We start from the raw sequence: 57,671 nt of genomic DNA, 5'->3' as shown, positions 1-57,671 counted from the left end.
CGGGATTGAACATGCTTCTAATGAATCAATTCGCCGTGCTTTAGAGAATATACATGAAGAAATGGAAGCTTACACAAGTGAAATTAGTTGGAGCGATTTAGTCGATGCAGGCTTAGTGGGCGGAGAAATGGCAAAGAGTCGCAGAGAAAGAATGGGTAAGCTATTAAAGATTGGTTATACAAACGCAAAACAGTTACATAAACGTTTACAAATGTTTCAAGTTTCAAAAGAATCGTTTGCAGAAGCTTATAAGCAAGTCATACAGGAGGAAAGAAAATGAAGGATATCGCAACGCCAAATCGTACGAAAGACATTGTTGAAAAGTATGGATTTTCATTCAAAAAAAGTTTAGGACAAAATTTTTTAATTGATACGAATGTATTAAATCGTATTGTCGATCACGCTGAAATTTGTTCAGAAAGTGGTGCAATTGAAATTGGACCAGGTATCGGTGCGTTAACAGAACAATTAGCGAAGCGTGCTAAAAAAGTAGTAGCTTTTGAAATTGATCAGAGGTTATTACCGATTTTAGATGAGACGTTAGCTCCATATAGCAACGTTACAGTTATAAATAAAGACGTACTAAAGGCAGATGTACATGAGGTGTTTAGTGAGCAATTTGAGGAAGGGCAAGATGTAATGGTAGTAGCGAACTTACCGTACTATATTACAACGCCAATTTTATTTAAATTGTTGGAAGAGAAATTACCGGTTCGTGGATTTGTTGTTATGATGCAAAAAGAAGTTGGAGATCGTTTAGCTGCTAAACCTGGAACGAAAGAGTATGGTTCTTTATCCATTGCTATTCAGTATTATACAGAGGTAGAAACAGTTATGACTGTACCACGTACAGTGTTTGTGCCACAACCAAATGTTGATTCTGCGATTATTCGTCTCCTAAAGCGCCCGAAACCAGTTGTAGAAGTAACAGATGAGGCATTCTTCTTTGAAGTAGTACGAGCAAGTTTTGCACAGCGTCGTAAAACTTTAATGAATAATTTATCAAATAATTTAAATGGTTTCCCGAAAGATAAAGAGCTGTTGGATCGAATTTTAACAGAAATAGGAATTGATCCAAAACGAAGAGGCGAAACGCTATCTATCGAGGAGTTTGCAACATTAAGTAATGCATTAGTTCTTCATAAATTGTCATAAGAATAGAAAAGGGACAGTTCAACTTGAACTGTCCCTTTTGTCACCTTTCCTCTCCTACATTCATACTTTAAAAACAGGTAAGATGGCCTAACGAGTTTGGAGGTAGGAGAATGGTTTTACATGTTGGAGAATTAGTGGAACGATATTCTCATAATAGGGATATCCTTTTTCGTATTATAGAAATAAAAGGCGAGATAGCTATATTATTTGGAGAGGAAATTAGACTGGTGGCAGATGCGCCACTTGAAGATTTAATTAGTATAGATCAACGAGAGCATAAAAAAAGAGCGAAGCGTGAGAAAGAAACGATGGAGCGTACGTATCGTTTGTTTCAACAAGATTATGTATTAATGAAACAAAGGCATGAACACACTTCAACGGGTGGATATACAAGTGAGGTGAATTATTTTCAAATGCCAGGACGTGTATTGCATATAGATGGGGACCCGTTATATTTGCGCAAGTGCTTAGACTTATATAATAAAATTGGTGTTCCTGTACAAGGTATTCATTGTAAAGAAACAGAGATGCATGAAAAGGTAGTAGATTTAATAGATCATTTTCGTCCAGACATTTTAGTTATTACGGGGCACGATGCATATACAAAATCAAAAGGGGTAAAGGGAGATTTAGCAGCATATAGGCATTCAAGGCATTTTGTACAGGCTGTTCGAGAAGTGAGAAAAAAATATCCATCATTGGATCAACTCGTTATTTTTGCTGGGGCATGCCAATCACACTTTGAAGCATTAATTCGAGCAGGTGCTAACTTTGCTAGTTCACCATCTAGAATTAATATTCACGCACTAGATCCTGTATATGTGGTTGGTAAAATTAGTTTTACGTCATTTATGGAAAGAGTAAATGTATGGGATGTTGTACGTAATACGATTACCGGCGAAAAGGGACTTGGCGGGATTGAGACGAGGGGGATTTTACGAACTGGATTACCCTTTCAACATTATGAAGAATAAGCAAGGTACATATGTATCTTGCTTTTTTGTATGGGAAGGATTTAAATCAGCTTGGATAAAAAGAGACAAGAACGCGCAGACTACATAATGATACTTTTACAATATAGTATTTCTTCTATCTATTTGAACGCATGATGCTTTTATAATGATATTGTCTGTGAGTTGCGGTTAATAATTGGGATAGATATATCGTGTTTTAAGTGTTCAATCTAAATTACAGCGAGGTGTAACGAAGTATATGTCAAAACGTTTAGATGAAATTAAAAGCGAATTAGATCACCATCTTGGACAGAGACTGATGTTAAAGGCAAATAGTGGGAGAAGAAAAACAGTAGAACAATCAGGTGTACTTGCAGAAACGTACCGTTCTGTTTTTGTTGTACAATTGGATCAGCAAGAAGATGCGTTGCAACGTGTATCATATAGCTATGCGGATGTTTTAACAGAGACAGTAGAGTTAACGTTTTATGGTGAACCTCATAATGAAGTGATTTTATAATTCATGTATCGTTACATATATTCCCACAAATGAAAAGCTATATTATTTTGCATACTAATTATACCGTAGCAAAATAAGGAGGGACTCTGCATTGAGTAGACGAAGAGGTGTCATGTCAAATCAATTTAAAGAAGAGCTTGCAAAAGAGCTAGGCTTTTATGATGTTGTTCAGAAAGAAGGCTGGGGCGGAATTCGTGCGAAAGATGCTGGTAACATGGTGAAACGTGCTATAGAAATTGCAGAACAGCAATTAATGAAACAAAACCAGTAGTTGTAAGATACTTTCTATGCTACGGTAGCCGAGGAGTGATTCCTCGGCTTTTTGTACTCGAAAAGGTGCCATCATTTTACATAAGTAGTTTCATTCTGAATGCTTTTCGTTATAATTAGGGAAGTGTCATCGTCTTACTATAAATTTATGGTAAAATAAACGATAAAAGATTGAGTACATAGAGTGGGTGAATAGATTGAAGCTACTAGTGAAAGCACCAGCAAAGATTAATCTGTCGTTAGATGTACTGGGAAAAAGACAAGACGGATATCATGAAGTGAAAATGATTATGACAACAATTGATTTAGCGGATCGTTTAGAACTAATGGAATTAGCAGAAGACCGTATTGAAATTTTATCCCATAATCGGTATGTCCCAGACGACCAAAGAAATTTAGCTTATCAAGCAGCGAAATTATTAAAAGAGAAGTTTAATGTGAAAAAAGGCGTATCTATTACTATTGAAAAAACGATTCCAGTAGCAGCTGGATTAGCAGGTGGAAGTAGTGATGCAGCAGCGACATTACGTGGCCTTAATAAATTATGGAATTTAGGGCTTACAATTGATCAGTTAGCAGAGCTTGGCGCAAAAATCGGATCAGATGTATCGTTTTGTGTATATGGTGGGACAGCAATTGCCACTGGAAGAGGAGAGCAAATTGAGCACATAAAAACTCCACCTTCTTGTTGGGTTATTTTAGCAAAACCCCATATTGGTGTATCTACTGCTGATGTGTATGGAAATTTAAAGTTAAATCGAGTTACACATCCAAATGTAGATAAAATGGTTAACGTCATAAATGCTGGGGACTACAAAGGGATTTGTGATGCTGTTGGTAATGTTTTAGAAGATGTAACGTTTGCGATGCATCCTGAAGTTGCACGTATTAAGGCACAGATGAAGCGATTTGGGGCGGATGCCGTATTAATGAGTGGAAGTGGCCCAACCGTATTTGGTCTTGTGCACCATGATTCGCGAATGCATCGTATATATAACGGATTAAAAGGATTTTGTGAACAAGTATACGCAGTACGTTTATTAGGAGAGCGAGAAACGCTTGAATAAAGACGTATAATACGTTATGATTTGTTTAGAATATTCGTGATTTGAGGTGAGAGTATGAAAATTAGACGAAGTACAAGATTAGTCGATATGACGTATTACTTGTTACAAAACCCTCGTCAGCTAGTTTCTCTCACTTTTTTTGCTGAAAGGTATCAATCAGCTAAGTCTTCCATTAGTGAAGATTTAGTTATTATTAAGCAAACGTTTGAACAACAAGGGGTCGGCACATTGCAAACGGTACCAGGAGCAGCAGGAGGAGTGAAATATATACCATATATAAGTGAGGAAGAGGCAGATCTAATTATTGGTGAGCTTTGTAGCTTATTTGAAAATACAGATCGTATTTTGCCTGGTGGTTATTTATATATGACAGATCTTTTAAGTAATCCTCGCCATATTAATGGCGCAGGTCGTTTGTTTGCTTCTGTTTTTGCTAGGCAACCAATTGATGCGGTTATGACGGTGGCAACGAAGGGGATTCCACTTGCTTATGCGGTGGCAAATTACTTAGATGTACCGGTAGTAATTGCAAGGAAAGATAATAAGGTAACAGAAGGCCCAACTGTTAGTATTAACTATGTATCAGGTTCTTCTAAGCGAATTCAAACAATGACGTTAGCAAAGCGTAGCCTTCCAGAGGGATCAAATGTTTTAATTATTGATGACTTCATGAAAGCCGGCGGGACAATTCAAGGTATGATGAGTATGTTAGAAGAGTTTAAGGCTAATGTTGTTGGTATTGGTGTATTAGTAGAATCCACGGATATTGAAGAACGACTAATTAATAATTTTGTATCATTAATTCGTCTATCAGAAGTTGATGTGAAAGAAAAAGCGATTCAAGTGGAAAAGGGAAATTATTCACTGGCACCATTTGATGAAGGGCTTGTAGAGGCTGAGTAAAAAGGTAAAGCAGATCGCTTTATCTTTTTTTTATTCTATTTATAAATTATAAAATAGATGGACAAACTGCTTTTCGTGCACTATTTTTAAAGAGTAAAAATAAATAATAAAAGGGTGAAAAAATATGAAAGTTGTTCAAACAAGCAATGCACCACAAGCAATTGGACCATATTCACAAGGGATTATTGTAAATAATATGTTTTACAGTTCAGGACAAATTCCGTTAACTGCAAGTGGAGAGCTTGTAGCAGGAGACGTGACAGTACAAACAGAGCAAGTATTTCAAAATTTACAAGCGGTATTAGAAGAAGCAGGTGCTTCATTTGATACAGTAGTAAAAACAACAGTATTCTTAAAAGATATGGATGATTTTAATGCTGTTAATGAAGTATACGGCTCTTATTTCTCTACTCATAAGCCAGCTCGTTCTTGTGTACAAGTAGCAAAATTACCGAAAGATGTTTCAATTGAAATCGAAGTAATTGCCCTAGTTAAGTAATCTTTTGTAAGCGATAACCTCCACTAATCTCTATATTCAATTACATTAAAAATTTTTATCTTAAAAATTTTTAAAAAATTAAAGGGAAAATAGAAATTTTGTGGAATTTATACAAATATATCGCTTATTTAGAAAAGGGTGGTGAACACAAGATGGAAGTGACTGACGTAAGATTACGCCGCGTAAACACAGAAGGCCGCATGAGAGCAATTGCCTCTATTACTCTAGACCATGAATTTGTTGTTCATGATATTCGTGTAATTGATGGTAATAATGGATTATTTGTAGCAATGCCAAGTAAACGTACTCCAGATGGAGAATTCCGTGACATTGCACATCCAATTAATTCTAATACACGCTCTAAAATTCAAGATGCGGTTTTAACAGAGTATCATCGTTTAGGCGAGTTAGAAGAGGTTGAGTTTGAAGAAGCGGGTGCTTCGTAAAATTCGAATGAAAAGGGCTTTTTAAAGAAATCCCTATAATTTTGCAACAAACTCCTGTAAGCATTTACAGGAGTTTGTTTTTTTGTGTGGTTTTATCTATTTTTTGTACGGAAAATTCTGAATTTATTAAAGTGAAGAGGAAAACTTCTAATTTTTTCAAAATCATTTTAAATAGTATAGCTTATTTCTTAAAAAAGATACTAAAGAGTAAAACATCGTATAAGAATTATGGTAAAATTTAATAGTTAAAATGTGTTTCTTGAAATATATGATGATTTAGGATAATATCGTTAATGGATAAATAGGTTGCGATGGAGGGTCTATATGTCAAACAGATTTGCAGTGATTCTAGCTGCAGGCAAAGGCACACGTATGAAGTCTAAGCTATACAAAGTGCTTCATCCTGTATGTGGAAAACCTATGGTACAGCATGTTGTCGATCAAGTAACGCAATTAGGATTGCAGAAACTTGTAACAGTCGTAGGACATGGTGCTGAAATGGTACAAGAACAGCTAGGAAACGTAAGTGAGTTTGCATTACAAGCAGAACAACTTGGTACAGCACACGCTGTCGATCAAGCTGCAAGTGTACTTGCAAATGAAGAAGGAACAACTTTAGTTATTTGTGGTGATACGCCGCTAATAACTGCTGAAACAATGGAGGCATTGCTTCAGCAACATAAAGAAGCAGGGGCAATGGCAACGGTGCTAACAGCTTACATAGAAGAACCTGCTGGATATGGTCGTATCGTTCGTAATGAGAATGGTCATGTTGAAAAGATTGTTGAGCATAAAGATGCCAATGAGAAAGAATTAGCTATTAAAGAAATCAATACAGGTACGTATTGTTTTGATAATAAAGCTTTATTCGCCTCACTTTCTAAAGTTTCAAATGATAACGTACAAGGTGAATATTACCTGCCAGATGTTATTGAGATTTTAAAAAATGAAGGTCATATCGTATCGGCTTATCAAACAGAGCACTTCGATGAAACGTTAGGTGTTAACGACAGAGTCGCTCTATCGCAAGCGGAAATTATTATGAAAAACCGTATCAACCGTAAAAACATGGTAAATGGTGTTACAATTATTGATCCAAGTAACACGTATATTTCTGCTGATGCAATTATCGGTAGTGATACAGTTCTTCATCCAGGAACAATTATTGAGGGGAATACTGTAATTGGTTCTGATTGTGAAATTGGACCGCACACAGTAATTCGCGATAGTGAAATTGGAGATCGTACGACAATTCGACAATCTACTGTACATGATAGTAAACTTGGTACAGAAGTATCGGTTGGTCCATTTGCACATATTCGCCCAGATTCAGTTATTGGAGATGAAGTACGCGTTGGAAACTTCGTGGAAATCAAAAAAACTGTTTTTGGTAATAGAAGTAAAGCTTCACACTTAAGTTATATCGGGGATGCACAAGTTGGAGAAGACGTGAATCTTGGTTGTGGTTCAATTACGGTGAACTATGACGGTAAGAATAAATTCAAAACTGTGATTGGTAACGGGGTATTTATTGGATGTAATTCAAACCTTGTCGCTCCTGTAACAGTTGAAGATGGTGCTTATGTGGCAGCAGGCTCTACAATTACAGAGAATGTTCCATCAAAAGCATTATCTGTAGCACGTGCACGTCAAGTTAACAAAGAAGACTATGTTGATCAATTGCTGAATAAGAAAAAATCATAATGTGGAGGGTTAATCTAGATGTCGACTCAATATCTAAATTCTAATTTGAAAGTATTCTCTTTAAACTCTAATAAGGAACTTGCTGAGCAAATTGCAAAGCACATTGGAGTAGGACTAGGAAAATGTTCTGTTGATCGTTTTAGTGATGGAGAAGTTCAAATTAACATTGAAGAAAGTATCCGTGGTTGCGATGTATTCATTATTCAATCTACAAGCTTCCCAGTAAACGAACATATCATGGAATTACTTATTATGATCGATGCATTAAAACGTGCATCTGCAAAAACAATTAATATTGTTATTCCTTACTATGGTTATGCGCGTCAAGACCGTAAAGCGCGTTCTCGTGAACCAATTACATCGAAACTTGTAGCAAACTTGCTTGAAACAGCAGGTGCAACTCGTGTAATCACTCTAGATTTACATGCTCCACAAATTCAAGGGTTCTTTGATATCCCAATCGACCACCTAATGGGTGTACCGATTCTTTCAGATTACTTTGAAACAAAAGGTCTTAAAGATATCGTAATCGTGTCACCTGACCACGGTGGGGTAACTCGTGCTAGAAAAATGGCAGATCGCCTAAAAGCACCAATCGCTATTATTGATAAGCGTCGTCCTCGTCCGAACGTATCAGAGGTAATGAACATTATCGGTAATATTGAAGGTAAAACAGCAATTTTAATTGATGACATCATTGATACAGCTGGTACAATTACATTAGCAGCAAACGCTCTTGTTGAGAACGGTGCTTCTGAAGTATATGCTTGCTGTACACACCCAGTATTATCTGGTCCAGCAATTGAGCGTATCCAAAACTCAAATATTAAAGAGTTAGTTGTAACAAACTCTATCGTATTACCAGAAGAGAAGAAAATCGACAAAGTACATGAACTTTCAGTTGCTCCACTAATCGGAGAAGCAATCATTCGTGTATACGAAGAAGAATCTGTAAGTGTATTATTCAATTAATTGGATAGAATGAGACGTAACCAAGATTGGTTACGTCTTTTCGTATCGAAAAAAGAAAGTAGTGGTACAAGAATGAAATTGATAGTAGGACTTGGGAACCCGGGTAGAGAATATGAATTAACAAGGCATAATATTGGATTTATGGCGATTGATGAACTTGCGAAGCGTTGGAATATTTCTTTGAATGAACAAAAATTTAAAGGAATATTTGGTGCAGGATTTGTTAATGGAGAAAAAGTAATCTTATTAAAGCCACTTACATATATGAATTTATCTGGGGAAAGTATTCGACCACTCATGGATTACTATAAAATTGATGTTGAGGACTTCGTTGTTCTGTACGATGATTTAGACATCCCTGTAGGTAAATTACGCCTTCGTATGAAAGGTAGTGCTGGTGGACATAATGGTGTGAAATCAACAATTTCACATTTAGGAACACAAGAGTTTCAACGTATCCGCATGGGAATTGATCGTCCGAAAAATGGCATGAAGGTAGTAGATTACGTATTAGGACGTTTTACATCGGAAGAAATTCCTGATGTGAGTCATTCTATTGAAAAAGCAGCGGATGCATGTGAAGAATGGTTAAATAAACCTTTTCTTCAAATCATGAATACCTTCAATAGTTAAGGGTATGATTGGGAATATTTTGTCTTGCTTTTACCCATACTAGTAGTAATTGGATTTTTAGGAGGCTAGTATGGAAGGGTATTATTATTGCAGACATTGCGGGAGTAATGTAGGCTCCGTTACCGCAGAAAAAGTGTATAGCGACGTTTTATTTCAACTAACAGAGCAAGAAGTAGTAGAGATGATTCATTTTCATGAGAATGGAAATATATATATAAAAACGATTTGTGAATCGTGTCAAGAAACGCTCGCATCTTATCCTGAGTATTATGAATATGAAAAATTTCTGCAATAAAATGTTGTCGCTTTGGCATGTCCAAAGCATTTTTCTGTTTTCTTTTTCCAAAATATTTGCATAAAATATAGTGGCTTGCTCTTTATGTTGAGAGGGGTTTTGAAAATGATAGGCTTATTAGAGCAATTTTATAAAAATGAAGAGATCCAATCGGTTATTAATGGATTAGAAGATGGTTTAAAAGAACAACTTGTATCAGGTATGGCAACCTCTTCTCGTTCGTTATTAATGGCGGCCTTATATAAAAAAACAAAAAAATCACAACTTATTGTGACGCATAATTTATATCAAGCACAAAAAGTGCATGAAGATTTAGTGGCGTTACTTGGTGAAAAAGATGTGTGGTTATACCCAGTAAATGAATTGATAGCATCAGAAATTGGTGTTGCAAGCCCAGAATTGAAGGCGCAACGTATTGAAGTATTGAATCGTTTAGCGGCAGGAGAGAACGGGATTATTGTAGCGCCAGTTGCAGGACTACGCAGATTTTTACCAATGAAAGAGTTGTGGAAGCAAAGGCAAATCGAAATCAATCTAGGGCAAGAGATTGATTTAGATACATTCTTGCATACTTTACATCATATTGGTTATGAGCGTAAGTCGATGGTAGAAGCTCCTGGGGAATTCAGTTTGCGCGGGGGAATATTAGATATTTACCCATTAACTGAAGAGTTACCATTTCGTATTGAATTTTTCGATACAGAAGTTGATTCTATTCGATTATTTGATGTGGATGAACAGCGCTCTCAAGATAAAAAAGAAAGTGTTAGATTTGGTCCAGCAACAGAGTTTTTATTTTCACAGGAAGAATTGAAGTCGGGAATTGAGCATCTTGAGGAAGGCTTGACTAAGACGATGCAAAAACTTTCCGATGATAAATTGAAGACTACAGTGCTTGAAACGGTAAGTCATGAAATTGAGATGTTAAAAAACGGGCAAAGTATAGAACAGATGTTTAAATATTTATCTATTTTCTATAAAGAACCTGCTAGTCTGATAGATTATTTACCAGAAGATGGTATTGTGGTTTTAGATGAGATTTCCCGTATTCAAGAAACGGCATCACATCTTGAAACGGAAGAGGCGGAATGGTATATATCACTTCTTGGTGAGGGAACAATTATTCAAGATTTATCTTTCTCACACTCGTTTGAGGAATTTCTTCATCATAAAAAAAGAAGTTTTGTATATTTAACGTTATTCTTACGTCATATAGCACATACACATCCGCAAAACATTGTGAATGTGACATGTAAAACAATGCAAGATTTCCATGGGCAGATGCAGTTGTTGAAAACTGAAATTGATAGATGGAACGAAGGGCATTTTACGACTGTTGTACTCGGCACAGATGATGAACGTGTAAAAAAACTACAACATATTTTAAGTGATTATGATATTGAGGCAGATATCGTAGAGGGCACAGATATATTATTGCCTGGAAGGTTACAAATTGCTGTAGGTGATTTACATGCAGGATTTGAAATGCCGATGCAAAAGCTTGTTGTTATTACTGAAAAAGAGCTTTTTCATAAAAAAGTTAAAAAATCACAACGTAAGCAGAAGTTATCTAATGCTGAACGTATTAAAAGTTATTCGGAATTAAAAGTTGGAGATTATGTAGTTCATGTAAATCATGGTATAGGTAAATTCTTAGGTATCGAGACACTAGAGATTAATGGTGTTCATAAAGATTACTTGAATATTAAATATCAAGGTAATGATAAGTTATACGTTCCAATTGAACAAATTGACCAAGTGCAGAAATATGTAGGATCTGAAGGTAAGGATCCTAAAGTTTATAAATTGGGTGGAAATGATTGGAAAAAGGTCAAAACGAAAGTTGAAAAATCTGTACAAGATATTGCGGATGACCTAATTAAACTATATGCTGAGCGCGAAGCTTCGAAGGGTTATGCATATACACCAGATACGGCAGAACAACAAGAATTTGAATCTTCTTTCCCATATCAAGAGACAGAGGATCAATTACGTTCTATTGACGAGATTAAGAAAGATATGGAACGTGGACGTCCGATGGATAGGCTTCTCTGTGGTGATGTAGGATATGGAAAGACGGAAGTAGCTATCCGTGCGGCATTTAAGGCAATTATGGATGAAAAACAAGTTGCAATTTTAGTGCCAACAACGATCCTTGCACAACAACACTATGAAACAATTCGAGAGCGTTTTCAAGATTATCCAATCAACATAGGATTATTAAGTAGATTCCGTACGAGAAAACAGCAAAATGAAACAATTAAAGGCTTAAAAGATGGTACGGTAGATATCGTAATCGGAACGCATCGTATTTTATCTAAAGATGTTACTTATAAAGATTTAGGTCTTCTTATTATTGATGAAGAACAAAGGTTTGGTGTAACACATAAAGAAAAAATTAAACAATTAAAAGCAAATGTTGACGTGTTAACATTAACGGCAACTCCGATTCCGCGTACACTCCATATGTCTATGCTTGGTGTGCGTGACTTATCTGTTATTGAGACACCACCAGAAAATCGTTTCCCAGTCCAAACGTATGTAGTAGAGTATAATCCAGCGTTAATGCGAGAAGCGATAGAACGAGAGCTTGCAAGAGGTGGGCAAATTTACTTCCTATATAATCGTGTGGAGGATATCGAAAGAAAAGCAGATGAAATTTCGATGTTAGTTCCAGACGCGCGTGTAACGTATGCACATGGGAAAATGAACGAAGGTGAATTAGAGTCTGTTATGCTATCGTTTTTAGAAGGGCAGCATGATGTTCTTGTAAGTACAACAATTATTGAGACGGGTGTAGATATTCCGAATGTAAATACGTTAATTGTATTTGATGCAGATCGTATGGGATTATCGCAGTTGTATCAGCTTCGTGGTCGTGTTGGACGTTCTAATCGTGTTGCATATGCATACTTTGCATACAAACGAGATAAAGTGTTATCAGAAGTTGCAGAGAAGCGTCTGCAAGCCATTAAAGAGTTCACAGAGCTTGGATCAGGTTTCAAAATTGCGATGAGAGACTTATCCATTCGTGGTGCAGGTAACTTGTTAGGAGCCGAACAGCATGGATTTATTGATTCTGTCGGATTTGATCTATATTCTCAAATGTTAAAAGATGCAATTGAACAGCGTAGAGGAACAGATGGGGTTGAAAATACAGTTAATGTTGAAATTGATTTAGAAGTAGATGCATATTTACCAGATGCTTATATTTCAGATAGTAAACAAAAGATTATGATGTATAAACAGTTTAGAGGTGTTTCTGCAATTGAGGATATTGAAGAGTTGCAGGAAGAGATGATAGATAGATTTGGTGATTACCCGCAAGAAGTTGGTTACTTATTGCAAATTGCAAATATTAAAGTATTGGCAATGAAAGAACAAATTGAGTTAATTAAGCAAAATAAATTTGAAGTGACAATTCTGTTCTCAGAACAAGCAAGTCAAAATATTGATGGTGGAAAATTATTCATGCTTGGAAATAGTTTTGGACGTATGATTGGTCTAGGAATGGAAGGATCGCAATTGAAAATCGTTATGAAAACAAATGGCTTAGAGACATCGAAGTGGTTAACAATTGCTGAAAATTTATTAAAAGGCCTACCAGATGTAAAAAAAGAAGTCATAAATGCCTAATATAAGATAAAAAAATACAATTCGGCGTGCATAGAAGAACTAATGTGTAAAATACTATGTCTAACAGTTGGTGATTTTTACATGAACAGGTAAATTCACCACTTTGATCATCAGTAGAAAGTGAGGCAGCATTAGAATGAAAGCAACTGGAATCGTACGTCGAATTGATGATTTAGGTAGGGTAGTAATCCCGAAGGAAATTCGTAGAACTTTACGTATTCGAGAAGGAGACCCACTAGAAATATTTGTTGATCGCGATGGAGAAGTGATTTTGAAAAAATATTCTCCAATTAGTGAACTAGGTAATTTTGCAAAGGAATATACGGAAGCTTTATACGATAGCTTAGGACATAATGTGCTTGTATGCGATCGTGATTCTATTATCGCAGTAGCAGGCGTATCTAAAAAAGAATACTTAAATAAAAGTGTTGGCGATTTAATTGAGAAGACAATGGAAGAGCGTAAGTCTGTAATTATGACAGATGAAAGCGAAATTTCAATTATTGATGGAGTAACAGAAAAAGTGAGTTCCTATACAATTGGCCCGATTGTTGCGAATGGGGATCCAATTGGAGCTGTTGTTATCTTCTCTAAAGAGGCTATTATAAGTGAAGTAGAGCATAAGTCAGTAAATACAGCTGCAAGCTTTTTAGCGAAACAAATGGAGCAGTAAGGCTATATCGAATTTTAGAAGTAGCAATCTTTCCTAATTATGATATTTCTTCTTGAGAAATCAAATATTTGGAGATATATGTATATTGAATGAAGGTAGCACTTTGCTACCTTTTTTCGTTGAACATTTCTATCGTTGCACGAACGTATTATTACTCGTGTAGGCAAGGAAGCTTGTCCTTTTCTTTATGATATAATACGAGGGGTGAGAATAGAAAAAGGAGTTTTCTTGTATGGAATCGAAGAAGTATCAAGCCTTTTGGCGTGGGGCTATTATATTAACAATCGCAAGTTTTGTTACAAAGGTATTAAGCGCTTTTTACCGTATTCCATATCAAAATATAGCGGGTGATATTGGTTTTTATATTTACCAACAAATTTATCCGTTTTATGGATTTTGTTTAATTTTAGCTACTTATGGGTTCCCCATTATAATTTCAAAAATGGTTGCGGAACGATTAGAGCAAGGGAAACAACAAGAAGCAGAAGAAATTATCTGTGTATCTTTTTGGTTTTTATTAGGAATTGGTTTCGTAGGCTTTTTTACATTATTTTTTGGTGCCGAAGCAATTGCAACAGCCATGGGAGATATACACTTAGATAAGTTATTACGTGTTATTTCATTTTCATTCATATTGATGCCGTTTTTATCTGTAGCAAGAGGATATTTTCAGGGGTTCAATAATATGATGCCAACAGCTGTTTCGCAAGTGATAGAACAAACAATTCGTGTTTCTATTATTGTATTTTTATCTCTATTCCTAATTGCTCGCGGATTTGATTTATATACAGTCGGTGCAGGTGCTATGTTAGGTTCAATCGCAGGCGGACTGATTGGGATTATCGTACTTGTACTTTATATGCGTCATGACTTTCGTTCTATATTTTTCAAGAGTGTAAAGAGAATTAAGGGGAAAAAGAGGATCATTAAAATTCTGTTTTGGCAGGGATTGGCGATTTGTGTTAGTAACTTAGTACTTATTTTTATACAAATGGCTGATTCCATTTCCTTCTATTCCTTACTTATTGGGGCAGGAGAGCAAGCTGAAAGTGCAAAGGTATTAAAAGGTGTTTACGACAGAAGTATCCCGCTTATGCAATTAGGTACTGTCGTGACAACTTCTTTCTCATTGTCACTTATTCCAATTATTACAGCGGCGAAGGAAAGAGGAGATCTTTCCTTTATTCGAGAAAAGGTAAAGTTAGCAATGAAAATAACATTTGTTATTGGATTTGCAGCTGCCATTGGATTAACTTGTATTATTCAGCCTACGAATATTATGTTGTTTGAAAATAGTGATGGGTCAGATGTTTTATCCATTTTATCTTTATCTATTTTATTTAGTTCATTGTCGATTACAATTGCTTCTATTTTGCAAGGGTTAGGACAAACATTAAAACCAGCAATATTCGTTATATTTGGGGGTTGTTTAAAGTTAGCTTTAAATTATACATTAATGCCGTATTTTGGTGTGAAGGGAGCTGCAATTGCAACACTAGTTGCGTTAATTGTAATTTCTGTGCTAAATAGTGCATTACTTATGCAAGCTGTATCCGAATCGCTTATCGATAAGCGTAATATGTTAGGTGTAATTATTAGTGGTATCGGTATGGGGTTTGTATTAATAATATTTATACGTGTGATGCAAATGTCTGGATTAGTGATTGATACAAGGCATAGAGGAATTGCAACACTTGAGGCATTGTTAGGTGTAGCTATCGGTGGATTAACATATGTGTTTTTAATTTTAAAATTACGTGTATTTACAAAAGCGGAAATAGGAACCGTTATGAAAAAAGAGAAAAAAGAAGGTTCATTGAAGAAGAGTGGATAGAGGTGGCAGGTTGTGAGTGGAATCATTACTATTTTAGGATTAGGTGCTGGTGAGTTAGATCAGTTAACGATGGGTGTATATCGAAAAATAAAAGAAGCAGATCACATGTTTGTTAGAACGAAGGAACATCCCGTTATAGAAGAGTTGGAGAAAGAAGGTATACAATATACAGCCTTTGACAGTGTATATGAAGCGCATGATACATTTGAAATTGTATATGAAACAATCGCAAATACATTGCTAGAACAAGCTGAAGGCACAGAAATCATCTATGCTGTGCCAGGGCATCCGCTTGTAGCGGAAAGAACGGTTCAGCTACTGTTGGAAAAAGGCGAAGTAGCGAATGTTGAAGTGCGCATTGAAGGTGGACAAAGTTTCCTTGATCCTATGTTTGCGAGTCTAAAGATTGATCCGATTGAAGGATTCCAATTAATTGACGCCACATCATTTGAAAGAGGACAATTAGAATTACGTCAACATTTAATCTTTTGCCAAGTATATGACGCATTCGTTGCATCTGATGTGAAATTAACATTAATGGAGATGCTATCAGATGATTATGAAGTGTATATCGTAACAGCTGCAGGGACTTCATTTGAACAAGTTAAAAAGGTGCCGTTGTACATGTTAGATCATGAAACAGAGTTGAATAATTTAACGAGTGTATATGTACCACCAGTTAAAGAACGTGCGTCCTTGTATCAACAGTTTGATGTGCTTAGAGAAATTATTGCAGACCTTCGTGGACCGAATGGTTGTCCGTGGGATAAAAAGCAAACACATCAATCTTTAAAGAAGTATTTAATTGAGGAAGCTTATGAGGTGTTGGAAGCAATTGATGAAGAGGATGATGATCACTTAGTAGAAGAACTGGGTGATATATTATTACAAGTTATGTTGCATGCTCAAATCGGGGAGGATGAAGGTTGGTTCTCTATAGATGATATTATTCGAACTTTATCTGAGAAAATGGTTCGCCGCCACCCGCATGTATTTGGGAATACGGATGTAAATAATGCCGATGAAGTAATTGCCAATTGGGAAGAAATTAAAAAACAAGAAAAAGGATTCGTGAAAGAATCTGTTTTAAATGGGGTTCCAAAAAGTTTGCCACAGTTACTACGCGCCTATGAAATCCAGAAAAAAGCTGGCAAAGTTGGTTTCGATTGGGTTGATGTACAACCGATGATAGAGAAAGCCTTAGAAGAATGGCAAGAGTTCCAACAAGAAGTTACAAATATGGATGAGGCGAAAATGTTAGGTGAATTTGGCGATTTACTATTTGCGTTTGTGAATATAGCTCGTCATTATAAAATAGATCCCGAAGAGGCGTTACGTTCAACGAATGAGAAATTCGTCGGTCGTTTCTTATACATGGAAGCAAAGGTAGCTGAAATGAATAAAGAGATGCAAGATTTATCATTAGAGCAGTTAGACGTTTTATGGGAAGAGGCAAAACAAACAGAGCGTTAATAGGGGGATTTGATATGCGTCTAGATAAGTTTTTAAAAGTATCACGTTTAATTAAAAGAAGAACATTAGCGAAAGAAGTAGCTGATCAAGGAAGAATATCAATTAATGGTCAAGTGGCAAAAGCGAGTTCAGATGTAAAAGTAGCTGATGAATTAACAATTCGTTTTGGTCAAAAAATAGTAACTGTAAAAATAAACGAATTGAAAGAAACGACTAAAAAAGAAGATGCAGCAAATATGTATAGTTTAGTTCGCGAAGAAAAAGTAAAGGCTGAAGAAGGCTTGTTCTAAAATCAATTATCCCTTCATACATTACTATTAGCTAGTATAAATCTATGGGGGGATTTACGTGAATAATGGTTACTCACCTATGTCTTCTAATCAACAAAATGTTTCGGTAGAGCATGATATTATTATGCGTGGCAGGCGTGTAATTGATATTACCGGTGTAAAGCAGGTAGAGAGTTTTGATAGCGAGGAGTTTTTACTTGAGACCGTAATGGGTTTTTTAACAATTCGTGGTCAAAATTTGCAAATGAAAAATTTAGATGTAGAAAAAGGTGTTGTATCGATTAAAGGGAAAGTTCATGAGATGCTGTATATTGATGAGAATCAAGGGGAGAAAACTAAAGGATTCTTTAGTAAGTTGTTTAAATGAGCCTAACAATTCAGTTGTATACGATGCTCTCAATGATCGGAATGGGTGCTTGGATTGGAGCGTCTTTAGATACATACCAACGATTTTTAAAGCGGCAAGAACGTAAACGTTGGCTTGTATTTATACATGATATACTATTTTGGATTGTCCAAGCATTATTCGTTTTTTATGTACTGCTTCTTGTAAATGAAGCTGAACTACGTATATATGTATTTTTGGCATTATTATGTGGTTTTGCGGCATATCAAAGCTTATTGAAAGCAATATACATGAGACTGTTAAATTTTCTCATCTATATTTTTATGCAAACAACACACTTTTTTGTTCAAATTATAAAGCTACTCATGATAAAACCTGTTATTATTATAGCGCAGCTATTTATTGCATTTATATTATTCTTATTTCGTATACTGCTTTCAATTGGACATGTGTTATGGAAAATGGTGATTTGGATATTACTTTTCATATGGAAAGTTTTTTTCTGGCCTGTTCGATTTATTGCTTTGCTCATATGGAAACTTCTCCCTAATCGTGTTAAACTTTTTATAATGAAACATGTAGGGTTCCTGCAATATATAGCAAAATTGAAGGGACACATCTTCCAATTATGGGGGCGTATAAAAAAGAAGTTAGGGGGACCTCGGAAATGAGGGAACTGAGACAAAGAACAATCGAAAAACAGAGTCCAAATCCTGTTAAAGAGCATATAATACAAACGGATGAGAACAGGAAGCGACTTTATCGCCGTTTAGCGGTTTTTCTTGTCTTTGCTTTTACAATTATTGCGAGTATTAGTGTAACGTTTTATCAACAAAACAGTTCCATTAGAGCAAAAGAAGCAAAAGTTAAGGACATGAAAAAAGAACTGGATTCATTAACGAATAAAGAAAAGAGTCTAAAAGACGAAGTTCAAAAGTTAAATGATGAAGAGTACGTATTAAAGATTGCTAGAAGGGATTATTTCTTCTCTGGAAAAGGGGAGATAATTTTTCCTGTTTCTAAGTAGAGTATGTCTTATTGACACTATATTTTAGGATTATATATAATAAAGTAAAATTTGACTTTTTAACCACTAAGGAGGAGCATTTTTTTTATGTCAATCGAGGTAGGCAGCAAGTTACAGGGTAAAGTAACAGGTATTACAAATTTTGGGGCTTTTGTGGAGCTGCCAGAAGGCTTAACGGGTCTTGTTCATATTAGTGAAGTTGCTGATAATTATGTGAAAGATATTAACGATCACTTAAAAGTGGGCGACCAAGTAGAAGTAAAAGTTATTAACGTTGAAAAAGATGGTAAGATCGGTCTATCTATTAAAAAAGCGAAAGAGCGTGAAAAAACAGAAGGAGATCGTCCACGTGGTGAATACCAACGCGGTGGCGGTGGCGATCAACAACGTTCTGGACGTCCACAACGTAATCGTTCTTTCAACAGAGATAACCGTGGCGGCGGTAACGAACGAGCTCCAAAAGAAACATTCGAGCAAAAGATGGCACGTTTCTTAAAGGACAGTGAAGATCGTTTAACTTCTTTAAAGCGTAACACAGAATCTAAACGTGGTGGCCGTGGCGCACGTCGCGGATAATAAGAACGTTTAATTCTTAGCATATAGAGAGGTACCCAGGGCGATTGCTCGGGGTGCTTTTTTATATGTGAAAATATATTTTTAAAAAAGTTTTCAAGATGTGTTGACTTTAAAATATATCTGAGGTAAGATACTAATTGTCCGTTAAATAAGACGACATGGCGGTGTAGCTCAGCTGGCTAGAGCGTACGGTTCATACCCGTGAGGTCGGGGGTTCGATCCCCTCCGCCGCTATATTTAATTTAACGGCCCGTTGGTCAAGTGGTTAAGACACCGCCCTTTCACGGCGGTAACACGGGTTCGAATCCCGTACGGGTCATCCTAAAAAGATCATGCAAATTTGCATGATCTTTTTTTGTTAAATAAATTAAGACATACAACACTTCTACAAAATCACCCTATATTTTCTGAATGTTCAATCTAAATAGTAAGAATAAATTACATACCGTGTATATATGTAGAGTTATTTCGAATAAAAAGTCGAACGATTATAAAAGTGAAAACTGTTGTTTTGACAAAAATCCCAATAATCATCTTTTATAATGACAGTAATTAAACTATGCAGGTGGTGTTAAAAATATGCCTAAAGCAGGAAGGAATACTATGAATACAAGTGCATTGGCAATGAATGAGGGTCAGCTTGGAGCAGTAAAGTGGACGAGTAAGCTGCGAATGAAGTTTGAACAGGTTTTCTTTAGATGGGGATTTATTATTGTTGTTATTGGTTTTCTTTTGGGACGAGCATATATATTAACAAACATTTTACCGTTTGCACTGCCGTTTTTTGCTGCTGTTTATGTTATGAAGCGGGATAAAATGCCGCTCGCGTTCTTGGCTCTTATGGGGGGCGCACTTTCAGTTTCGATAGATAATTTATTCTTTACCTTTGCATCTATTTTTACTTTCTTCATTTATAATATCTTCTTTAGTCGGTTTACACGTAAAACTGTTGGACTTGTTCCATTCCAAGTATTTATCTCCGCATTAACCGCACATTTAGTTGTCGTATACTTCGCGCAACAAACCGTCACCATGTACGATTTACTCGTTAGTACGATTGAGGCAGGGCTTAGCTTCGTATTAACTATGATATTTTTACAAAGTGTTCCGCTTTTAGTAGAACGAAAAGGTAAACAACAAGCGCTAGAGACAGAAGAAATTGTTTGTTTAATTATATTACTAGCATCTGTTTTAACAGGTACAACAGATTGGTTTGTATATGACGCTTCTATTCAACATATTTTTACTAGGTATTTAGTACTCGTGTTTGCATTTATCGCGGGGGCTGCTACAGGATCTACAGTGGGGGTCGTCACTGGATTAATATTAAGTTTAGCCAATGTCTCCAGTTTGTCTCAACTTAGTCTACTTGCTTTTTCTGGGTTGCTTGGTGGTTTGTTAAAAGAAGGGAAGCGTTTAGGTGTTAGTTTAGGTTTATTAATTGGGACGAGCTTGATTACGCTATATGTAGACAAGCAAACAAACATTGTGACAACTTTAATTGAATCTGGTGTGGCGATTATGTTCTTCTTATTAACACCGAAACTTGTTATGGATCGTATTGCTAAATTCATGCCAGGCACACAGGAACATTCGCAAGATCAACAACAGTATTTAAGAAGGATGCGTGATGTTACAGCGAATAAAATTAATCAATTTGCCAATGTATTTGCTGCTTTATCTAATAGCTTTTCTGTATATGGATATGTGGAGGAGGAAGATAAAGAGACAGAAGCGGATTTGTTCTTAAGTACAATTACTGCAAAAACATGTCAAACATGCTTTAAAAAGGACCAATGCTGGGTAGTTAATTTCGACAAAACGTACGATTATATGAAACAAATAATGAGTGAAACGGAAGAGGGGACGTTGCAGCATAATCGGAAGTTAGTTCGTGAATGGGACAAGCATTGTGTGAGAGGGAAGAAAGTGACGGATTTAGTAGCGGGTGAATTAGATCACTTCTATGAAGGACAAAAATTACGAAAACAAATGAAAGAAAACCGTAGAATAGTAGCGGAGCAACTATTAGGTGTATCAAAAGTTATGGAGGATTTTGCTAAGGAAATCCAAAGAGAACGAGAAAATCATCAAGTGCAGGAAGAACAGATTATGCAAGCGTTTCGTGATTTTGGCGTAGAAGTAGAGCATGTTGATATATATTGTTTAGATAGAGGAAGTATTGATATTGAAATGTTGATTCCAGTTGCATCTAATGAACATGGAGAATGTGAAAAGTTAGTTGCGCCGATGCTTTCTGACATTCTAAAGGAAAATATTGTTGTTAAACATGAAGAAAAATCTTCTTATCCGAACGGCCACAGCTTAATATCATTTGGTTCGGCAAAAACGTATTCTCTTGATACTGGGTTGGCCACAGCTGCAAAAGGCGGTGGGTTTGTTTCTGGTGACTCTTATGCGATGATGGATTTAAGTGTTGGTAAATATGCGCTTGCAATTAGTGATGGTATGGGAAATGGGCAAAGAGCTCATATGGAGAGTAAAGAAACGGTAAAATTATTACAAAAAATACTTCAATCAGGCATTGATGAGGAAATAGCGATTAAATCTATCAATTCTATTCTTTCTTTAAGAACAACAGAAGAGATGTTTACGACGTTAGATTTAGCTATGGTGGATTTGCGGGATGCGAGTGCGAAATTTTTAAAGATTGGATCGACGCCGAGTTTTGTTAAACGCGCGAATAATATTTTGAAAATTGAGGCAAGTAATTTGCCGATGGGCATTATTGAGGATGTTGAAGTTGATGTAGTAGGTGAACAATTAAAAACGGGCGATATCCTTATTATGATGAGCGATGGGATTTTCGAGGGAGCGCAACATGTAGAAAATCATGAACTATGGATGAAACGAAAAATTAAAGAATTACAAACCGAAGATCCGCAAGAAATTGCTGATATCATTATGGAAGAGGTGATTCGCTCTTGTGATGGTTATATAAATGACGATATGACTATCGTTGTGGCGAAAGTGAAGAAAAATATGCCGAAGTGGGCTACGATTCCAATTGTAGGAATGCAGGCACAATAAATTTTAAGTGTGATGTTTCTTTATCACTGTTTCTTTCTAAAAACCTAGGTGGATGCCTAGGTTTTTTTACTTTAAAAGATAATGTTATTATTTTTGTGAATATGCACGGATGATGTAAGATAAAAATGTAATTTTTGTATATCTTTTTTTTGCACAATGTTTGTAAAAGTTGTACCATTATAAACAAGGTAACTAACGTTGCTGTTCTTGTTTAATGAAAGGTGATTACGAAGTTGAAAGATACATTTGTTGAAAAGGTAGATGACTTTGTAAAGCAGCATGATGTATTAAAGGAACGTTCAACAATTGTTGTAGGGGTTTCTGGTGGTCCTGACTCTTTGGCTCTTCTATATTATTTGTTAGAAAAAAGAGCAGCAAAACAGTTCGAAATTGTAGTGGCACATGTGGATCATATGTTTAGAGGTGATGAATCTCATGAGGACCTACAGTTTGTGCAGGACCTTTGTAGAGGGCTGGGAGTTATTTGCGAAACGATAAGGATTAATGTGTCGCAATATCAACAGCAACACGGAATGAATGCACAGGTTGCTGCTAGAGAATGCAGATATGCATTTTTGGAAAGAATAATGAAGAAATATGATGCGAGATATGTAGCTCTTGGACATCATGGTGATGATCAAGTAGAGACGATTTTAATGCGCCTTGTACGAGGGAGTACTCCGAAAGGATATGCAGGAATTGCAGTGAAGCGTCCTTTTCATAATGGATATTTAATTAGGCCGTTACTTGGAGTAACGAAGGAAGAGATTGTTGATTACTGTAATAAGCTAAAAATAATTCCCCGTATAGATCCAAGTAATAAAAAGGAAGTATATACAAGGAATCGATTACGTAAATATGTTCTTCCTCATTTGAAAGAAGAAAATTCACAAGTGCATGAGAAATTCCAAAAATTTAGCATGCAAGTGCAAGAGGATGAGGCGTATTTGCAGGAATTAGCTTTTGAGAAAATGAATAAAGTAATTACAAAAAAAAGTGATAAACAAATTAGCTTATCAATTCCTGCCTTTGAATCCATGTCTATGCCTTTACAAAGAAGAGGGATTCAACTAATATTAAACTATCTTTATGAATATAAGATTCCATCTTCTCTTTCCTCTATACATATTGACAAAGTGATCGAGTTTTTTAAGCGGGCACAACCTTCGGGTTCACTTGATTTCCCAGGTGATTTAAAAATTGTTCGCGCATACGAGGAGTGTAGCTTTGGATTTAAACAAGAAATTGTTTCTCCTTTTTTACAAGATTTATCAGTGCCCGGGACCATTACGCTATCGAACGGGGATAGGCTTGTAACAGAGGTGAGCGAAGACATACCAAGTAACATGAATGAAACAGTATTTGTTGCTAAGTATAATGATATATCATATCCACTTCGTATTCGTTCTAGAGAAAATGGAGATCGCATGTCAATACAAGGTATGAATGGCACAAAAAAGATAAAAACTATTTTTATCGAAGCAAAAGTACCAAGAGAAAAAAGAGAAGAATGGCCGGTCGTTTGTGATGCAAGTGGGAATATTATTTGGGTACCCTTGTTGAAGCGATCTGCATTTGCTATCTCGAAAGAGGCGGCAAAGAAGGATAAATATATGATTATTCACTACAAAAGCAAGGAGTCTTCCGGGAGGATAATGAAATGATGAATCAAGATATCGAAAAAGTATTAATTTCTGAAGAACAAATACAAGAAAAGGTGCGCGAATTAGGTGCGGTTATTGCAGAGGATTATAAAAACACAATACCTCTTGCGATTGGTGTATTAAAGGGCGCAATGCCATTCATGGCAGATTTATTAAAGAGAACAGATACATATCTTGAAATGGATTTTATGGCTGTATCTAGTTACGGTCACTCTACTGTTTCAACAGGCGAAGTGAAAATTTTAAAAGACCTTGATACTTCTGTAGAGGGTCGCGATATTTTAATCGTTGAAGATATTATTGATAGCGGTCTTACGCTAAGTTACTTAGTAGACCTATTCAAATATCGTAAAGCGAAGTCTGTAAAAATTGTTACGTTATTAGATAAGCCGACAGGCCGTAAGGTAGATTTGAAAGCGGATTATGTTGGGTTTACTGTTCCACATGAATTTGTTGTAGGGTATGGATTAGATTATAAAGAGCAGTACCGTAATCTTCCTTATGTAGGAGTATTAAAACCAAGTGTTTACTCAAATTAATTAAATACAGGCGTCACAATTGTATAGGAAAGTTTTTCTATGTTACGATTTACTATAGTGTTTATGCCGTGAGAGGAGGTTAGGAATGAATCGTATCTTCCGTAATACCATCTTTTATTTACTGATATTCCTAGTAGTAATTGGAATCGTGAGCTATTTTAATGGTTCGACACAAAAAACGACATCAGTTAGCTACGATAAATTCATTACTAAACTAGAAAAAGGTGAAGTGCGTAATGTGCAACTTCAACCGAAAAATGGTGTATTTGAGGTAAAAGGACAATTTAACAACTCTAGCCAAGGAGAACAATTTGTTACTTATGCACCAAATACTGAGGAATTACAAAAGAAAATTAATGACAAAGCGCAAGGTGCTGAAGTTAAGTATCAACCAGCAGAAGAAACAAGTGCCTGGGTAACGTTCTTTACTTCAATCATTCCGTTTGTCATTATCTTCATTTTATTCTTCTTCTTATTAAACCAGGCTCAGGGCGGCGGTAGCCGTGTTATGAACTTCGGGAAAAGTAAGGCGAAGTTATATAATGACGAAAAGAAAAAAGTTCGTTTCAGAGATGTTGCTGGAGCGGATGAAGAGAAACAAGAGCTTGTTGAGGTAGTTGAATTCTTGAAAGATCCTCGTAAGTTCGCTGAAGTTGGTGCCCGTATTCCGAAGGGTGTTCTATTAGTAGGACCTCCAGGTACAGGTAAAACTTTACTAGCACGTGCCGTTGCAGGTGAGGCAGGCGTTCCATTCTTCTCTATCAGTGGTTCTGATTTCGTAGAGATGTTCGTCGGTGTCGGTGCATCACGTGTACGTGATTTATTCGAAAATGCAAAGAAAAATGCTCCTTGTATCATTTTCATTGATGAAATTGATGCAGTAGGACGTCAACGTGGCGCAGGTCTTGGTGGTGGCCATGATGAGCGTGAGCAAACGTTGAACCAATTACTTGTTGAAATGGATGGATTCGGTGCAAACGAAGGTATTATTATCATCGCTGCAACAAACCGTCCTGATATTCTTGATCCAGCGTTATTACGTCCAGGTCGTTTTGACCGTCAAATTACAGTAGATCGTCCAGATGTAAATGGCCGTGAAGCTGTGCTGAAAGTACATGCTCGTAATAAACCGCTTGATGATCATATCAACTTAAGAGCAATTGCAACTCGTACACCAGGGTTCTCTGGTGCGGATCTTGAAAACTTATTAAACGAAGCTGCTTTAGTGGCTGCGCGTCAAGATAAGAAGAAAATTGATATGAGTGACATTGATGAAGCAACGGATCGTGTTATTGCAGGTCCAGCTAAGAAAAGTCGTGTTATCTCTGAAAAAGAACGTAATATCGTTGCATTCCATGAAGCTGGCCATACTGTAATTGGTGTTGTCCTTGATGAAGCAGATATCGTTCATAAAGTAACAATTGTCCCTCGTGGTCAAGCTGGTGGATATGCAGTAATGCTTCCGAAAGAAGATCGTTACTTCATGACAAAACCAGAGTTACTTGATAAAATCACTGGTTTACTTGGTGGTCGAGTAGCTGAAGAGATTGTGTTTGGTGAAGCAAGTACAGGTGCTCACAACGACTTCCAACGTGCGACTGGTATTGCAAGACGTATGGTTACGGAATTCGGTATGAGTGATAAGCTTGGACCGATGCAATTCGGTAGCTCACAAGGTGGTCAAGTGTTCTTAGGAAGAGACTTCCATTCAGAACAAAACTACAGTGATGCAATTGCACATGAAATCGATGTGGAAATGCAAACTATTATAAAAGAATGTTATGCTCGCGCGAAACAAATTCTTACTGAAAAACGTGATAAGCTAGATATTATTGCGAAAACGTTACTTGAAGTAGAAACGTTAGATGCAGAGCAAATCAATCATTTATATGATTACGGCAGATTGCCAGAGCGTCCAACATCTTCAGATGATGTGAAAGTAAACATCAATATGAAGAAGGACGATGAAGAATCAGAAGATAAGTAAGAGATGAAGGAGTGACGATGGTCACTCCTTTTTTTTATTTGTGAAACGAAATGAAGTAGAAAAAATTTTAAGTAAATCTGGTATTAAAAATTGAAATAGAGCGTAATCTTTTTGTAAAATGATGAGGATAGAAAAGCTGATTATATAAGTATGTGTGATATGATGTTTTTATAAGTTTTATACATACTGCACAAATATAGATTAAATAAGATAAGTGGTGAGAATATGATTTTTGTATTGGATGTAGGGAACACAAATGCTGTGCTAGGCGTGTTTGAAGAGGGGGAACTTCGTCAACATTGGCGCATGGAAACAGATCGTCATAAGACAGAAGATGAATATGGAATGCTTGTAAAGCAGTTGCTTGAGCATGAAGGTCTTTCGTTTGAAGATGTGAAAGGTATTATCGTGTCTTCAGTCGTACCACCAATTATGTTTGCATTAGAGCGCATGTGTGAAAAGTATTTTAAAATTAAACCGCTTGTAGTAGGTCCTGGAATAAAAACGGGGCTAAATATTAAATATGAAAATCCACGTGAAGTAGGCGCGGACCGAATTGTAAATGCGGTAGCAGGAATCCACTTGTATGGAAGTCCGCTTATTATTGTCGATTTCGGTACGGCTACTACATATTGTTATATTAACGAAGAAAAGCATTATATGGGTGGGGTTATTACGCCGGGAATTATGATTTCAGCAGAGGCTTTATATAGTAGAGCGGCAAAACTTCCTCGTATTGAAATTACAAAACCAAGCAGTGTTGTTGGAAAGAATACGGTAAGTGCAATGCAATCTGGTATTCTTTATGGTTATGTTGGACAAGTGGAAGGTATTGTTAAGCGTATGAAAGAGGAAGCTAAACAAGAACCGAAAGTTATTGCAACAGGTGGATTGGCGAAATTAATTTCAGAAGAATCAAATGTAATTGATGTTGTAGATCCATTTTTAACATTAAAAGGTTTGTATATGTTATACGAGCGTAATGCAAATTTACAGCATGAGAAAGGTGAATAAATGAGTATGAAAGATTATTTAGTAAAAGCGTTAGCATTTGATGGAGAAGTGCGTGCATATAGTGTACGTACTACAAACACAGTAAGTGAGGCGCAAAGACGTCATGATACATGGAGAACAGCTTCGGCGGCACTTGGTCGTTCTTTAACTGCAGGTACAATGATGGGCGCAATGTTAAAAGGTGACCAAAAGTTAACGATTAAGGTAGAAGGTAATGGTCCGATTGGTCCTATCTTAGTAGATGCTCATGCAAATGGGGATGTACGTGGTTATGTAACGAATCCACATGTTGATTTTGAAGGAACGGAACAAGGGAAATTACGTGTATATCAAGCGGTAGGTACTGAAGGGTTTGTAACAGTAATTAAAGATATTGGTATGCGTGAGCCGTTTATTGGTCAATCTCCAATTGTTTCAGGAGAATTAGGGGAAGACTTCACGTATTATTTTGCAGTTTCTGAGCAAACACCTTCTTCTGTAGGAGTTGGCGTTCTTGTAAATGGAGATGACAGCGTATTAGCGGCAGGTGGATTTATCCTTCAAATTATGCCAGGGGCACAGGAAGAAACAATTTCATTCATCGAAGATCGTTTGCAGAAGATTCCTCCTGTATCAACGTTAATCGAACAAGGGCTTTCTCCAGAAGAGTTACTGTATGCAGTTCTTGGAGAAGATAAAGTAAAAGTATTAGAAGTGATGGATGTTCAATTTAATTGTACATGCTCACGCGAACGTATTGAGAGTGTGTTAATTAGTTTGGGTAAAACAGAGTTAGAGCAAATTCGCGAAGAAGAAGAAGAGACAGAAGTTCATTGTCATTTCTGTAATGAGCGATACAAGTTCTCTAAAGAAGATATTACAAATTTAATTGAGAGTTTGTAATAAGGGAAGTGAGGGAATCCATCCTCTAAATAGATTGACAAACAGGGAATTTTCTGACAAAATCTAAATATAGATAAAACCAATAAAAATACTCGGTGTTAGGAGTGACAGGAATGCGAGTGGCACAATCAGTTTCAGAATTAATCGGGAAAACGCCGATCGTTAAGTTGAACCGCATCGTAGAATCAAACAGCGCAGATATATACTTAAAATTAGAATTTATGAATCCAGGGAGCAGTGTTAAAGATCGTATTGCATTAGCTATGATTGAAGATGCTGAAAAAAAAGGATTATTAAAAGAAGGCGATACAATCATTGAGCCAACAAGTGGTAACACGGGAATTGGTTTAGCGATGGTAGCGGCCGCTAAAGGATATAAGGCAATTTTAGTAATGCCAGAAACAATGAGTATTGAGCGTCGTAATTTATTACGTGCTTACGGTGCGGAATTAGTATTGACTCCAGGGCCTGAAGGAATGGGTGGAGCAATTCGTCAAGCGACTGAATTAGCAAAAGAGCATGGCTACTTTATACCACAACAGTTCAAAAACCAATCGAATCCAGAAATTCATCGTTTAACAACAGGGCCAGAAATTGTTGAACAAATGGGTGACCAATTAGATGCGTTTATTGCAGGCATTGGTACAGGTGGAACGATTACTGGTGCTGGTGAAGTGCTGAAGGAAGCGTATAAAGATATTAAAATTTATGCAGTAGAACCTGCGGATTCACCAGTACTATCTGGTGGGAAACCGGGTCCACATAAAATCCAAGGAATTGGGGCGGGATTTATCCCAGAGACATTGGATGTAGAGGTATATGATGAAATTGTTCAAGTAAAAGCAGAGCAAGCATTTGAATATGCAAGAAGAGTGGCTAAAGAGGAAGGTATTTTAGTGGGTATCTCTTCTGGAGCAGTTATTTATGCAGCAACAGAAATTGCGAAAAAGTTAGGTAAAGGGAAAAAGGTACTTGTTATTATCCCAAGTAACGGTGAACGTTATTTAAGTACACCGCTTTATCAATTTGAGTCTTAATTATATGTGATTGAAAAAGCATCCTTGAAAAGGATGCTTTTTCTTTTTGGATTGGAAATAGGAAAAGAGTGAATGACTAGAAAACTTCATGTAAAATAAGAGGTAGTATAATTAATTTATTTTCACTAGCCTTCGAGTATAACCACCTTATATACATAACGAATGTAGTTTGAGGTGGTTAATCTAAGAGGGTGGGATAAAAGAAGACGGGGTGTTGATATGCAACGAAGAAAATCTTTAGCGCTTTCTATTCCATATCAGTTAGATTTCTTTAAGCAGTATAAATTTCTTTCTAAGGATAAACCGCAACATATTTTGTTAGAGAGTGGACGTGGCGGTCGTTATAACATTGTGGGGTTGAACCCAGTAGCGGTAATCCGAGGGAAGGGTGAAACGTTACATATAAGCGAAAGTGGTAAGGAAACAATAAAACGAGGAAACCCATTAGATTTAATGCAGGAATATATGGAGCGATGGAAAACGGACTATAATCCGGAATACCCTCCATTTCAAGGTGGTGCAATTGGTTACTTTAGTTATGATTGCATCCGTTATATTGAAAAACTCCCTTCCCATGCGGAGGATGACATTAATATACCTGATATATTCTTTTTATTATTTGATGATGTGTTTGTTTATGATCAAAAAGAAAAAGTATTATGGATTATTACACATTATGTAGATAAGCATGAAGAGGCAAAAGAGCGATTAAATGAATGGAAGATTCTTTGGGCGACAGAAGCGCCAGAAGTGAATATACCTTTTGCATGCCCTGAAGAGAAAAGTGAAACAGTTGCTTTTACAGAAGAAAGCTTTATGAAGGCGGTTGAATGTATTCAAGAATATATTGGGGCTGGTGATGTGTTCCAAGTAAACTTGTCGACAAGGCAAGAAAGAACGTTACAAACACACCCACTAGAAATCTATACAAGTCTTCGTGAGATTAATCCATCTCCATATATGGGTTACTTGGAGCTCGGGGATTTTCAAATTGTTAGTGGATCGCCAGAGTTGCTAATTAAGAAAGAGGGAACCGAAGTAAGTACAAGACCGATTGCTGGAACGAGATCTAGAGGGGCGAATGAGCAAGAGGATGAAGAATTAGCAAAAGAATTAATTGAGAACGAAAAAGAAAGAGCAGAGCACGTCATGCTTGTGGATTTAGAACGAAATGATTTAGGGCGTGTTTGTAAATATGGCACTGTAGAAGTAGATGAATTTATGGTAATTGAGAAATACTCACATGTTATGCATATTGTTTCTAATGTGCGTGGTGAGGTGGAAGAAGATAAAGATGCTTTTGATTTAGTGAAGGCTGTATTCCCTGGGGGAACAATTACTGGTGCTCCGAAAATACGTACGATGGAAATTATTGAAGAATTAGAACCTGTTCGCCGAGGGATTTATACAGGTTCAATCGGGTGGATCGGTTATTCTGGAGATACAGAATTGAATATTGTAATTAGAACACTGCTTGCTAAAGATGGAAAAGCACATGTACAAGCAGGAGCGGGAATTGTAATTGATTCGAATCCGGAAAATGAATATAAAGAGTCGTTAAAAAAGGCGATTGCTTTATGGCGTGCAAAAGAACGTAGTGAAGAAACGGTTAGGTGAGAGAAATGATATTAATGATTGATAATTATGATTCTTTTACATTTAATTTAGTGCAGTTTCTTGGAGAACTTGGACAAGAGCTTGTTGTTAAGCGTAACGATGAAGTGACTATTTCAGATGTTGAGAATATGAAACCAGACTTTTTAATGATTTCGCCAGGTCCGTGTAGTCCTAATGAAGCAGGTATTAGTATGGAGGTTATTCAATACTTTGCTGGAAAGATTCCGATTTTTGGGGTTTGTCTTGGACATCAATCCATTGCACAAGTGTTTGGCGGAGAGGTTATACGTGCGGAGCGCTTAATGCATGGGAAAACGTCGCTTATGCATCATGACGGAAAGACGATTTTTTCGGATATCCCTAATCCGTTTACTGCGACACGTTACCATTCCCTTATCGTTAAGAAAGAGACGTTACCTGATTGCTTAGAGGTAACATCTTGGACAGAAGAAGGGGAAATTATGGCGCTCCGTCATACAACATTACCGATTGAAGGTGTACAGTTCCATCCAGAATCAATTATGACTTCCCACGGGAAAGAGTTGTTGCAGAATTTCATTCGTAAATACAGCCCAAGTGTGACATCGTGTTAATTTACGTGAATGGTGAGTATGTAGAAGCAAGTGAAGCGAGAATTTCTCCTTATGATCATGGTTATTTATATGGTCTTGGAGTTTTTGAGACATTTCGTATTTATAATGGTCATCCTTTCTTATTGGATGATCATTATGACCGTTTAATAGATGCGCTGGATACATTGCAAATTAAATGGACAATGACGAAAGATGAAGTACTGCTTATTTTGAAGAATTTACTCGTTAAGAATGAATTAGAGCATGCATATGTACGTTTTAATGTATCAGCAGGTATAGATGAAATTGGATTGCAAACGGAAATGTATGAAGAGCCGTCTGTTATTGTTTTTATAAAACCTTTAGCAGCCCCCGAAGATGTAGTGGAAAAAGAAGGGGTTGTTTTAAAACAAGTGCGAAATACACCAGAGGGTGCGTCTCGCTTAAAGTCTCATCATTATTTAAATAACATTTTAGGAAAACGTGAAATTGGAAATGTTGTGAATAAGGAAGGTATTTTCCTTACTGAAACAGGTTATGTTGCAGAGGGTATTGTTTCGAATCTCTTTTTCGTGAAAGGTGATATTTTGTATACACCTTCGCTAAAAACAGGGATTTTAAATGGTATCACTCGTGCGTTTATTATAAAGGTTGCTGAAGAGCTGGGCATCGAAGTAAAGGAAGGTTTCTTTACAAAAGATGAATTACTTTCAGCTGATGAAGTCTTCGTAACAAACTCGATTCAAGAAATTGTCCCGCTTTATCATATAGAGGGACGAGATTTCCCGGGTAAAGTAGGTATGGTTACAAAAAGGTTTATGAGTCTTTATGAAATGCAGAGAGAGAAATTGTGGAGCAGAAATGAATTGCGAAGAGGAGATGTGTAGTTTGAAGTGGGATTATGATTTGCGCTGCGGCGAATATACATTGAACTTAAATGAAAAAACTTTAATTATGGGGATTTTAAATGTAACACCAGATTCGTTTTCTGATGGTGGGAGTTACAACGAGGTAGAGGCTGCGGTGCGCCATGCGAAAGAAATGCGAGATGAAGGTGCTCATATTATTGATATCGGCGGTGAATCTACTCGCCCGGGTTTTGCTAAAGTATCGGTGGAAGAAGAAATAAAGCGAGTTGTTCCGATGATTCAGGCGGTTGCAAAAGAAGTGGAATTGCCTATTTCTATCGACACGTATAAAGCTGAAGTTGCAAAACAAGCAATCGAAGCTGGCGCTCATATTATTAATGACGTTTGGGGTGCGAAGGCGGAACCGAAAATCGCTGAAGTTGCAGCTCATTACGATGTACCTATTATCTTGATGCATAATCGCGATAACATGAATTACCGCAATTTAATGGCTGATATGATTGCTGATTTATATGAAAGCATCAAAATTGCTAAAGATGCTGGCGTGCGAGATGAGAATATCATTTTAGACCCAGGCATCGGTTTTGCTAAAACACCTGAACAAAATTTAGAAGCGATGCGTAATTTAGAACAGTTAAACGTACTGGGTTATCCAGTTCTCTTAGGTACTTCAAGAAAGTCCTTTATTGGACATGTGTTAGATTTACCGGTAGAGGAACGTCTTGAGGGAACAGGAGCTACCGTTTGTCTCGGCATTGAAAAGGGTTGTGAGTTTGTTCGTGTTCATGATGTGAAGGAAATGGCACGTATGGCTAAGATGATGGATGCGATGATTGGTAAGGGGGTAAAGTAATTGGATAAAATTTATGTTCATGATATGGAGTTTTACGGTTATCATGGTGTATTCCCAGAGGAAAATAAATTGGGTCAGAGATTTAAAGTGGACTTAACGGTGGAGTTGGATTTGAAACAGGCAGGAGAAAGTGATGACTTAGAGCATTCTGTCAATTATGGAGAGCTTTTCGAGTTATGTAGAAAAGTTGTTGAAGATAGAACGTATAAGCTTGTAGAGAGTATCGCTGAAAATATCGCTGCAGATATATTGAAACAATATGAGAGTATTTTCCGTTGTACAATTAAAGTAATTAAACCAGATCCGCCGATACCTGGGCATTATCGTGCTGTAGCAGTGGAAATTACGAGAGAACGTCCATGAATAATATAGCTTACATTGCATTAGGTTCAAATATCGGAGAACGTTATACGTATTTAACTGAAGCGATTCAGTTTTTAAACAAAAACCCGTATATCCAAGTTAACGATATTTCATCTGTATATGAAACGGAACCAGTTGGCTATACTGACCAAAGTTGCTTTTTAAATTTAGTTATAAAAATTTCTACCAATTTATCACCGCAAGAATTATTGAAAATTACACAAAGAGTAGAGAATGATTTAGGAAGAAAAAGGGAAATTAGATGGGGTCCGAGGACCATCGACCTTGACATTTTACTATATAATCAAGAAAATATTGAAGCAGAGAATCTTATTGTTCCGCATCCGCGGATGTTCGAAAGAGCTTTTGTTATCGTTCCGTTGTTAGAGATTAATCAAGATATAAAACAAAACATTTCACGTTCACAAGTAGAAGAAATGAAAAGGCGAGAGGGAGTAACGGTATGGAAGCAGAAAAATGGGGAAGACGCATTCGTGCTTTTCGAAAGCTAAAAGGTTATACACAAGAAGGTTTTGCGAAAGAGTTAGGGGTATCTGTATCTGTTTTAGGTGAAGTTGAGAGAGGGAATCGATCGCCTTCCCAAGATTTTGTAGTGGAAGTTGCTAAGGCATTAAAGGTTTCAGTGGAGGAATTAATGCCGAAGTGACTATGAAGGAAGGAGTAAGTCGAGTGTTAAAGATTGCAAATATTGAGATGAAAAACCCGGTTGTATTAGCACCGATGGCGGGAGTGTGTAACTCTGCATTCCGTTTGACAGTAAAAGAATTTGGTGCAGGTTTAGTTTGTGCTGAAATGGTAAGTGATAAAGCGATATTACTTAATAACAAAAGAACATTAGATATGTTATATATTGATGAAAGAGAAAAGCCATTAAGTTTACAAATTTTTGGTGGAGAGAAAGAAACTCTTGTAGATGCTGCGAAATACGTAGATAAATATACGACAGCGGACATTATTGATATTAATATGGGTTGCCCAGTACCGAAAATCATTAAGTGTGACGCGGGAGCAAAGTGGCTTTTAGACCCAAATAAAATATATGAAATGGTAGCGGCAGTTGTAGATGCTGTTGAAAAGCCGGTTACAGTTAAGATGCGTATTGGTTGGGATGCAGATCATATTTTTGCAATTGAGAATGCAAAAGCTGTTGAGCGTGCTGGCGGACAAGCAGTAGCAGTTCATGGACGTACACGAGTACAAATGTATGAAGGGAAAGCGGATTGGGATATTATTAAACAAGTAAAGCAAGCTGTAAATATCCCGGTTATCGGAAATGGTGATGTCGAAACGCCACAAGATGCAAAGCGTATGCTTGATGAAATTGGTGTAGACGGTGTTATGATTGGTCGCGCTGCCCTTGGGGACCCGTGGATGATTTATCGTACGGTAAAGTATTTGGAAACAGGTGAATTAATGCCGGAACCGACAGTGCGTGAGAAAATTGACGTATGTATGTTGCATCTAGATCGTCTTATCGATTTAAAGAACGAAAATGTCGCTGTAAGAGAGATGAGAAAGCATGCAGCTTGGTATTTAAAGGGTGTTCGTGGTAATGCAACTGTACGTAATGGTATCAATGCTTGTAATACGCGTGAGGACCTTGCGAATGTATTAGGTGCATTTGTAGAAGAAGTAGAAGCGAAACAACAAACAATTCACGTTGGTTAATAATAGATAGGGAAGATTGACATTCTTCTATACACTTCCTATAATTACGTGAAAGAAAGAAGAACTGCCAGCTAGTTGCTGGCAGTTTTTCTAGTTGAGTAGAAAATGCTATACTGTATATATTGTAAAAATTAATAGAGCTGGAGTGATATCAATACCATGGATAACATGAACCACGAAGAATTAAACGACCAATTGCTTGTTCGTCGTGAAAAGTTACATAACTTACGTGAGCAAGGAATCGATCCGTTTGGTAAACGATTTGAACGTACAAATGCAACAAATGACTTATTAAGCTTATATGGAGAGTTCTCTAAAGAAGAATTAGAAGAGAAAGAAATCTCTGTTTCTATCGCTGGTCGTATTATGACAAAACGCGGTAAAGGAAAAGCTGGATTTGCACATATTCAAGATTTACATGGACAAGTTCAAATTTATGTTCGTAAAGATGCTGTTGGAGATGAAGAGTACGAATTGTTTAAAACAGCAGATTTAGGTGATTTAGTAGGTATTGAAGGTAAAGTGTTCAAAACGAACGTTGGAGAACTTTCGGTGAAAGCAACGGGCTTTACACTATTAACGAAATCTCTTCGTCCATTACCGGATAAATATCATGGATTAAAAGATGTTGAACAACGCTACCGTCAACGTTACTTAGACTTAATCACAAGTATGGAAAGCCGTGAAACATTCGTTACTCGCAGTAAAATCATTCGTGAAATGAGAAGATACTTAGATGACAATGGTTATCTTGAAGTGGAAACACCTATGATGCATGCAATTGCAGGTGGAGCTTCTGCGCGTCCTTTCATTACGCACCATAATGCGTTAGATATGGAATTATACATGCGTATCGCAATTGAACTTCATTTAAAACGCCTTATTGTGGGTGGATTAGAAAAAGTTTATGAAATCGGTCGTGTATTCCGTAATGAGGGTGTATCAACTCGTCATAATCCAGAGTTTACAATGATTGAATTATATGAAGCGTATGCTGATTATAAAGATATTATGAAACTAACAGAAAATATGGTTGCTCATATTGCGAAGCAAGTACTAGGTACAACAACAATCCAATATGGTGATTATGAAATTAATCTAGAACCAGAATGGACACGTCTTCATATGGTAGATGCAATCAAGGAACATTCAGGAGCAGATTTCTGGAATCCAATGAGTGTAGAAGAAGCGCGTGAACTTGCGAAAGAACATAATGTAGGTATTAAGGATACGATGGAAGTTGGTCATATTATAAACGAATTCTTCGAACGAAAAGTAGAAGATAAATTAATCCAACCAACATTTATTTACGGTCATCCGGTAGAAATTTCGCCACTTGCGAAAAAGAATGACGAAGATCCACGATTCACAGATCGTTTCGAATTATTTATCGTTGCACGTGAACATGCAAATGCATTCACTGAGCTAAATGATCCGATTGATCAAAAAGAACGCTTTGAAGCGCAATTAAAAGAGCGCGAACAAGGTAATGATGAAGCTCACATGATGGATGATGATTATATTGAAGCTCTTGAGTACGGTATGCCTCCTACAGGTGGTCTAGGAATTGGTATTGATCGTCTTGTTATGTTGTTAACGAATGCACCATCTATTCGTGATGTATTATTATTCCCTGCTATGCGTCATAAACAAGACTAAGCTTTGGAGATTTCTCCAAAGCTTTTTTTATTTGATTATGAGCTACGTAGGGATAGTAGCTCTTGATGGTGCGAGAAATTATATTTATATAGAAGAAATGTGCTGTTTTTATACTTTTTTACTAAGTTAAAAATTTTATTAGAAAAACTATTGCATTTTAATAATCAAACTGGTATATTTATATTCGTTGCCACGAAAGGTAACAAGCAAAACAAACGAAAAACAACTTATTGAAAAAAGTTGTTGACGAAAATATAACGAAATGTTATATTAATAAAGTCGCTTCTGAGCGGCAGATGACTAAAAACACGAGTCAAATGACTCGTGTTTTTTCGTGTTTTCTTTTATAATCCATAGTAATTAAAAAATGTGTTTAAATAATTATTATTTTGATTAAATACAGGGGAATGTGGCTAGGATAGTGAATAAGCAAAAGAGTTGCAAATTTTATTAATACGTATATAATTAAAGTCAAAGATAGTCAAAGTCAATAAAGGTGGCGGATAAATGAGAAATATATCTGATATCATTGAGCAATATCTAAAGCAAGTTATTGACTTAAGTAATAATAATGTGATTGAAATCAAAAGAAATGAGATTGCGGATCGATTCGAGTGCGTACCATCTCAAATCAATTATGTAATCAATACCCGTTTTACGATAGAAAGAGGATTTGTAGTAGAAAGTAAACGTGGTGGAGGAGGTTACATTCGCATTATAAAAGTCAAACTGCATGACGATATAGACATGATCGATCAAATGCTTCATATGATTGATCATAGCGTTGCGCAAGGGAATGCAGAGAGTATGATTATACGTTTAATAGAAGAGGGAATCATAACAAATCGTGAAGCTAAACTTATGTTAAGTGTACTGGATCGTTCTGTATTATCAATGGATGTTCCTTCTCGAGATGAACTTAGGGCTCGAATATTATGCGCAATGTTAAGAACACTGAAATATAAATAAATATAGCTTTTGTAAAAGAATAATAACTAAGAGATAAGGCAGTTAAATATTGTAGAGGTTTTGAAAAAAGAACACGCACTTTTATTTAAACAAGTAAAGGAAAGTGAACAATCTAGTAATGTATGAAAAGTACTATCAGATAGATCGTTCCTATTGTAAAGGTGGGGATAGTGATGACTTGTCAAAACTGTAATATAAGACCAGCAACTTTACATTATACAAAAGTAATCAACGAAAAGAAGACGGAAGTTCATCTTTGTGAGCAATGTGCAGAACAAAGTGGCTATACGTCTTTCTTTCAATCACCGCAGTCTAACTTTTCATTCCATGATTTATTTGCTGGGTTATTACACGGTGAATCAACAATGTTTGAAGAAGGACAAAACGGGCTTTCGAATACAAGTATATTAAGGTGTCCAGATTGTAAGATGACATATGAGCAATTTACAAAGGTGGGACGGTTTGGATGTGCTTCTTGTTACGATACATTTAAGGAACATTTAAAGCCATTATTAAAACGTCTGCACGGTGGACATACAGATCATTGTGGAAAAATTCCGGAACGTATAGAAGGAAATCTTCACTTAAAGAAAGAATTAGATGAACTAAAACTCATTCTGAAACAATACGTACAGAAAGAGGAGTTTGAGAAAGCTGCTGAAGTAAGGGATAATATTCGAGGTCTTGAAAATCAGCTTAGTGAGCATAGAGAGGGGGAATAGTTCTATGTCACTGGACAAAATTATGAATGAAGCGATTAGTCCATGGATGAAGGGGGATGGCCCTGATTCTGATATTGTTTTAAGTAGTCGAATTCGTTTGGCTCGTAATTTTAAAAAATATCAATTCTCTACTATGCAAAACGAAGAAGAAGCTAGACAGATTCATGAATTATTTAAAAAGGAATTTATAAATAAAACGGTAGAACCTTTTGGAGATTTTGAACTATTAAAAATGAATGAATTAACGCCTCTTCAAAGGAGAGTATTAGTTGAAAAGCATTTAATTAGTCCTAACCTTGCAGGAACAGAATATGGAGCATGTCTATTATCAGAAAGCGAACATATTAGTGTTATGCTTAATGAAGAAGACCACATTAGGATACAGTGCTTATTTTCGGGGTTACAGTTATCAGAGGCCATTCAAAGTGCCAATCAAATAGATAATTGGATAGAGGAAGAGGTTGAATATGCTTTTGATGAATCACTTGGATATATAACGAGCTGCCCTACTAACGTTGGTACAGGATTGAGGGCTTCCGTAATGATTCACTTACCGGGACTCGTTTTAACGAAAAGAATTAGCCGCATTATACAAGTAATTCAAAAATTAGGGTTAGTAGTAAGAGGAATATACGGTGAAGGTAGCGAAGCGTTAGGTAATATATTTCAAGTGTCAAATCAAATGACGCTAGGAAAATCTGAAGAAGATATTATTGCAGATTTAAAAAGTGTCATTCAACAAATCATACAGCAAGAAAAAATGGCTAGAGAATTAATTGTACAAAATTCAAGTATTGAGCTTGAAGATAAGGTTTATCGCTCTTATGGCATACTAGCAAACAGTCGGTTAATTCAATCTGCAGAAGCGGCCACTTGCTTATCAGATGTACGACTTGGTATTGATTTAGGATATATAAAAGGTGTATCGAGAAATATTTTGACTGAGCTAATGGTTCTTACACAACCAGGCATTTTACAACAATATGCAGGCGGACCTTTAGGACCAGAAGAAAGAGATTATCGAAGAGCAACCTTAATCCGTGAGCGATTACGTATTGAAAAAAACTAAGCGCAAGTAGGAGGCGATTTCTATGATGTTTGGAAGATTTACAGAAAGAGCACAGAAAGTATTAGCTTTATCTCAAGAGGAAGCAATTCGTATTGGGCATAATAATATTGGAACAGAACACATTTTACTTGGGCTTGTACGCGAAGGGGAAGGAATTGCAGCAAAAGCGTTAATTGCTCTTGGGTTAAGTCCAGAGAAGGTTCAAAAAGAGGTAGAAGCGTTAATTGGACGCGGAACAGAAGCTTCTCAAACTGTACATTATACACCGCGTGCTAAAAAGGTTATTGAGTTGTCTATGGATGAAGCTCGTAAATTAGGTCATTCTTACGTTGGAACAGAACATATCTTACTTGGTTTAATCCGTGAAGGTGAAGGTGTAGCAGCACGTGTTTTAAATAACTTAGGCGTTAGCCTAAATAAGGCAAGACAACAAGTATTGCAACTTCTTGGAAGTAATGAAGCAAGTTCAGGTCACCAAGGTGGTTCTTCAACGAATGCAAATACACCGACACTGGATAGCTTAGCACGTGATTTAACAGTTGTTGCACGTGAAAATCGTCTAGATCCTGTTATCGGTCGTGGTAAAGAAATTCAACGTGTAATTGAAGTTTTAAGCCGTAGAACAAAAAACAATCCTGTATTAATTGGAGAACCTGGTGTAGGTAAAACGGCAATTGCAGAAGGATTAGCACAACAAATTGTAAATAATGAAGTTCCTGAAACATTAAGAGATAAGCGTGTTATGACACTAGATATGGGTACAGTTGTAGCTGGAACGAAATATCGTGGTGAATTTGAAGATCGTTTAAAGAAAGTTATGGATGAAATCCGTCAAGCTGGAAACATTATTCTATTTATTGATGAACTTCATACATTAATTGGTGCAGGTGGAGCAGAAGGTGCAATTGATGCATCGAACATTTTAAAACCATCTTTAGCACGCGGAGAGTTACAATGTATCGGGGCGACAACCTTAGATGAATATCGTAAATATATTGAAAAAGACGCGGCTTTAGAAAGACGTTTCCAACCAATTCACGTTGATGAGCCAAGTTTAGACGAATCAACTCAAATATTGAAAGGTTTACGTGATCGTTACGAAGCGCATCACCGTGTATCTATTACAGATGATGCAATTGATGCAGCTGTAAAGCTTTCAGACCGCTATATTACAGATCGTTTCTTACCAGATAAAGCAATTGATTTAATTGATGAAGCTGCTTCAAAGGTTCGCTTACGCTCTTATACAACACCACCAAATCTAAAAGAGCTTGAAGTAAAACTTGAGGAAATTAGAAAAGAAAAAGATGCAGCTGTGCAAAGTCAAGAATTTGAAAAAGCTGCTTCCTTACGTGATATGGAACAACGCTTACGTGAAAAGTTAGAAGATACGAAGCGTCAATGGAAAGAGCAACAAGGAAAAGAAAACTCAGAAGTGACAGTAGAAGATATTGCAAATGTCGTTTCTACGTGGACTCGTATACCGGTTTCTAAACTTGCACAAACAGAGACTGATAAATTATTAAACTTAGAATCCATTCTTCACAACCGTGTTATTGGTCAAGATGAAGCGGTAGTAGCTGTAGCGAAAGCTGTTCGTCGTGCTAGAGCAGGATTGAAAGATCCGAAACGTCCGATTGGTTCATTTATTTTCTTAGGACCAACAGGTGTAGGTAAAACAGAACTAGCAAGAGCATTAGCAGAATCTATGTTCGGTGATGAGGATGCAATGATTCGCATCGATATGTCTGAGTACATGGAGAAGCATTCGACTTCTCGTTTAGTTGGATCTCCTCCAGGATATGTTGGATATGAAGAAGGTGGACAATTAACAGAAAAGGTTCGCCGTAAGCCATATTCAGTTGTCCTGTTAGATGAAGTAGAGAAAGCTCATCCTGATGTGTTTAACATTTTACTACAAGTATTAGAAGATGGTCGCTTAACGGATTCTAAAGGGCGTACAGTTGATTTCCGTAATACAATTGTTATTATGACATCTAACGTTGGTGCAGATGCGTTAAAACGTAATAAACATCTTGGATTTAACGTACAAGATGAGAGCCGCGATTATTCAGATATGAAAGGTAAAGTAATGGATGAACTGAAAAAGGCATTTCGTCCAGAATTCTTAAACCGTATTGATGAAATTATCGTGTTCCATATGCTTGAGAAAAAACATATTCAAGAGATTGTAACACTTATGGTGAATCAGTTAGTGAAGCGCTTAAAAGAGCAAGAGATTGAATTGCATTTAACAGAAGGAGCGATTTCAGCCATTGCTGATAAAGGATTTGACCGAGAATATGGTGCTCGTCCGCTTCGTAGAGCAATTCAGAAACATGTAGAAGATAGACTATCGGAAGAACTTTTAAAAGGTGCTATTGAGAAAGGACAAAAAGTTATCTTTGATGTTGAAGGGGAATCATTTGTCATTCATAGCGCTGAAAAGGTAAAATAAGTATAGACAAACTAAGAGGGCTACGAGATAGCCCTCTTTCTTGTACGAGAAGGATAAACTGTTTATAGATGAAAGTGAAGTGAAATATAAAACGATATGGCTAAAAAGAAAACAAAATTCACATGTCAAGAGTGTGGTTATCAGTCACCAAAATATATGGGGAAATGCCCTGGTTGTGGTCAATGGAATACGCTTGTTGAAGAGATGGAACCGGTTGTATCATCAAGACGGCTTAATTATGCCAATGCAATTCAATCGGAAGTAACAAAACCAAGACGCCTAACAGAAGTAGAAACAAAATCTGAGGCACGTATTGAAACGAAATTCCAAGAGTTTAACCGTGTACTTGGTGGTGGGATTGTAGATGGATCCTTAGTACTTATTGGTGGAGACCCTGGGATTGGGAAATCAACATTGTTATTACAAATTTCATCGCAATTAGCAGATTCTTCATATGATGTACTATACATATCAGGTGAGGAGTCAGCAAAGCAGATTAAACTTCGTGCAGATCGTTTGCATGTAAAGGGTAGTAATCTATTTGTTGTAGCAGAAACTGATCTACAGCGAATTGCAGCGCACATTGAAGAGATGAATCCAGCTTTTGTTGTTATTGACTCTATTCAAACGATACATTTACCTGAAGTGACGTCAGCCCCAGGAAGTGTAGCGCAAGTACGTGAATGTACAGCGGAATTAATGAAACTTGCAAAAACGAAAGGAATTCCTATTTTTATCGTCGGACATGTAACAAAAGAGGGGGCAATTGCAGGACCTCGTATGTTAGAACATATGGTCGATGCAGTTCTTTACTTTGAAGGAGATCGTCATCATACATATCGTATCTTGCGAGCTGTGAAGAATCGTTTTGGTTCCACGAATGAAATGGGTATTTTTGAAATGAAAGAGCTTGGTCTTGCGGAAGTCTTAAACCCTTCTGAAATTTTTCTTGAGGAAAGACCCGTTGGAGTCGCAGGATCAACAGTAGTTGCCTCAATGGAAGGAACAAGACCGGTTTTAGTAGAAATACAAGCATTAATCTCCCCTACTAGTTTTGGAAACCCTCGAAGAATGGCGACGGGAATTGATCATAACCGTGTATCGCTTATTATGGCAGTGCTAGAAAAAAGAACAGGTTTATTATTGCAAAACCAAGACGCATATTTAAAAGTAGCAGGTGGTTTGAAGTTAGATGAACCAGCAATTGATTTAGCTGTGGCTTTAAGTATTGCTTCAAGTTTTAGAGATAAATCTACGACACCAACTGATGCAGTAATAGGAGAAGTAGGATTAACTGGAGAAATAAGAAGAGTATCAAGAATTGAACAACGTGTACAAGAAGCAGCTAAATTAGGATTTCAACGTGCTATTATTCCTAGAAAAAATTTGGGGGGATGGACAATTCCGGATGGGATTGAGGTAGTAGGTGTATCTAATTTAGGGGAAGCGCTTCGTTTGACATTAGGAGGCTAGGCTATGGAAGAAAACAAGCAACGTGTCAAAAGCATGATTAATATTTTACAGCTCGTGGCCCCAGGAACACCACTGCGCGAAGGGATAGATAACGTGCTTCGCGCACAAACAGGGGGGCTAATTGTTCTTGGGTATAATGAACAAATTAAAAGTATTGTTGATGGGGGATTTCACATTAATTGTGCATTCTCTCCTGCTAGTTTATACGAATTAGCAAAAATGGATGGGGCACTTATTTTAAATGAAACTGGAAGTAAAATTTTAATTGCAAATGCACAGTTAGTTCCAGAGGCATCTATTGATTCTATTGAAACAGGTATGCGCCACCGGACGGCAGAGCGTGTAGCAAAGCAGACAGGTAGTCTTGTTGTGGCTATTTCACAAAGACGTAACGTAATTACACTATATCAAGGGAATTTACGTTATACACTAAAGGATATAGGTGTTATTTTAACAAAGGCAAACCAAGCTATTCAAACGTTAGAAAAATATAAGGCTGTATGGAATGATGGTATTACGAATTTGGGCATTCTAGAATTTGAAGAAGTCGTTACAATGTCCGAGGTGGTTCATGTGTTACATAGTGTTGAAATGGTACTGCGGATTAAAAATGAAATATTGAGCTATATTCATGAGCTAGGAACGGAAGGTAGGTTAATTCGTTTACAACTTACAGAACTACTAGCTGATTTAGAGGCAGAGGCAGCGTTATTAATTAAAGATTATTATCAAGAAAAAACACAAGACCATCATCAAATTTTGAAAAAGTTACAAGATCTTGCGAATACACAACTTCTAGAGGATAGCGATTTAGTTAAATTGCTTGGCTATCCAGGACAAATGAGTTTAGAAGAAAGTGTGACGCCGAGAGGATACCGAATCACAAGCAAAATTTCGCGCGTTCCGCCACTTATCATTGAAAATTTAATTAATCGATTTAAGACTTTGCAAGGTGTTTGTCGAGCAACTATTAATGAATTGGATGATGTGGAAGGAATTGGAGAAGTCAGGGCGAAGAAAATACGAGAAGGCCTAAAAAGAATCCAAGAGCATCTCTATATGAGTAGACACAATTAAGAATATTACATTGATTCCATAATATAACGACACTAGAACATTTTTGGTATATGATATGGTATATTGGTAAATAAAACTATTTATAAAAAAAAACACGTCCGCTTTTGCATTCGGCGTTTTGATTAGCGAAACAATGGTTAATAATGAGTAGGAGGTGGTTCGATGTTAAAACGGATTGTACAGCTCTTCTTTCTAGTAATTGGCGGAGCGTTAGGGATTTACTTAATCCCAAAAGTTATTAATGTATTAGACATCGGTGCTGTTCCATTATTGGAAGGATCGTATGTTCGTGCAATTATTGGTGCAATTATTTTATTTTTAACAACATTTTGGCTTGTAGATTATATTGTTCAACTTATTAAGCATATTGAAGAGGCTCTTGTAAAGGCGCCTGTAGCGGATGTTTTATTTGGTACATTAGGATTAATCTCTGGTCTTATTGTTGCATATTTAATTTTAATACCAATTCGTGAATTTACAATTCCAGTTATTAGTACAGTGTTGCAAGTGTTCTTTACTCTTTTACTTGGATATTTAGGATTCCAAGTAGGGTTTAAAAAGAGGAATGAATTACTAGGATTATTTACATTACCACAACGTGGGAAGAAGAAAAATAATAATAGTGAGAATGAAGAAACTGAGGTAGAAGAATCTACAACTCATTGGAAAATTCTCGATACGAGTGTAATTATCGATGGGCGTATTGCTGATATTTGCCAAACAAAGTTTTTAGAAGGAACAATTGTGATTCCACAATTCGTGTTAGAAGAACTTCAGCACATTGCCGATTCTTCTGATGCTTTAAAGCGTAATCGTGGTCGCAGAGGATTAGATATTTTAAATCGTATTCAAAAAGAGATGCCAATTCCGGTAGAAATTTATGAAGGCGATTTCGATGATATTCAAGAAGTGGATAGCAAACTTGTAAAGTTGGCGAAAATCACTGGTGGAACGGTAGTAACGAATGATTTCAACTTAAACAAAGTTTCTGAATTACAAGGAGTAACGGTGTTAAATATTAACGATTTAGCTAATGCAATTAAACCTGTCGTACTCCCAGGTGAAGAACTGAGTGTTTATGTTGTCAAAGATGGAAAAGAACAAAATCAAGGTGTTGCATATTTAGATGATGGCACGATGATTGTAGTAGAAGATGGTAGAGAATATGTAGGTTCACAACTCAATGTGCTTGTTACTAGTGTGTTACAAACATCGGCTGGGCGTATGATTTTTGCCAAACGTAAATTATTAGAAAAAGCATTATAAGTAGAGGATTATTAATATGTATACATTAATTATTCCAGCAGCTGGTCAAGGCAAGCGGATGGGTGCTGGTAAAAACAAGTTGTTCTTACTTATTAATGAAGTACCGATTATTGTGCATACGTTACGTGCTTTTGAAAAAGATAAAGCATGCAAAAGTATTATTATGGCAATTAACGAAGAAGAACGTCCGTATTTTGAAGAATTAATGCAGAAGTATCCGATTGAAAAGCCAGTACAATTTATTCAGGGCGGAGCCGAAAGACAAGATAGTGTATATAACGCCATTCAGTATACTAGTGATGTTGAGTATGTTCTTGTACATGACGGCGCGCGTCCATTTGTAACGAATAAAGTAATTCAAGATGTATTAACTGCAGCGGAAAAATATGGAGCGTCCATTTGTGCGGTACCAGTGAAAGATACAGTTAAGAAAGTAGAGCAGGGTATCGTTGTCGAAACGGTAGAAAGATCTCAGCTTAAAGCTGTACAAACACCACAAGGGTTCGCTGTTTCTCTTTTGTTAGAAGCTCATAGAAGTGCAAAACAGGGTTGTTTCCTTGGTACAGATGATGCAAGCCTCGTAGAACGTATCGGGAAGCAAGTAGGTGTAGTAGAGGGGAGTTACTATAATATTAAAGTGACGACTCCAGAGGATTTATTAATTGCTGAAAGTTTTCTTCATGTTCAAAAGAAATGACAGTGATGATTATAGCGAAAAAAAGCTCGGCAACAGCCGGGCTTTTCTTTATAAGGATAGCGATATAATATAGAATCATAAAGCTCTGTAGTTTAGCTTGAGGAGGATGTAAAAAATGTTTCGAATTGGACAAGGTTTTGATGTGCATGAGTTTGCGGAAGGTAGACCGTTAATTATTGGTGGAATTACAATTCCTCATGAGAAAGGATTAATTGGTCATTCAGATGCAGACGTATTGTTACATACGATTGCGGATGCATGTTTAGGTGCAATTGCAGCTGGAGATATTGGAAAACATTTCCCTGATACAGATCCTGCTTTTAAAGATGCTGATTCAGCTGTATTGCTGCAAAAGGTTTGGGAATTTGTACGTGAACAAGGTTACGAGTTAGGGAATCTAGATTGTACAATTATTGCTCAAAAGCCAAAGATGGCACCACATATTGAAAGTATGCGTAAACGTATTAGTGAACTATTAGAAACGTCTATTGACAATATCAATGTAAAAGCAACAACAACAGAAAAATTAGGATTTACAGGTAGAGAAGAAGGAATTGCTTCTCAAGCAGTTGTTTTATTACAGAAAAAATAATGGTTTTTAATTCGTAAGATGGATAATCACATTTTTTTGGTGTACAATTATAGAATGTGTTGACATTAAGAATGGAAGGTGTACCAATTATGGAAAAGCAAGTGAGAGTGCGCTATGCGCCAAGTCCAACAGGACACTTACATATCGGAAATGCGCGTACGGCATTATTTAATTATTTATTTGCTCGTCATCAAGATGGTAAGTTTATTATTCGTATTGAAGATACTGATGTGAAACGTAATGTTGCTGGTGGAGAAGAAAGCCAATTAAAATACTTGAAATGGCTCGGTATGGACTGGGATGAAGGTGTTGATGTTGGTGGTGAATTTGGCCCATATCGTCAAACAGAGCGTTTAGATATTTATAAAAAATTATATGAAGATTTATTAGAGCGCGGTTTAGCTTACAAATGTTATATGACAGAAGAAGAGCTAGAAGCAGAGCGTGAAGGGCAAATCTCTCGTGGTGAAACACCGCGTTATGCTGGAAACCACCGTGATTTAACTGAGGAGCAAATGAAGGGATTTGAGGCTGAAGGCCGCATTCCGAGTATTCGTTTCCGTGTACCGGTTGATCGCGACTACACGTTTAAAGATATCGTAAAAGATGAAGTTGCATTCCATTCAAATGATTTCGGTGATTTCGTTATCGTGAAAAAAGATGGAATTCCAACTTATAACTTTGCGGTAGCAGTAGATGATCACTTAATGGAGATTACACATGTACTCCGTGGTGATGATCATATTTCAAATACGCCAAAACAAATGATGATTTACGAAGCTTTCGGTTGGGATATTCCGCAATTTGGTCATATGACTTTAATTGTAAACGAAAGCCGTAAAAAGTTAAGTAAGCGTGATGAATCTATTATTCAATTTATTGAGCAATATAAAGAGCTTGGATATCTTCCAGAAGCAATCTTTAACTTTATTGCACTATTAGGTTGGTCGCCAGTAGGAGAAGAGGAAATCTTCTCTCAAGATGAGTTTATCAAAATGTTCGATGCAGCTCGTTTATCAAAATCGCCTGCATTATTTGATTCTCAAAAACTAAAATGGATGAACAACCAATATATGAAAAAGCAAGACTTAGATATGGTGGTAGAGTTAAGTTTACCGCATCTAGTGAAAGCTGGACGTATAGGTGAAACTTTAAGTGAACAAGAACAAGCTTGGATTCGTGATGTAATTGCGTTATATCATGAACAAATGAGTTTTGGAGCTGAAATTGTAGAGCTTTCTGAAATGTTCTTCAAAGATCATGTTGATTATGAAGAAGAAGGACAAGAAGTATTAAAAGGTGAACAAGTACCAGAAGTACTTCGTGCATTTGCGGGTCAAGTAGAAGCCCTAGAAGCGATGGAACCAGCAGCAATTAAGGCGGCTATTAAAGCAGTGCAAAAGGAAACAGGTCATAAAGGTAAAAACTTATTTATGCCAATCCGTGTTGCAACTACTGGTCAAACACATGGCCCAGAGCTTCCTAATGCTATTGCACTTCTTGGAAAAGAAAAAGTTTTAAATCGTCTTCAAAAAGTAATTGGTTAACATTTTCTAGATTTAGAAATATAATAAGTATACTTAAAACCTAATAAGGAAAAGCGACGAGAAGGAGAAGTAGAAAATCAGGCTTTTTACAGAGAGAACCACCTTTAGGCTGGAAGTGGTTTATAAGCGGATTTTTGAAATGCCCCTTCGAGTCTTCTGCTGAACAGCGAATTGTTTTGTGAAACGTCTTAGGGCGTAAAGTAAGCAGAAGCGGTGTACACCGTTATCATAGATGAGTTTGAGGCTTTTTTTAGCCTAAACAGAGTGGAACCGCGCTTATAAGGCGTCTCTGTCAATATGACAGAGGCGTCTTTTTTTATACCGTAAAAGTGGATATGAGTATAAGTTTTATCCCTGTGTATAAAGATTTAGGGGGATAAGTAGGGAGTAAAGGGAGTTAGTTCACTCGAAAAAGCAGCCCATAAAGGGGAGGGAACATCGATGTTTAAGAGGCTTCGGGAAGATATTGAAGTCGTTTTTGAACAGGATCCAGCGGCAAGAAGTTATTTCGAAGTCATTTTGACTTACTCTGGATTACATGCAGTTTGGGCCCATCGAATTGCACATGCTTTTTATAAAAAGAATTTCTTCTTTATTGCACGTTGGATCTCACAAGTTAGTCGTTTCTTTACTGGTATTGAGATTCATCCAGGAGCAACAATTGGTCGTCGTTTTTTCATAGATCATGGAATGGGGGTTGTAATTGGAGAAACGTGCGAAATTGGTGATAATGTAACGATCTATCAAGGTGTTACATTAGGTGGTACGGGTAAAGAAAAGGGGAAGAGGCATCCTACAATTCAGGATAATGTACTAATTGCAACAGGTGCTAAAGTACTAGGTTCTATTACAGTTGGAGAGAATTCTAAAATTGGAGCAGGGTCTGTCGTATTAAAAGAAGTGCCTGCACATTCTACAGTTGTAGGTATACCTGGCCGAGTCGTTATTCAAAATGGAGTAAAGATCGGTCAAGAATTAAATCATTCTGACCTTCCAGACCCAATTTTTGATAAGTTAAAGGTCATGGAAGTAGAACTTGATAAATTGAAAAAACAACTTGAAGTAAAGGTAGAAAGGAAGGATAAAAATGACTATTCACATTTATAATACGTTAACGCGTCAAAAGGAAGAGTTTACTCCATTAGAAGAAAATAAGGTAAAGATGTATGTGTGTGGACCTACAGTTTATAACTATATTCACATTGGGAATGCAAGACCACCTATGGTATTTGATACGGTACGCCGTTATTTAGAATATAAAGGGTATGATGTGCAGTATGTATCTAACTTTACTGACGTAGATGATAAATTAATTAAAGCAGCAAATGAATTAGGTGAAGATGTGCCGACAATTGCTGACCGTTTCGTTGAAGCGTATTTTGAAGATGTAACGGCACTAGGTTGCAAACATGCAACAGTTCATCCGCGTGTAACGGAAAATATGGATATCATTATTGAGTTTATTCAAGAACTTGTGAATAAAGGATATGCATATGAATCAGAAGGTGATGTGTACTTTAGAACGAAGGAATTTGAAGGATACGGTAAATTATCGCATCAACCAATCGCCGACTTACGTCACGGTGCGCGCATTGAAGTAGGAGAAAAGAAACAAGACCCTCTTGATTTTGCTTTATGGAAAGCTGCGAAAGAAGGAGAAATCTTCTGGGAAAGCCCTTGGGGGAAAGGTCGCCCAGGCTGGCATATTGAATGCTCAGCAATGGCGCGTAAATACTTAGGAGATACAATCGATATTCATGCTGGTGGTCAAGACTTGGCATTTCCTCATCATGAGAATGAAATTGCGCAGTCTGAGGCATTAACAGGAAAAACATTTGCACGTTATTGGATGCACAATGGATATATTAATATTAATAATGAGAAGATGTCTAAGTCACTGGGGAACTTCATTTTAGTTCACGATATCATTAAACAATATGATCCACAGCTAATTAGATTCTTTATGCTATCGGTACATTACCGTCACCCAATTAATTTCAGTGAAGATTTACTACAAAGCACAAATAATGGACTGGAAAGAATTAAAACGGCTTACGGTAATTTAAAACACCGTATGGAAAGTAGTACTGATTTAACAGATCATAATGAGAAATGGTTAGCGGAACTGGAAAAATTCCAGACTGCATTTGAAGAAGCAATGAATGATGATTTCAACACTGCTAATGCAATCACTGAGTTATATAATGTAGCAAATCATGCAAATCAATATTTACTGGAAGAACATACGTCTACAGTTGTAATTGAAGCATACGTAAAACAACTTGAAACATTATTTGATATTTTAGGGTTAGAATTAGCGAAAGAAGAGTTGCTTGATGAAGAAATTGAGGTACTTATTCAAAAGCGCATTGAAGCTCGTAAAAATCGTGATTTTGCGTTATCGGATCAAATTCGCGATGATTTAAAAGACCGTAATATTATTTTAGAAGATACCGCTCAAGGTACAAGATGGAAAAGAGGATAAGAATGATTGATGCAAAGCAATTAAACAGCTTAGCGTTAGCATATATGGGTGATGCGGTATATGAACAATATATCCGCTATCACCTACTTCAAAAAGGGAAAGTTCGTCCGAATCAATTGCATCGATTAGGGACAAGCTTTGTTTCGGCAAAAGCACAGGCGAAAGTTGTTTATCATTTATTAGAGACAGCATTTTTAACAGAGGAAGAAGAGGCGGTACTAAGAAGAGGGCGTAATGCAAATTCAGGTACTGTCCCGAAAAATACTGATGTACAAACATATCGATATAGTACAGCCTTTGAAGCGCTAATTGGCTATCATCACTTATTAAATAATCGTGAAAGATTAGACGAAATTGTATATAAGGCAATTGCTGTTTTAGAAGAAAAGGAAGGGGGCACATCATCATGAGTAGTGAATATATTATCGGACGTAACCCTGTAATTGAAGCGTTACGCTCAGGAAGAGATATTAATAAAATTTGGATCGCGGAAGGTGCTGCCAAAGGACAGATACAAATTGTACTAGCACTAGCGAAAGAAAATAAGATTATTTTACAACATGCACCAAAGAAGAAGTTAGATCAATTAGTTGAGGGGAACCATCAAGGTGTAATTGCTCAAGTGGCTGCATATCAATATGCTGAGCTAGAAGATCTATTTAAAGTGGCAGAGAAGCGTAACGAAGATCCGTTCTTCTTAATTTTAGATGAAATTGAAGACCCGCATAACCTAGGTTCTATTATGCGTACTGCGGATGCAACAGGAGCTCATGGAATTATTATTCCGAAAAGAAGAGCTGTGGGACTTACTGCATCAGTTGCGAAAGCATCGACTGGAGCAATTGAATATATTCCTGTTGCACGTGTAACGAATTTATCTCGTACAATCGATGAATTAAAAGAACGTGGACTTTGGATTGCTGGTACAGATGCAAAAGGGAAAACGGATTACCGTAATTTAGATGGTAAAATGCCAATTGGATTAGTAATTGGAAGTGAAGGAAAAGGTATGAGTCGTATTATTGGTGAAAAATGTGATTTCTTAATTACTTTACCGATGGTCGGTAAAGTTACATCCTTAAATGCTTCAGTAGCCGCAAGTTTGTTAATGTATGAGGTATATCGTAAGCGTCACGAAATTGGTAAATAAAAAATGAACGATATTTTAATCGTTGACGGTTACAACATTATCGGAGCTTGGGGAGACTTGAAGAAACTACGGGATGTAGATTTGCAATCATCAAGAGATGCACTGATTGATAAGATGGCGGATTACCAAGGATACACAGGTACAAAGGTAATGATAGTTTTTGATGCTTATACAGTCCAAGGTATTGAAAAAAAGATGAAACAATCGCGTGTGGAAGTCATATTCACGAGGAAGAATCAAACTGCAGATGAAAAGATAGAGCAGCTTGCGATTGAGCTTAGAAATATAAATACGCAAATATATGTTGCGACTTCTGATTATACGGAACAATGGGTTATATTTGCGCAAGGTGCTCTTCGGAAATCTGCACGTGAATTGGAGTTGGAAGTACAAGCGATGGAGCAACAAGTAAGAAGGCGTACACAAGACACAAAAGAAAAGCAACCCGCCATGCGAAAGATATTTAGTAAAGATATTACAGAAAAATTAGAAAAATTAAGAAGAGGAGAGCGTTGAAGCATTGACGCTCTTTATCTTTTTACTGTATAATATTGCTAAATAAATAGCGGTCGGAGGGATCAAGGTGGAAGCAGGCTTCGTAAGTGTAGGCGACGTTACATTTCGTGATTTAGAGGATGAGGCAATCGTTGAGTTAGTTCGAAAAGGTAATACTGACGCTCTAGAATATTTGATTCACAAATATAAGAACTTTGTTCGCGCGAAATCGAGATCTTATTTCTTAGTGGGTGCCGATCGAGAAGATATTGTTCAAGAAGGTATGATTGGATTGTTTAAAGCGATTCGTGATTATAAAGAGGACAAGCTGTCTTCATTCAAAGCATTTGCTGAACTGTGTATCACTCGGCAAATTATTACCGCTATTAAAACAGCAACAAGGCAAAAACATATTCCGTTAAATTCATATGTGTCTTTAGATAAGCCGATTTATGATGAGGAATCTGATCGGACATTATTAGATGTTATTTCGGAAGCGAAGGTAACGGATCCTGAAGAAATGATTATAAGTCAGGAAGAATATACAGACATAGAATCTAAAATATCTGAATTATTAAGCGATTTAGAAAGAAAAGTGCTTTCTTTATATCTAGATGGTCGTTCTTATCAAGAGATTTCGGAACAGTTAAATAGACATGTGAAATCTATTGATAACGCTTTACAGAGGGTGAAGCGGAAATTGGAACGATATATGGAAATGAGAGAGAGTACCACTTTAAATTCATAACAAATGCTACAGGTGTAAAAAATCACCTGTTTTCTTTTTGTAGAGAGTGCAAAAGGCATGTCATTGACATTGTCTTTTGTTGTATGATACATTTTTAGGGACATAATGTTACAAGGTTGGTGTAACTAATGAGGAAAAAAGTTGTACTCTCATGTGAAGAGTGTAAAAATCGAAACTACTCTACGATGAAAGATACGAGCTCAGTAGAGCGACTTGAAATAAAGAAGTTTTGTAAAACATGCAATCAGCATACAGTTCACAAGGAAACAAAATAAATAATTGAAATAATACACTGGAGGTCCCGTAGATGCGTTTAACGAACTTTTTCGGCGATGTAGGTCGCGAAATGAAAAAAGTAAGTTGGCCTAAAAAAGATGAATTACTCCGTTCAACAGCGACTGTTATCGCTACAGTTGTCTTCTTTGCGATTTTCTTCGCAGTGGTTGATATGGGCATTTCTTCTTTAATTCGGTTAATTCTTGGTTAATTCTTGAATAAGAAGCACTTATCCATGATATAATGTTATTTATAAGAACTGTGTAAAAGCCCGGTGAACGGGTTTTTTCATTTGCGCAAAAAAATGTACGTCAGGGAGGGAAGGACGCTCGTCCTAAATGAATGGAAAAAAGTTGGTATGTTGTCCATACTTATTCTGGATATGAAAATAAAGTAAAAGCAAACCTAGAGAAACGTGTAGAATCAATGGGTATGCAAGATAAAATTTTCCGTGTTGTTGTCCCGGAAGAAGTAGAAGTAGAAATGAAAAACGGTAAAGAAAAATTAATGAAAAGAAAAGTGTTCCCAGGTTATGTATTAGTAGAGTTAATCATGACTGATGACTCTTGGTATGTTGTACGTAACACGCCAGGTGTAACTGGGTTCGTTGGTTCTTCTGGTTCTGGATCTAAACCATCACCTCTATTAGAAGAAGAAGTGGTTACCATTATGAAGCATATGGGAATGGACAACGAAGTGGTTGATTTCGACTTTGAACTTCATGAGACAGTGCGTGTAAATGAGGGGCCATTCGCAGATTATACAGGTGCTATTGAAGAAATTGATGTGGAGAAGAAAAAGGTTAGCGTGCTTGTGGACATGTTTGGTCGTGAGACTCCAGTTGAGCTTGACTTCCATCAAATTGAAAAATTATAAAATGAAACTTGAAATGAATTGTAAAAAGTGATAATATCTTTTAAGTCAGTACGTCTTCGTTATCGGAGACGTTTTTTGAAAGATTTTATCCTTACAGATAAAATATGACGTGGGAGGGCAAATCACTGTCCAATTGACCACATCACGGACTTAAGGAGGTGTGTCTCGTGGCTAAAAAGGTAATTAAAATGGTAAAGCTTCAAATTCCTGCAGGTAAAGCTAACCCAGCTCCACCAGTTGGTCCAGCATTAGGACAAGCAGGTGTTAACATCATGGGCTTCTGTAAAGAGTTTAACGCTCGTACAGCTGATCAAGCTGGTCTTATCATCCCTGTTGAAATTACGGTATTTGAGGACCGTTCATTCACTTTCATTACTAAAACTCCTCCTGCTGCTGTTCTTCTTAAGAAAGTAGCTGGTATTGAGTCTGGTTCTGGTGAACCAAACCGTAATAAAGTGGCAACTGTTAAGCGTGATAAAGTACGCGAAATCGCTGAAACTAAAATGCCTGACCTAAACGCTGCTAGTGTAGAAGCTGCAATGCGTATGGTTGAAGGTACTGCACGCAGTATGGGCATCGTTATCGAAGACTAATTCGATTTGTTTTTAAAAAAGGTTGCGGGTCTGGAATTCCAATTCGCAACCTTTATTATCGTAAATGATTATCGTTTTTAAATAAATGGATGGCGCGCATCCTCAGGTTATACCTGAAAATAAGCGTAAACGTGGGAGGTTATTCCGCTAAAACCACATTCGAGGAGGAAATAAAAATGGCTAAAAGAGGTAAAAAGTACGTAGAAGCTGCAAAGCTTGTTGATCGTGCAACTGCTTACTCTGCAACAGAAGCAGTAGAATTAGTAAAGAAAACAAACACAGCTAAATTTGATGCGACTGTAGAAGTTGCATTCCGTTTAGGTGTTGACCCTAAGAAAGCTGACCAACAAATCCGTGGTGCAGTTGTTCTTCCACACGGTACTGGTAAAGTACAACGTGTATTAGTATTCGCTAAAGGTGAAAAGGCTAAAGAAGCTGAAGCTGCTGGAGCTGACTTCGTAGGCGATGCTGATTACATCGGTAAAATCCAACAAGGTTGGTTCGATTTCGATGTAGTAGTAGCAACTCCTGACATGATGGGTGAAGTTGGTAAACTTGGTCGCGTATTAGGACCTAAAGGTTTAATGCCAAACCCTAAAACTGGAACAGTTACTTTCGATGTAACTAAAGCTGTTAACGAAATCAAAGCTGGTAAAGTTGAATACCGCGTTGATAAAGCTGGTAACATCCACGTTCCAATCGGTAAAGTATCTTTCGAAGATGCTAAATTAGTAGAAAACTTCGGAACAATTGCTGACACTTTACAAAAAGTTAAGCCAGCTGCTGCAAAAGGTACTTACATGAAGAACGTAACAGTTGCTTCTACAATGGGACCTGGCGTACGTGTAGACGTTTCTACATTAGCGTAAAATTTGGAAGTTGACTTCATAAAGAAGTTTTTATATAATCATTTATGTTGTGAATTTAATTAGTGTACCGTAGACAGTAGGTGTCAATAGACTTAATTTCCTACCTAGGTGTTAATATACGAAACGGAATTTTTTTCTGTGACTATATGCCTCCATGTCTACAAGTTGGGCATGGAGGTTTTTAGTGCACTTTCGGTACATCTTCTATATAATCTACAGGAGGTGTAATAACATGAGCAAAGTAATCGAAACTAAACAACAAGTTGTAACTGAAATCGCGGACAAACTTCGCGGAAGTAAATCTACAATCGTTGTTGACTACCGTGGTTTAACAGTTTCTGAAGTAACAGAATTACGTAAAAACTTACGTGAAGCTGGCGTTGAGTTCAAAGTTTACAAAAACTCTTTAACTCGTCGTGCTGCAGAGTCTGCTGAAATGGCTGAGTTAAACGAATTCTTAACAGGACCAAACGCAATCGCGTTCAGTAACGAGGATGTAGTTGCTCCTGCGAAAGTATTAAACGACTTCGCTACAAAACATGAAGCTTTAGAAATTAAAGCTGGTGTAATCGAAGGTAAACTTGTAACACTTGATGAGGTTAAAGCTATCGCTACTCTTCCATCACGTGAAGGCTTACTTTCTATGCTTCTTAGCGTTCTTCAAGCTCCAATCCGTAACCTTGCACTTGCTACTAAAGCAGTTGCAGAACAAAAGGAAGAGCAAGGCGCTTAATTTTTTAAAAGATAATTACTTGTTATCTATAAAACAATACAAACCTATTTAAGGGAGGATATTTACAATGACTAAAGAACAAATCATTGAAGCAGTTAAATCTATGACTGTATTAGAACTTAACGACTTAGTAAAAGCTATCGAGGAAGAATTCGGCGTAACTGCTGCTGCTCCTGTAGCTGTAGCTGGTGGCGCTGGTGAAGCTGCTGCTGAGAAAACTGAATTTGACGTAGTACTTGCAAGTGCTGGCGCTCAAAAAATCAAAGTTATCAAAGCTGTACGTGAAATCACTGGTCTTGGCTTAAAAGAAGCTAAAGAATTAGTTGACAACACTCCAAAAGCAATCAAAGAAGGCGTTTCTAAAGAGGAAGCTGAAGAAATGAAAGCTAAACTTGAAGAAGTTGGCGCTGCTGTAGAAGTTAAGTAATTAACTTTTGATGCTTTAAAAAAAGCTCGCTCTCATGCGAGCTTTTTTTTTAACTGTAAAGAAAAGAGGTGGCCATATGGC

The 57,671-nt window shown here is 36.8% G+C and carries 62 protein-coding genes, 2 tRNA genes and 2 other annotated features (2 of these 66 only partly in view); all 64 genes read left to right on the top strand.

The window, feature by feature from the left end; translation table 11 throughout:
• Window positions 1-280, top strand: partial view of a ribonuclease M5 gene (rnmV, locus tag ACUN0F_RS03020; protein ID WP_000692830.1) — the 3' portion only. 278 nt of this gene lie to the left of the window's left edge; the window shows 280 of its 558 coding nt (coding positions 279-558); its start codon lies beyond the left edge, outside the window; the stop codon is at window positions 278-280.
• On the top strand, window positions 277-1,155 hold the full coding sequence (gene rsmA / locus ACUN0F_RS03015) for a 16S rRNA (adenine(1518)-N(6)/adenine(1519)-N(6))-dimethyltransferase RsmA (protein ID WP_264463103.1): 879 nt from the start codon (window positions 277-279) through the stop codon (window positions 1,153-1,155). Before rnmV ends, rsmA begins: the two co-directional genes overlap by 4 nt.
• Window positions 1,156-1,265: 110 nt before the next feature.
• Window positions 1,266-2,129 (top strand): sporulation peptidase YabG, encoded by an 864-nt coding sequence (yabG, locus tag ACUN0F_RS03010; protein WP_000242870.1) that lies wholly within the window; start codon window positions 1,266-1,268, stop codon window positions 2,127-2,129.
• A 238-nt stretch (window positions 2,130-2,367) separates the two neighbouring features.
• Complete coding sequence (veg, locus tag ACUN0F_RS03005) at window positions 2,368-2,628, top strand: biofilm formation stimulator Veg (protein ID WP_000044349.1); 261 nt, start codon at window positions 2,368-2,370, stop codon at window positions 2,626-2,628.
• A gap of 91 nt (window positions 2,629-2,719) precedes the next feature.
• Window positions 2,720-2,899 (top strand): acid-soluble spore protein SspF, encoded by a 180-nt coding sequence (sspF, locus tag ACUN0F_RS03000; RefSeq protein ID WP_001985066.1) that lies wholly within the window; start codon window positions 2,720-2,722, stop codon window positions 2,897-2,899.
• Between the two features lie 196 nt (window positions 2,900-3,095).
• Window positions 3,096-3,965, top strand: coding sequence for a 4-(cytidine 5'-diphospho)-2-C-methyl-D-erythritol kinase (gene ispE / locus ACUN0F_RS02995; RefSeq protein ID WP_264463104.1), 870 nt, complete (start codon window positions 3,096-3,098; stop codon window positions 3,963-3,965).
• Between the two features lie 54 nt (window positions 3,966-4,019).
• The gene (purR, locus tag ACUN0F_RS02990; protein ID WP_264463105.1) at window positions 4,020-4,868 is read left to right on the top strand and encodes a pur operon repressor; all 849 of its coding nucleotides are present in this window, start codon (window positions 4,020-4,022) and stop codon (window positions 4,866-4,868) included.
• A gap of 124 nt (window positions 4,869-4,992) precedes the next feature.
• Complete coding sequence (locus ACUN0F_RS02985) at window positions 4,993-5,367, top strand: RidA family protein (RefSeq protein WP_000869826.1); 375 nt, start codon at window positions 4,993-4,995, stop codon at window positions 5,365-5,367.
• A 152-nt stretch (window positions 5,368-5,519) separates the two neighbouring features.
• On the top strand, window positions 5,520-5,813 hold the full coding sequence (spoVG, locus tag ACUN0F_RS02980) for a septation regulator SpoVG (protein WP_000454042.1): 294 nt from the start codon (window positions 5,520-5,522) through the stop codon (window positions 5,811-5,813).
• 324 nt (window positions 5,814-6,137) lie between these two features.
• Window positions 6,138-7,517, top strand: coding sequence for a bifunctional UDP-N-acetylglucosamine diphosphorylase/glucosamine-1-phosphate N-acetyltransferase GlmU (gene glmU, locus ACUN0F_RS02975; protein WP_000071045.1), 1,380 nt, complete (start codon window positions 6,138-6,140; stop codon window positions 7,515-7,517).
• Between the two features lie 18 nt (window positions 7,518-7,535).
• Window positions 7,536-8,489, top strand: coding sequence for a ribose-phosphate diphosphokinase (locus ACUN0F_RS02970; protein ID WP_000107420.1), 954 nt, complete (start codon window positions 7,536-7,538; stop codon window positions 8,487-8,489).
• Window positions 8,490-8,561: 72 nt separating this feature from the next.
• On the top strand, window positions 8,562-9,122 hold the full coding sequence (gene pth / locus ACUN0F_RS02965; RefSeq protein WP_078183735.1) for an aminoacyl-tRNA hydrolase: 561 nt from the start codon (window positions 8,562-8,564) through the stop codon (window positions 9,120-9,122).
• A gap of 70 nt (window positions 9,123-9,192) precedes the next feature.
• A complete protein-coding gene (locus ACUN0F_RS02960; protein WP_000399441.1) occupies window positions 9,193-9,417 on the top strand; it encodes an anti-sigma-F factor Fin family protein in 225 nt (74 codons plus the stop codon).
• A 105-nt stretch (window positions 9,418-9,522) separates the two neighbouring features.
• Window positions 9,523-13,053 (top strand): transcription-repair coupling factor, encoded by a 3,531-nt coding sequence (mfd, locus tag ACUN0F_RS02955; protein WP_000579706.1) that lies wholly within the window; start codon window positions 9,523-9,525, stop codon window positions 13,051-13,053.
• 136 nt (window positions 13,054-13,189) lie between these two features.
• A complete protein-coding gene (gene spoVT / locus ACUN0F_RS02950) occupies window positions 13,190-13,726 on the top strand; it encodes a stage V sporulation protein T (protein ID WP_000648312.1) in 537 nt (178 codons plus the stop codon).
• Between the two features lie 232 nt (window positions 13,727-13,958).
• Window positions 13,959-15,560 carry a putative polysaccharide biosynthesis protein gene (locus ACUN0F_RS02945; RefSeq protein WP_445539105.1) on the top strand — a complete coding sequence of 534 codons (1,602 nt, stop codon included), beginning with the start codon at window positions 13,959-13,961 and terminating at the stop codon, window positions 15,558-15,560.
• A gap of 12 nt (window positions 15,561-15,572) precedes the next feature.
• Window positions 15,573-17,033, top strand: coding sequence for a nucleoside triphosphate pyrophosphohydrolase (gene mazG / locus ACUN0F_RS02940; protein ID WP_000014264.1), 1,461 nt, complete (start codon window positions 15,573-15,575; stop codon window positions 17,031-17,033).
• A gap of 14 nt (window positions 17,034-17,047) precedes the next feature.
• Window positions 17,048-17,323 carry an RNA-binding S4 domain-containing protein gene (locus ACUN0F_RS02935; RefSeq protein WP_001234876.1) on the top strand — a complete coding sequence of 92 codons (276 nt, stop codon included), beginning with the start codon at window positions 17,048-17,050 and terminating at the stop codon, window positions 17,321-17,323.
• 58 nt (window positions 17,324-17,381) lie between these two features.
• Window positions 17,382-17,690 (top strand): sporulation protein YabP, encoded by a 309-nt coding sequence (gene yabP, locus ACUN0F_RS02930; protein WP_001059101.1) that lies wholly within the window; start codon window positions 17,382-17,384, stop codon window positions 17,688-17,690.
• A complete protein-coding gene (yabQ, locus tag ACUN0F_RS02925; RefSeq protein ID WP_445539104.1) occupies window positions 17,687-18,340 on the top strand; it encodes a spore cortex biosynthesis protein YabQ in 654 nt (217 codons plus the stop codon). Before yabP ends, yabQ begins: the two co-directional genes overlap by 4 nt.
• Window positions 18,337-18,696 carry a cell division protein DivIC gene (divIC, locus tag ACUN0F_RS02920; RefSeq protein ID WP_001208737.1) on the top strand — a complete coding sequence of 120 codons (360 nt, stop codon included), beginning with the start codon at window positions 18,337-18,339 and terminating at the stop codon, window positions 18,694-18,696. The genes yabQ and divIC overlap by 4 nt, the downstream gene beginning before the upstream one ends.
• An 87-nt stretch (window positions 18,697-18,783) precedes the next feature.
• Window positions 18,784-19,272 (top strand): S1 domain-containing RNA-binding protein, encoded by a 489-nt coding sequence (locus ACUN0F_RS02915; RefSeq protein WP_000021454.1) that lies wholly within the window; start codon window positions 18,784-18,786, stop codon window positions 19,270-19,272.
• Between the two features lie 160 nt (window positions 19,273-19,432).
• Window positions 19,433-19,506, top strand: a tRNA-Met gene (locus ACUN0F_RS02910).
• A gap of 13 nt (window positions 19,507-19,519) precedes the next feature.
• Window positions 19,520-19,591 (top strand) — tRNA-Glu (locus ACUN0F_RS02905).
• A 260-nt stretch (window positions 19,592-19,851) separates the two neighbouring features.
• A complete protein-coding gene (gene spoIIE / locus ACUN0F_RS02900; protein WP_137012719.1) occupies window positions 19,852-22,323 on the top strand; it encodes a stage II sporulation protein E in 2,472 nt (823 codons plus the stop codon).
• 233 nt (window positions 22,324-22,556) lie between these two features.
• On the top strand, window positions 22,557-23,987 hold the full coding sequence (gene tilS, locus ACUN0F_RS02895; protein WP_327974981.1) for a tRNA lysidine(34) synthetase TilS: 1,431 nt from the start codon (window positions 22,557-22,559) through the stop codon (window positions 23,985-23,987).
• A complete protein-coding gene (gene hpt / locus ACUN0F_RS02890) occupies window positions 23,984-24,526 on the top strand; it encodes a hypoxanthine phosphoribosyltransferase (protein WP_000981845.1) in 543 nt (180 codons plus the stop codon). Before tilS ends, hpt begins: the two co-directional genes overlap by 4 nt.
• An 85-nt stretch (window positions 24,527-24,611) precedes the next feature.
• Window positions 24,612-26,513, top strand: a complete 1,902-nt coding sequence (gene ftsH, locus ACUN0F_RS02885; RefSeq protein WP_001079657.1) for an ATP-dependent zinc metalloprotease FtsH — start codon at window positions 24,612-24,614, stop codon at window positions 26,511-26,513.
• A 225-nt stretch (window positions 26,514-26,738) separates the two neighbouring features.
• Window positions 26,739-27,527: a type III pantothenate kinase gene (locus tag ACUN0F_RS02880; RefSeq protein ID WP_000578367.1), complete on the top strand. Its 789-nt coding sequence runs from the start codon at window positions 26,739-26,741 to the stop codon at window positions 27,525-27,527.
• 6 nt (window positions 27,528-27,533) lie between these two features.
• Entirely contained in the window at window positions 27,534-28,409 is an 876-nt protein-coding gene (hslO, locus tag ACUN0F_RS02875) for a redox-regulated molecular chaperone HslO (RefSeq protein WP_033658948.1), read from the top strand.
• A gap of 113 nt (window positions 28,410-28,522) precedes the next feature.
• The gene (gene cysK, locus ACUN0F_RS02870) at window positions 28,523-29,446 is read left to right on the top strand and encodes a cysteine synthase A (protein WP_001261726.1); all 924 of its coding nucleotides are present in this window, start codon (window positions 28,523-28,525) and stop codon (window positions 29,444-29,446) included.
• Between the two features lie 219 nt (window positions 29,447-29,665).
• On the top strand, window positions 29,666-31,063 hold the full coding sequence (gene pabB, locus ACUN0F_RS02865) for an aminodeoxychorismate synthase component I (RefSeq protein ID WP_445539103.1): 1,398 nt from the start codon (window positions 29,666-29,668) through the stop codon (window positions 31,061-31,063).
• Between the two features lie 5 nt (window positions 31,064-31,068).
• Window positions 31,069-31,656, top strand: a complete 588-nt coding sequence (pabA, locus tag ACUN0F_RS02860) for an aminodeoxychorismate/anthranilate synthase component II (RefSeq protein WP_064475163.1) — start codon at window positions 31,069-31,071, stop codon at window positions 31,654-31,656.
• Window positions 31,650-32,522, top strand: coding sequence for an aminodeoxychorismate lyase (pabC, locus tag ACUN0F_RS02855; RefSeq protein WP_000909864.1), 873 nt, complete (start codon window positions 31,650-31,652; stop codon window positions 32,520-32,522). Before pabA ends, pabC begins: the two co-directional genes overlap by 7 nt.
• A complete protein-coding gene (gene folP / locus ACUN0F_RS02850) occupies window positions 32,497-33,357 on the top strand; it encodes a dihydropteroate synthase (RefSeq protein WP_048542168.1) in 861 nt (286 codons plus the stop codon). The genes pabC and folP overlap by 26 nt, the downstream gene beginning before the upstream one ends.
• Window positions 33,358-33,720, top strand: a complete 363-nt coding sequence (gene folB / locus ACUN0F_RS02845; protein WP_000358076.1) for a dihydroneopterin aldolase — start codon at window positions 33,358-33,360, stop codon at window positions 33,718-33,720.
• Window positions 33,717-34,232, top strand: a complete 516-nt coding sequence (gene folK / locus ACUN0F_RS02840; RefSeq protein WP_001059453.1) for a 2-amino-4-hydroxy-6-hydroxymethyldihydropteridine diphosphokinase — start codon at window positions 33,717-33,719, stop codon at window positions 34,230-34,232. Before folB ends, folK begins: the two co-directional genes overlap by 4 nt.
• Window positions 34,184-34,387: a helix-turn-helix domain-containing protein gene (locus ACUN0F_RS02835; RefSeq protein WP_000387029.1), complete on the top strand. Its 204-nt coding sequence runs from the start codon at window positions 34,184-34,186 to the stop codon at window positions 34,385-34,387. The genes folK and ACUN0F_RS02835 overlap by 49 nt, the downstream gene beginning before the upstream one ends.
• A gap of 23 nt (window positions 34,388-34,410) precedes the next feature.
• Window positions 34,411-35,409, top strand: coding sequence for a tRNA dihydrouridine synthase DusB (dusB, locus tag ACUN0F_RS02830; RefSeq protein WP_000912237.1), 999 nt, complete (start codon window positions 34,411-34,413; stop codon window positions 35,407-35,409).
• Between the two features lie 159 nt (window positions 35,410-35,568).
• Complete coding sequence (lysS, locus tag ACUN0F_RS02825; protein WP_445539102.1) at window positions 35,569-37,068, top strand: lysine--tRNA ligase; 1,500 nt, start codon at window positions 35,569-35,571, stop codon at window positions 37,066-37,068.
• Between the two features lie 507 nt (window positions 37,069-37,575).
• Window positions 37,576-38,037, top strand: coding sequence for a transcriptional regulator CtsR (ctsR, locus tag ACUN0F_RS02820; RefSeq protein ID WP_001244556.1), 462 nt, complete (start codon window positions 37,576-37,578; stop codon window positions 38,035-38,037).
• A 173-nt stretch (window positions 38,038-38,210) separates the two neighbouring features.
• Window positions 38,211-38,759 carry a UvrB/UvrC motif-containing protein gene (locus ACUN0F_RS02815; RefSeq protein WP_000128404.1) on the top strand — a complete coding sequence of 183 codons (549 nt, stop codon included), beginning with the start codon at window positions 38,211-38,213 and terminating at the stop codon, window positions 38,757-38,759.
• Between the two features lie 4 nt (window positions 38,760-38,763).
• Window positions 38,764-39,828 (top strand): protein arginine kinase, encoded by a 1,065-nt coding sequence (locus ACUN0F_RS02810; protein ID WP_046958121.1) that lies wholly within the window; start codon window positions 38,764-38,766, stop codon window positions 39,826-39,828.
• A 22-nt stretch (window positions 39,829-39,850) separates the two neighbouring features.
• Window positions 39,851-42,286: an ATP-dependent protease ATP-binding subunit ClpC gene (clpC, locus tag ACUN0F_RS02805; protein WP_000971181.1), complete on the top strand. Its 2,436-nt coding sequence runs from the start codon at window positions 39,851-39,853 to the stop codon at window positions 42,284-42,286.
• 96 nt (window positions 42,287-42,382) lie between these two features.
• On the top strand, window positions 42,383-43,759 hold the full coding sequence (gene radA, locus ACUN0F_RS02800; RefSeq protein ID WP_001085205.1) for a DNA repair protein RadA: 1,377 nt from the start codon (window positions 42,383-42,385) through the stop codon (window positions 43,757-43,759).
• Between the two features lie 3 nt (window positions 43,760-43,762).
• Window positions 43,763-44,836 carry a DNA integrity scanning diadenylate cyclase DisA gene (disA, locus tag ACUN0F_RS02795; RefSeq protein ID WP_000392165.1) on the top strand — a complete coding sequence of 358 codons (1,074 nt, stop codon included), beginning with the start codon at window positions 43,763-43,765 and terminating at the stop codon, window positions 44,834-44,836.
• A gap of 162 nt (window positions 44,837-44,998) precedes the next feature.
• On the top strand, window positions 44,999-46,102 hold the full coding sequence (locus tag ACUN0F_RS02790; protein ID WP_000919686.1) for a PIN/TRAM domain-containing protein: 1,104 nt from the start codon (window positions 44,999-45,001) through the stop codon (window positions 46,100-46,102).
• A 16-nt stretch (window positions 46,103-46,118) separates the two neighbouring features.
• Complete coding sequence (gene ispD / locus ACUN0F_RS02785) at window positions 46,119-46,799, top strand: 2-C-methyl-D-erythritol 4-phosphate cytidylyltransferase (RefSeq protein WP_000288298.1); 681 nt, start codon at window positions 46,119-46,121, stop codon at window positions 46,797-46,799.
• A gap of 115 nt (window positions 46,800-46,914) precedes the next feature.
• Complete coding sequence (gene ispF, locus ACUN0F_RS02780; protein ID WP_000488386.1) at window positions 46,915-47,391, top strand: 2-C-methyl-D-erythritol 2,4-cyclodiphosphate synthase; 477 nt, start codon at window positions 46,915-46,917, stop codon at window positions 47,389-47,391.
• Window positions 47,392-47,480: 89 nt separating this feature from the next.
• Window positions 47,481-48,938 (top strand): glutamate--tRNA ligase, encoded by a 1,458-nt coding sequence (gene gltX / locus ACUN0F_RS02775; protein WP_000415158.1) that lies wholly within the window; start codon window positions 47,481-47,483, stop codon window positions 48,936-48,938.
• Window positions 48,939-48,985: 47 nt separating this feature from the next.
• Window positions 48,986-49,232 (top strand) — a binding site (T-box leader).
• Between the two features lie 147 nt (window positions 49,233-49,379).
• The gene (cysE, locus tag ACUN0F_RS02770) at window positions 49,380-50,045 is read left to right on the top strand and encodes a serine O-acetyltransferase (protein ID WP_000476500.1); all 666 of its coding nucleotides are present in this window, start codon (window positions 49,380-49,382) and stop codon (window positions 50,043-50,045) included.
• On the top strand, window positions 50,026-51,423 hold the full coding sequence (gene cysS / locus ACUN0F_RS02765) for a cysteine--tRNA ligase (protein ID WP_000152264.1): 1,398 nt from the start codon (window positions 50,026-50,028) through the stop codon (window positions 51,421-51,423). Before cysE ends, cysS begins: the two co-directional genes overlap by 20 nt.
• 2 nt (window positions 51,424-51,425) lie before the next feature.
• On the top strand, window positions 51,426-51,833 hold the full coding sequence (locus ACUN0F_RS02760; RefSeq protein WP_000564263.1) for a Mini-ribonuclease 3: 408 nt from the start codon (window positions 51,426-51,428) through the stop codon (window positions 51,831-51,833).
• Window positions 51,830-52,573, top strand: coding sequence for a 23S rRNA (guanosine(2251)-2'-O)-methyltransferase RlmB (gene rlmB / locus ACUN0F_RS02755; RefSeq protein ID WP_000093757.1), 744 nt, complete (start codon window positions 51,830-51,832; stop codon window positions 52,571-52,573). The genes ACUN0F_RS02760 and rlmB overlap by 4 nt, the downstream gene beginning before the upstream one ends.
• 3 nt (window positions 52,574-52,576) lie before the next feature.
• Window positions 52,577-53,089: an NYN domain-containing protein gene (locus tag ACUN0F_RS02750; RefSeq protein WP_000997888.1), complete on the top strand. Its 513-nt coding sequence runs from the start codon at window positions 52,577-52,579 to the stop codon at window positions 53,087-53,089.
• Between the two features lie 67 nt (window positions 53,090-53,156).
• Window positions 53,157-53,816, top strand: coding sequence for an RNA polymerase sporulation sigma factor SigH (locus ACUN0F_RS02745; protein WP_000387198.1), 660 nt, complete (start codon window positions 53,157-53,159; stop codon window positions 53,814-53,816).
• Between the two features lie 128 nt (window positions 53,817-53,944).
• Entirely contained in the window at window positions 53,945-54,091 is a 147-nt protein-coding gene (rpmG, locus tag ACUN0F_RS02740) for a 50S ribosomal protein L33 (protein ID WP_002070160.1), read from the top strand.
• A gap of 32 nt (window positions 54,092-54,123) precedes the next feature.
• Entirely contained in the window at window positions 54,124-54,303 is a 180-nt protein-coding gene (gene secE / locus ACUN0F_RS02735; protein ID WP_001241321.1) for a preprotein translocase subunit SecE, read from the top strand.
• Window positions 54,304-54,434: 131 nt separating this feature from the next.
• Entirely contained in the window at window positions 54,435-54,968 is a 534-nt protein-coding gene (gene nusG / locus ACUN0F_RS02730) for a transcription termination/antitermination protein NusG (RefSeq protein WP_000415794.1), read from the top strand.
• 167 nt (window positions 54,969-55,135) lie between these two features.
• The gene (gene rplK / locus ACUN0F_RS02725) at window positions 55,136-55,561 is read left to right on the top strand and encodes a 50S ribosomal protein L11 (protein ID WP_001085872.1); all 426 of its coding nucleotides are present in this window, start codon (window positions 55,136-55,138) and stop codon (window positions 55,559-55,561) included.
• 176 nt (window positions 55,562-55,737) lie between these two features.
• Window positions 55,738-56,430, top strand: a complete 693-nt coding sequence (rplA, locus tag ACUN0F_RS02720; RefSeq protein ID WP_002096939.1) for a 50S ribosomal protein L1 — start codon at window positions 55,738-55,740, stop codon at window positions 56,428-56,430.
• 49 nt (window positions 56,431-56,479) lie between these two features.
• Window positions 56,480-56,623, top strand: a sequence feature (ribosomal protein L10 leader region).
• A 39-nt stretch (window positions 56,624-56,662) separates the two neighbouring features.
• Window positions 56,663-57,163, top strand: a complete 501-nt coding sequence (rplJ, locus tag ACUN0F_RS02715) for a 50S ribosomal protein L10 (RefSeq protein ID WP_000048722.1) — start codon at window positions 56,663-56,665, stop codon at window positions 57,161-57,163.
• 67 nt (window positions 57,164-57,230) lie between these two features.
• The gene (gene rplL, locus ACUN0F_RS02710; RefSeq protein ID WP_000159737.1) at window positions 57,231-57,590 is read left to right on the top strand and encodes a 50S ribosomal protein L7/L12; all 360 of its coding nucleotides are present in this window, start codon (window positions 57,231-57,233) and stop codon (window positions 57,588-57,590) included.
• Between the two features lie 76 nt (window positions 57,591-57,666).
• Window positions 57,667-57,671, top strand: the 5' end (the start) of a protein-coding gene (locus ACUN0F_RS02705; RefSeq protein WP_000763283.1) for a class I SAM-dependent methyltransferase. The gene runs 595 nt beyond the window's last position; the window shows 5 of its 600 coding nt (coding positions 1-5); the start codon lies at window positions 57,667-57,669; its stop codon lies beyond the right edge, outside the window.

This window comes from Bacillus sp. 1A (assembly GCF_052682215.1).
The sequence above is the reverse complement of the archived record's forward strand: the minus strand, read 5'-3'. Positions and strand labels throughout refer to the sequence as shown.

Bases quoted from the DNA above. Each gene is read 5' to 3' on its own strand.
- rsmA (WP_264463103.1), top strand. From the start codon at position 277: ATGAAGGATATCGCAACGCCAAATCGTACGAAAGACATTGTTGAAAAG.
- yabG (WP_000242870.1), top strand. From the start codon at position 1,266: ATGGTTTTACATGTTGGAGAATTAGTGGAACGATATTCTCATAATAGG.
- veg (WP_000044349.1), top strand. From the start codon at position 2,368: ATGTCAAAACGTTTAGATGAAATTAAAAGCGAATTAGATCACCATCTT.
- purR (WP_264463105.1), top strand. From the start codon at position 4,020: ATGAAAATTAGACGAAGTACAAGATTAGTCGATATGACGTATTACTTG.
- ACUN0F_RS02985 (WP_000869826.1), top strand. From the start codon at position 4,993: ATGAAAGTTGTTCAAACAAGCAATGCACCACAAGCAATTGGACCATAT.
- spoVG (WP_000454042.1), top strand. From the start codon at position 5,520: ATGGAAGTGACTGACGTAAGATTACGCCGCGTAAACACAGAAGGCCGC.
- glmU (WP_000071045.1), top strand. From the start codon at position 6,138: ATGTCAAACAGATTTGCAGTGATTCTAGCTGCAGGCAAAGGCACACGT.
- ACUN0F_RS02970 (WP_000107420.1), top strand. From the start codon at position 7,536: ATGTCGACTCAATATCTAAATTCTAATTTGAAAGTATTCTCTTTAAAC.
- pth (WP_078183735.1), top strand. From the start codon at position 8,562: ATGAAATTGATAGTAGGACTTGGGAACCCGGGTAGAGAATATGAATTA.
- ACUN0F_RS02960 (WP_000399441.1), top strand. From the start codon at position 9,193: ATGGAAGGGTATTATTATTGCAGACATTGCGGGAGTAATGTAGGCTCC.
- mfd (WP_000579706.1), top strand. From the start codon at position 9,523: ATGATAGGCTTATTAGAGCAATTTTATAAAAATGAAGAGATCCAATCG.
- spoVT (WP_000648312.1), top strand. From the start codon at position 13,190: ATGAAAGCAACTGGAATCGTACGTCGAATTGATGATTTAGGTAGGGTA.
- ACUN0F_RS02945 (WP_445539105.1), top strand. From the start codon at position 13,959: ATGGAATCGAAGAAGTATCAAGCCTTTTGGCGTGGGGCTATTATATTA.
- ACUN0F_RS02935 (WP_001234876.1), top strand. From the start codon at position 17,048: ATGCGTCTAGATAAGTTTTTAAAAGTATCACGTTTAATTAAAAGAAGA.
- yabQ (WP_445539104.1), top strand. From the start codon at position 17,687: ATGAGCCTAACAATTCAGTTGTATACGATGCTCTCAATGATCGGAATG.
- divIC (WP_001208737.1), top strand. From the start codon at position 18,337: ATGAGGGAACTGAGACAAAGAACAATCGAAAAACAGAGTCCAAATCCT.
- ACUN0F_RS02915 (WP_000021454.1), top strand. From the start codon at position 18,784: ATGTCAATCGAGGTAGGCAGCAAGTTACAGGGTAAAGTAACAGGTATT.
- spoIIE (WP_137012719.1), top strand. From the start codon at position 19,852: ATGCCTAAAGCAGGAAGGAATACTATGAATACAAGTGCATTGGCAATG.
- hpt (WP_000981845.1), top strand. From the start codon at position 23,984: ATGATGAATCAAGATATCGAAAAAGTATTAATTTCTGAAGAACAAATA.
- ftsH (WP_001079657.1), top strand. From the start codon at position 24,612: ATGAATCGTATCTTCCGTAATACCATCTTTTATTTACTGATATTCCTA.
- ACUN0F_RS02880 (WP_000578367.1), top strand. From the start codon at position 26,739: ATGATTTTTGTATTGGATGTAGGGAACACAAATGCTGTGCTAGGCGTG.
- hslO (WP_033658948.1), top strand. From the start codon at position 27,534: ATGAAAGATTATTTAGTAAAAGCGTTAGCATTTGATGGAGAAGTGCGT.
- cysK (WP_001261726.1), top strand. From the start codon at position 28,523: ATGCGAGTGGCACAATCAGTTTCAGAATTAATCGGGAAAACGCCGATC.
- pabB (WP_445539103.1), top strand. From the start codon at position 29,666: ATGCAACGAAGAAAATCTTTAGCGCTTTCTATTCCATATCAGTTAGAT.
- pabA (WP_064475163.1), top strand. From the start codon at position 31,069: ATGATATTAATGATTGATAATTATGATTCTTTTACATTTAATTTAGTG.
- folP (WP_048542168.1), top strand. From the start codon at position 32,497: ATGAATTGCGAAGAGGAGATGTGTAGTTTGAAGTGGGATTATGATTTG.
- folK (WP_001059453.1), top strand. From the start codon at position 33,717: ATGAATAATATAGCTTACATTGCATTAGGTTCAAATATCGGAGAACGT.
- ACUN0F_RS02835 (WP_000387029.1), top strand. From the start codon at position 34,184: ATGGAAGCAGAAAAATGGGGAAGACGCATTCGTGCTTTTCGAAAGCTA.
- lysS (WP_445539102.1), top strand. From the start codon at position 35,569: ATGGATAACATGAACCACGAAGAATTAAACGACCAATTGCTTGTTCGT.
- ctsR (WP_001244556.1), top strand. From the start codon at position 37,576: ATGAGAAATATATCTGATATCATTGAGCAATATCTAAAGCAAGTTATT.
- ACUN0F_RS02815 (WP_000128404.1), top strand. From the start codon at position 38,211: ATGACTTGTCAAAACTGTAATATAAGACCAGCAACTTTACATTATACA.
- ACUN0F_RS02810 (WP_046958121.1), top strand. From the start codon at position 38,764: ATGTCACTGGACAAAATTATGAATGAAGCGATTAGTCCATGGATGAAG.
- clpC (WP_000971181.1), top strand. From the start codon at position 39,851: ATGATGTTTGGAAGATTTACAGAAAGAGCACAGAAAGTATTAGCTTTA.
- radA (WP_001085205.1), top strand. From the start codon at position 42,383: ATGGCTAAAAAGAAAACAAAATTCACATGTCAAGAGTGTGGTTATCAG.
- disA (WP_000392165.1), top strand. From the start codon at position 43,763: ATGGAAGAAAACAAGCAACGTGTCAAAAGCATGATTAATATTTTACAG.
- ACUN0F_RS02790 (WP_000919686.1), top strand. From the start codon at position 44,999: ATGTTAAAACGGATTGTACAGCTCTTCTTTCTAGTAATTGGCGGAGCG.
- ispD (WP_000288298.1), top strand. From the start codon at position 46,119: ATGTATACATTAATTATTCCAGCAGCTGGTCAAGGCAAGCGGATGGGT.
- ispF (WP_000488386.1), top strand. From the start codon at position 46,915: ATGTTTCGAATTGGACAAGGTTTTGATGTGCATGAGTTTGCGGAAGGT.
- gltX (WP_000415158.1), top strand. From the start codon at position 47,481: ATGGAAAAGCAAGTGAGAGTGCGCTATGCGCCAAGTCCAACAGGACAC.
- cysE (WP_000476500.1), top strand. From the start codon at position 49,380: ATGTTTAAGAGGCTTCGGGAAGATATTGAAGTCGTTTTTGAACAGGAT.
- cysS (WP_000152264.1), top strand. From the start codon at position 50,026: ATGACTATTCACATTTATAATACGTTAACGCGTCAAAAGGAAGAGTTT.
- ACUN0F_RS02760 (WP_000564263.1), top strand. From the start codon at position 51,426: ATGATTGATGCAAAGCAATTAAACAGCTTAGCGTTAGCATATATGGGT.
- rlmB (WP_000093757.1), top strand. From the start codon at position 51,830: ATGAGTAGTGAATATATTATCGGACGTAACCCTGTAATTGAAGCGTTA.
- ACUN0F_RS02750 (WP_000997888.1), top strand. From the start codon at position 52,577: ATGAACGATATTTTAATCGTTGACGGTTACAACATTATCGGAGCTTGG.
- rpmG (WP_002070160.1), top strand. From the start codon at position 53,945: ATGAGGAAAAAAGTTGTACTCTCATGTGAAGAGTGTAAAAATCGAAAC.
- secE (WP_001241321.1), top strand. From the start codon at position 54,124: ATGCGTTTAACGAACTTTTTCGGCGATGTAGGTCGCGAAATGAAAAAA.
- nusG (WP_000415794.1), top strand. From the start codon at position 54,435: ATGGAAAAAAGTTGGTATGTTGTCCATACTTATTCTGGATATGAAAAT.
- rplA (WP_002096939.1), top strand. From the start codon at position 55,738: ATGGCTAAAAGAGGTAAAAAGTACGTAGAAGCTGCAAAGCTTGTTGAT.
- rplJ (WP_000048722.1), top strand. From the start codon at position 56,663: ATGAGCAAAGTAATCGAAACTAAACAACAAGTTGTAACTGAAATCGCG.
- rplL (WP_000159737.1), top strand. From the start codon at position 57,231: ATGACTAAAGAACAAATCATTGAAGCAGTTAAATCTATGACTGTATTA.